The following is a 57,671-nucleotide window of genomic DNA, read 5'->3' on the forward strand; positions in this document are numbered from 1 at the left end:
ACCCCAAGTCAAGAAACCATTGGGTTTCTTCTGGGGTTCCTCCCCAACAATGCATGACGCCGCGTACTGTTTCTCCCTTTAGTGACCGCCATTTTTGCAATACTTCTCTGGTTTCGGATGCAGCATCGCGACAGTGGATAATCACTGGTAAGTCGAGTTCAGATGCGATCGCTAACTGCGATTCAAACACCATGTACTGTTGCTGATAGTTATCGGCTTTGTAAAAATCCAGCCCCATTTCCCCAATTGCCACCACATTCGAGTCCGAACTCGCCAAAGATTTGATTTTGTCGGCTGTGTCGCTATTCCATCGATCGGCATCTAAAGGATGCAATCCTACAGCAAAGCTGATTTCTGGAAACTCACGCGCTAGGGACTGAATGCTAGAAAATTCCTCCGGGTGAACGCAGGAATGAACTAAACGTACTACACCTGCTTGCTGCCACCGCGATCGCACTGCTGCTAAATCTGGCTGGAAATTCTCAAAGTTGAGATGGACGTGGGTGTCTATCAGTTGCATCATTTGTCCTTCGTCATTTGTCCGTTGTCATTTGTCAGTTGTCCCCTCTTACAAAGTTCTGATCGCCGGAAGCCGGCGCTCAGACTTTGCGCTTTGTCCTTTGCTAATGACAAATGACCAATGACTACTCAGCTGTTTGCGTGAGAGGTTTTAGTCTGCCCGCCAATTTGGACTTTTTCCTTGCCCCGTTATTTGGATGAAGCACGCCTCGTTTTACTGCTTTATCGATTTTGCTGTAAGCCTCAGATAACTTAGACTGTACTTCTTGTTTTAATTCTGGGGTAGGATTAGCTGCATAGACAGTTACAGCATTAAAGTATTTCTTCATCAGCGTCTTGACAGCTGATTTGTAAGCTTTATTACGCAGTCGGTTGCGTTCTGCGATTTCGGCACGCTTAAGAGCAGACTTTGTATTCGCCACAGTCAATTCCAGAAACTAATATTAATATGTACGCACACTACTAGATTTACTAATATAGCATCCAAATTGCCAATGTTAGAATTTCCTAAAAAAATTATGCCATTGGCTACTAGAGAAAGGGAAGCCCAGGGGCTTCAGGGGTAGAGAAGTAAATAAGAACGAGTCACTCAACACTCCCAAAAATCTGATGACTAATTAAGTGTGCCGCCAATTAAGTAAATACGTTAAAATAAAGTCTATGAGTAAAATAGTCACCCTAACTCACCACCCGATGGAGCAGTGTGATTGCCAATGCCATCTGTCCTTAAAGCAGACAGACGATCAAAGGTAAAGAACTGTAATAGAGCTAAATTTCAGGGACATTCCAGTATAGAACCGATGCTTCGTGTCTGTACACATGTTAACTACTAAAAGTTAGGAAAATAAGTAAAAGTTAGTTATAGTCAGACCCTACCCTCTGTAAATACAGGGTGTTGGATGTGGAAGCACACAACCTTTACGTTTTTTAAGAGTTAGGGTAAAGGTATAAGGATAGTGGGAAATGGCACGCCCCCTTCCTACCGATCGCCAACTCAGGCAGATTGGGATTAAGCAATCAAGTTGCCTTTTCAAGTAAACCATGTGCTGGCAACCTTAGGAGTATCAAAAAAATCCAGGTTAAGCTAGAGGAGAGAATTAGAGTGAGCTTCCACACCCCAATAGGTGAAAAGCTTTTACTAAATCTCAGGTGGCAATATTATAATTTTGGCATTGTCCTTACTCCATGCTGCGAATCATTACTCAGCAGGCAGACGTTAGAGCAGAACTACAACGGATCTGCGATCGCACCCATGACGAACAGGTGCCCAACAAAGAAGCAACGGTGCGGGAAGTTTTGCAAGCAGTCAAGCGCCAAGGCGACAAAGCTGTACTGCATTACACCACCGAATTTGACAAACAAACCCTCAAGCCAGAAGAACTCCGTGTTACAGGCTCCGAAATGGATGCAGCCTATCAACAGGTGTCAAAGGAATTGATGGGGGCGATTCGCCTAGCTTGTCGGCAAATTGAAGCATTTCATCGTCAGCGAGTCCCGAAAAGCTGGGTACACTTTGGCGATGATGAAGTGGTACTAGGCAAACGCTACACCCCAGTAGATCGAGCGGGGTTGTATGTACCTGGTGGTCGCGCTGCCTATCCCAGTACAGTGCTGATGAATGCAATTCCGGCTCATGTTGCTGCTGTACCTCGCATAGTGATGGTAACGCCACCAGGCCCAGGAGGTGCAATTAACCCAGCAGTTTTGGTAGCCGCTCAAGAAGCAGGGGTGCAAGAAATTTATCGCGTTGGTGGGGCACAAGCGATCGCTGCTTTAGCCTATGGCACAGAAACAATTCCGAAAGTGAATGTGATTACTGGGCCTGGTAACATTTATGTCACCCTAGCGAAAAAACTTGTCTACGGCACGGTTGGTATTGATTCTTTGGCAGGCCCTAGCGAAGTGCTGGTGATTGCCGATGAAACCGCCAATCCAGTGCATGTAGCTGCTGACTTATTGGCCCAAGCCGAACACGATCCGATGGCGGCAGCTATTTTGCTGACCACAGATGCTGCTTTGGCAAAAAACGTGCAGGTAGCTTTGGAAAGACAGCTAGTGGATCATCCACGGCGAATAGACACAGAAAAAGCGATCGCTCACTACGGCTTGATTATCGTTGTGGAATCTTTGACAGCAGCAGCAGAACTCTCTAACGAATTTGCCCCCGAACACCTAGAATTAGAAGTCAAAGACCCTTGGGCACTCTTACCACAGATTCGCCATGCTGGAGCAATCTTTTTAGGTTACTCCACACCAGAAGCAGTAGGGGACTATTTGGCAGGGCCTAACCATACCTTGCCCACTTCTGGTGCTGCTCGGTATGCTTCAGCGTTAGGGGTTGAAACTTTCCTCAAACACTCTAGTATTATTCAATACTCCCAAACCGCACTGGAAAATGTGGCTAGTGCCATTGATGTGCTAGCAACAGCAGAGGGCTTACCTTCCCATGCTGATTCAGTGCGGCGGCGAATTAAGTTAGAAGAGTGATTCGGAATGCTTAATTTTTTCTGAACTTCCAACTAAAACTTTGGACAGCGATACCTACGGTGAGCTACGCTAACGCACAACATTAGCTACCCTGCCTTTGATTGGTGATGGCAGTTGCAGCAAAAGTTGGGCATTAGCGATCGCCAGTTCCTAAAGAAAGGTTGTCACTGAAACTAAATTGTTAGATAAAACTAGACAATGATGAATGTTTTGTCTGGGACAAAACTTGTTAAACTTGTGATAACGCAAAAACAAAGCGAAAAAATTAAGGCTTGAGAAGCTATACAAAACTTTTCAGAGTAGTCCTGCCTGTTGCATGGTAGTCGAGAAAACCAGAGATTTTAATAGGACTGAAAATAACGGATTAAAGTAGCAAAGTTTCTCAATTGTCCAGACATACAACCTAAAACGGGATAAGTTCTATCTGATTTTAAGCCTGGGGACTGGTGAGTGACGATACTGCTAACATCAAGCACAGAAGCAATCAGGAGAAAGTTAAACAGAGTTAAAACACTGTTTAACTCCGCCCAAGTGTTGTAAAACGGTTTACTCTTTAGGAGACGATGGGGTGCTAAATACTGTTTTGGTAGCTCTGGACGGTTCGGAAATTGCAGAACGAGTAATCCAGACTTTAGATGATTTGGCTTTTTCCGAAGACGGGAGGGTTATTCTTTGCCATGTATTTCCCACACCAGAGTCAGAGATCGAACTACCTGCCGATCGCCCTCAGTCAGAGTCCCCAACATTTTCTTATTTTCATATTGAAAAACAACTGCAATCTTATCAGGAAAAGTTATCAGTTAAAAGTGATTTAGAACTGGTAACAGGCGATCCTGCTGAAGAGATTATTCGTCTTGCCAACATATATAAAACTGAATTGATCGTAATTGGTAGTCGTGGATTGATGGGGATGAAGCGAATAGTACAGGGTTCTGTTAGCAGTCAAGTTGTGGAAGAAGCTAATTGTTCAGTATTGGTGGTAAAGCCTAATTAGAAGTAGGTAAAGCAAAGAATCGAGACAAGCTACCAACTATTCTGAGTCGAGCTGAATTAAAAAGTATTTTGGTTGATGGACAGGAGCAGCTTCGCCTGTTAATCTTGCTTTCTAACCTAGAAGTTAGTGAAGCTTGTCCTGGTTTTTTAAAAGAAGAATTGGGGATGCACGTTGAGAATGAACTTAAACATTAAACAGTTCATGCAGCAACGTTAGCGAATACTTGGGAATTTTCAAAGAATGTTTATCTCTCAGACTTCATGATTCTTAATCATGCCAGCTTACTTTTGTGGCTGACAGAATTACCATAATCCAATAGGCTGATCTTAAAGTGGTGATTTTTCACAAAGCTCAACTACTGAAAAAGGTAGAGTTTATTGCTCAGTATTTTGGGACAACTATGTGCAAAATGTTGCCCACTCTCTATCATCACTGAGTTGTTAATTAGTACCTATACAGAATATGCCCCTAAAAATCGTTCAGAACTTTGATGCGAGTTTTACTCTCCAACCACAAGCACAAGAAAGTCTATTCAAGTTATTAACGAGTGAAGCTTTTTTAAACCAAATATGCCAGCAATTGCAGTGTGAAAAAGTTGAATTTACAGAGTTACTTTTCCAGCCAGTTCCTTATAGTTTAACTACTACTAAGGGAATGCCAGTAGAATTTGAAAAGTATCATGAATCTGATGAATATGCAATCATCAATGTTCCACCAAATTTCATGTTTACTGCTAAAATTTTTAAACCCAGTCGCCTTTGCGCCGTTTACCAAAAATTTGGTAATGGTTAATTTAGAAGGTGTTTTCCCATAATTACAAAAATCTTAGATAGGGTGTGAAGGAAAAATCATGAAAACGAACCGCAAAGTACGCAAAGTTAGCAAAGATAGAAAGATAAAATATTTATAAAAAGTTTAGGATTTATGTAGCAGTTTTTAAGCACAAAAGCAAATAACAAGTTTTAGATTTGATTTATGACTACTGAAACAAATACTCCTGCTTTGGCAAGCTTGGAATTCATTCCTTACATTGGCGATCGCGGTGAAATCCCGGAACAATTTCAAGGTAAAATCGGCGTATATGCTATCTTTGACCGAGAAAAAATACTGCAATTTGTAGGATATTCTCGTGATGTTTATCTCAGCCTCAAGCAGCATTTAATACGACAACCAGAGCAATGTCATTGGGTGAAAGTTCAAACTATTGAACGTCCCAGCCGCACAGTTTTAGAAAATATTGAGAATGCTTGGATTGGTGAAAATGGCAGTGTGCCAGCAGGAAATGGAGATAACAAAGAAAAATGGACTAATCCCATTGATGTCAAAGTGCTAATGACGCCTGAAGAACAGGCAAATTATCAAAATCCAGCTAATGATGAATTGGCGCAAATAAAAGTTATTAAAAATGTGGCGCGGCGAGTAGAAGCTGAAATTTTAAAAGAATTAGAAGGGCGTGGTTTGCAACTAGAAATTCGCTTTAATCCTAAATTGAAAGAACAAGGGTTACTAGATTTGAAATGAAGGTAGTTTTGGGAAAACTATCTTATGAATATCGCTGGTAATCTCTCATGACAATACAGCTGCTGAACGATCGCTATCAAGTTATCCAGACATTGGGTGCTGGTGGGTTTGGTCAAACCTATCTCGCAGAAGACACCTATATGCCTTCAAAGCGCCGTTGTGTGGTGAAACAGCTAAGACCAATTCACAACAACCCTCAAATTTACCAAATAGTCCAAGAGAGGTTTCAACGGGAAGCAGCTATTTTAGAAGAACTCGGTGGCGCCAATGACCAGATTCCGGCGTTGTATGCTTACTTCTCTTCTGGTGGGGAATTTTATTTAGTTCAGGAGTGGGTTGAAGGTGATACCCTAACTGCAAAATTCCAAAAGCAAGGGCTATTTAGTGAAGCCGCTGCTTTTGAATTATTCCTGAATATCTTACCGGTTTTGGATTACGTCCACTCAAAAAATATCGTTCACCGCGATATCAAACCGGATAATATCATCGTGCGTTATCGTGACGGTAAACCTGTACTAATTGATTTTGGTGCTGTGCGGGAATCGATGGGAACCGTGGTGAATTCCCAAGGAAATCCTACCAGTTCCATTGTTATTGGTACACCTGGATATATGCCTAGCGAACAAGCCGCAGGTAGACCAGTTTATTCGAGCGATTTATACAGTTTGGGAATGACGGTAATATATTTATTGACTGGCAGAGTAGCGCAACAATTAGAGACAGATTCCCAGACCGGTGAAATTGTTTGGCGACAGTATGCCAGTCATATTAGTCCAATGATGGCAGGAATAATTGACAGAGCGATCGCTTATCATCCACGCGATCGCTTCCTCACAGCAAGAGCAATGCTAGATGCTTTGCACAATCCAATTCCCGCGACGCAACCCGTCTTGACGCAAGCAACTGTGGTATCTGCACCAGCACCTCAGACAGCCCAGGTTCAGCCACAGCCAAATCCGCAAAATAATAGTCAGAATCATATTCTCATCGGCAGTTTAATCGCAGGTGGATTAATTGGTGCATCTATAATTATTGGTCAAATGCTGACGAAATCTCCGCAATTGACAACAGATAAAACAGTATTGCCTTCACCAACACCCTCAATAATCGAAAAACTCCGGGCTATCAAATCAGCTCCTCAACAAACAACAGATAAAACAGTATTGTCTTCACCAACACCCTCACTAATCGAAAAACTCCGGGCTATCAGATCAGCTCGTAATGCTTCCTCAACAACACTGCCAGATAATAACACTACTTTTAATACTTATTTTTGGCTTACTCAAAAACACGTCACTGATGCAGATTTGGATGGTAAAAGCGGTTTTGAATTAGATATAATGCGAAATTCAATATTTGCTAGCCACGGCCGCCGTTTTGACACACCTGAAATACAAGATTACTTTAATAACCAAGCTTGGTATCGTCCGATATATTCACCAAAAGAATTTCCCACGAAATTGCTGTCAAAAATAGAGCAACAGAATGTAGAGTATATCAGCAAATATCAAGACCGTTATGGCTTGAGATATTTTAAGAAATAAATTTTTGCTGCGCTTAGCTGTTCTGAACTCGAACAATGGAGTTCTGAACTTGAATTATGAAGTGCGATCGCCAAGTTTTATGCAACTTTAAACTTACACTCAAATCTACTTCAAAGATTCCATGAATTCAATACACTTTTGCATCTGTTGGCGCATGGTTTCTCTATCAGCATGAAACCTCCGTCCATGACCTGGTAGCACCCATTCAAAAGAGAAATGAGCTAAGTTACGCATTGATTTAGTTTGTTCTGGCCAAGAATACCAGCAGACATCGTGAAATGCAACCAGTTGTTGCAACCTTTCTGACCAAGCGAGATGGTCGCCAGTGAAGAGAAACTTGTTTTTATAAAGTAAAACCGTATGTCCTTTGGTGTGGCCTGGAACTGAAATAATTAATAAATCCTCAGTCAAGGTAAATGGTTCAACTCCCGTTAACTGTATTTCCACATTGCGAGTACCCGCAGAAATTTCATCAGCGTGGAGGATGCGCTGACACTGAAAATGCTCCGCAAACTTTTGGTGATCTGCGACATCATCCCTGTGAGTTAGATACATATAACGAATTCCACCCATGTCTTCTAAACGCTTGACCAAAGGTGGCGTAAATCTAGGAGAATCGACCAAAATATTACCTTCAGGAAGTTGAATTAAATAGCTAGCAGCACCGTAGGATTTTTCGGAATGATAGCCACAATGGTAAATATTTTCATCTACTAAAATTGGAAACTTTTCCTGAGCAAATTTGATATCTTTTGGTTTTTCAACTGTGCCAATAGAACTAGTAGGACAAGCTAAAAGTGCTTCCAAGGCTGCTAATCTTTCCGCTTCATTTGTTGGTTGATGATAAACTGCTGACTGCTCATCAACACGAGAAAAAACTTCTGGAGTCATCCAGCGACAAGTATCGCAATCAATACAAGTAGTATCTACATAAAAATCGCCGTTAACATTTTGGGTGCGACGCTGATTTAAATGAGCCATATTAAAACCTCGTGCTGGGAAGTGATAAACCCTATATCACTACGCTAGCAAAATTGACTTGAGGCTGTAGGCTCCTGAAGGTTAGATATAGGCTATCTTAAAAAAGACAGCCTATCTTAACTTAAAGTTAAAAATTGATCACACCTCTAGCTAACGGGTGAGATAACATAGGGGCAATCGCTTTATTTCAGGAAATAAATGAACTTCGTCTATATTACTGACAAAATTCAATTTGGTTTACCATAAAAGGAAGTTCTTTGGTATCATCCACAGCCATTTGCCTGACCCAACTCTTAAGTTCAGGAATCCATTTAAAACCTGCCTTTTTTGCAAGTTCCCTATTGTCATAGGTTACAAGAGCTTTAAACCAAGCTTTGGGTCTTAACGCCATTTGAAACATGCCGTTCAGGTTTTCCATCCGATCAAAAAGATATGCGATCAATTGACAGTCTGTTAATGCCCTATGATTTCCAAAAATACCAATATCATGCGCTGCTGCTAATTCAATAAGAGATTGACCAGATCGGATTTGACGAGGCCATTTGAAGTCAGTACAGGTACAAACCCAAGGGAGTGGTTCATTGTTAGAGTTCGAGAAAACAGGTAATAGATTTTTTCCATTATTTGAAGAACCAAACCACTTTCGATCAAACTCAGCATTGTGTGCCACAATTACTTGCGCCTTCTTAGCCATCTCAGTTATCATCCACACACTTTCAGCCACTTGTTCTTCTGTTATTTCCATTAACGGTGCTGGCTTAATCCGGTTTATATGCTCTGCCGGATTATCCTGTGCTGGGAGAAGAGCTGAATATTGTGTGATAGTGGTTTGGTGCTTCACCGAATACAGAATAGCTGCTAACTCTACAATTTGGTCTGTCTTAATGTCTAAGCCTGTGGTTTCTGTATCAAGAATTAGAACCTGATCGGGTGTAGGAAACTGAGCATTGGATGAAACGAAGGAATTTTGGGTCATAATAGAAGTAGAAATAAATAATTGAAAACATGCCTACCAAGTTGGAAGCTTGGGGGCATTTTTTTTGGCATTTTGCAGCCGATTATATACAGATTAATTTACTGATATAATTTTGTCAATCATAACGTGATTATTTTCTATAGTGTTACTAGTTCGGAAGCGCAATTAATAGTCACTATCGGCATTATTGTCATAGACCTCTTGATTAAGTTTTAAGTAGTGAGCAGAGTATTTATGAGAAAAATTTGCTGTAGGTTAAAAGATTTTATGAAAAAACGGCATTTATCGCAGTATCAACTAGCCAAAGAAACTGGTATTAGCGTTAACGCCATTGGCAGGCTTTACAAGGAGGAGTTTGACCGGATTGATTGTCACACGGCTGCGGTTTTGTGCGAGTACTTCCACTGTGACTTATGTGAGCTGTTTCCACTTGTGGCTGACTCCTCAGCAAGAATGAAAGAGGATGAAATTCTACAAAAATATCAAGCTGGAGAGAGAAATTTTTCTGGAGTAGACCTGAGAGAGGCAAATCTCAGTGGGCAAAACTTGACCGGGGTAAACTTGACTGGAGCTATTCTTGCTAGAGCCATCCTGCAAAATGCTGATTTGAGCAAGGCAAATTTGGATCAAGCAGACTTGGGACAAGCAGATATGGAAGGAGTAAACCTAAATGCTGCGAGCCTAAGAACAGCAAAGCTTAGTTCAGCTAGACTAGTTTCTGCAAAATTGATGTATGCCGAACTAACTGAGGCTGATCTCAGTGAGACTTACCTAGAAAAAGCAGATATGAAATGGGCAAACCTCAGTAGTGCAATCTTAAAAGGAGCAAAATTAGATAATACAAATATAGTCAGAGCTAATTTAAGACAAGCAGACTTGACGAATGCCAAACTCAGGAAGGCTGATCTGAGTTGGGTAGACTTACGTGAAGTCAAGCTTATCGATGCTGATCTTAGTGATGCGACGCTAGAAGCCAGCAGCTTAACTGATACTGATCTTAGTAGAGTCAATCTTAGTAGAGCCGATCTTAATCACGCTGATCTTAGTAGAGCCAACCTCAATAATGCTGACCTTACTAATGCTAATCTAACTAAAGTAAATCTCAGTGGAGCTAATCTCAGTGGAGCTAATCTCAGTGGAGCTAACCTAACTCAAGCCAACTTAAAAGACACTTATGTAAGTAATATCATTTTGACTGGTGCTAATTTGAGCCACACAAACTTGAGTAGCTTTAACCTCAATAGTATTAATTTAAGTGGTGCTAATTTAAGTGGTGCTAATCTCAGTAATGCCTCTCTAAAGGGTACAGACCTCAGTTACGTCAAATTCGATGATACAGATATGAAGTATGCTGACTTAACTGACGCTGACCTTACTGGGACTGAACTTTATGGTAATGACAAGTATGGTATTATACAGCCGAAGGCGGACATAAGGGGAACAATATCACCTTCAGGAGATGTTTACAATGATGACATGAGTAATGGTATGGACTATGAGCGCAGTCCTGAAGACGAGTTATCTGAACATTTCTAGTTGTTAGGCTTGAATTGATTTTTGCTGAGAGAGTGATTGCAATAGTATTTGATCAAGTTCCGTGAATTAAGTAACTTACCCATCAAGTATCGGTAGAGTATGACCCAAACGCAATCCTAGTACAATCCATCCTTCAAGACTATCTTGTAAATCTTCCCGACAAGCTTCTAGTGTTGTAGCGTTTGCCCAGACTCCTTGACATTCTGGAATTTCCCCATAGAAAGTTCCATCTTCAAGCAACTCATAAATTGCTTTGTGCATTGCTGTACGAATGTAATCTGTCAACATTTATATTTTTTACAACTTCATTTAGCTTTTTAATCAATTTTGTGATAATTAAAATTTTACTTTTAATCGCAAATCTGCCAAACTCTAATTATTATGTGTAATTTATAATTTCTAAAAATACGATCGCGCCCCTTTTACCAAACGCGATCGCATTAATTTTTCTCCCCTTAACTAATAAAATGCAGTCTATTAATTACTGCACTAATTAGATGATGAGTAATAGGAAGACTATCAATTACCATCCCTAAACATAACAGCATCATGTAGGAAATGGAATAGAGAAATAACTCTCTAGCGACAGTACGATCTTCTGGATTTTGCAACAATCGCCAAGATTTGTGGATAAATAATCCTCCCAAACTAAGGGCGATCGCAGCATAAAGAACTCCACTCGCACCTAAGGGATAAACTAATAACACTGTTGCAACTACAGTAATCAAGGTATAATACCAAATTTGCCGTACTGTTGCTGTATCCCCTTTAACTACCGGTAGCATCGGTATCCCGACTTTGGCGTAGTCGTCCCGAATCATCAAAGCTAATGCCCAGAAATGGGGCGGTGTCCACAAAAAGACGATGGCAAAAATTAACCATGCTGCCCAGCTTAAAGTGCCGGTCACAGCAGCCCAACCCACCAAAGCCGGAATTGCCCCAGCAGCACCACCAATGACGATATTTTGGGTGCTGTGGCGTTTTAGCCAGTGGGTGTAGACCAAAATATAAAAGACAATCCCAGAGAAAGCTAGCACTGCGGCTAACAGATTGGCGAAAACTGCCAGTAGTGTAAACGAGATTGTTGCTAGAGCGATCGCAAAAATTAGAGCATCACGCGGCTGCACCTTACCGGAAGGCATGGGGCGATGGCGCGTCCGCTCCATGTCATAATCAATATCCCGGTCATAGATACAGTTAATTGTCTGGGCACTTGCAGCAGCCAGAGTGCCACCAGTCAGAGTTACTAGTAACAGCAATGGGTCTACCTGTCCCTTAGCAGCAATCCACATACTGCCAGCTGTAGTAATCAAAAGCAAGGGAATAATCCGAGGCTTAGTTAGCTGGTAGTAACTTTGAATTACTTGGAAAAAAGTTTGGTGGTGGCGAGAGACATTAGTCTCAATCATGTTGACTCTGGTTCCTTATTTTTCAATAACTTATATGCAGCCCCCGCTCAAGCTGGCTCTTTGGGTCTAACGAAAATACTTATTCGCACTTGCGTGGGTCGCATCGTCAGTGCTGAGTAGTTCCCCATTTCTCCATCTCTCTACTCAGCATTAAGCACTCGTTGTTCAGCAGTAACTGAATCACGCGATGATAGAACTGTAAAAGCCACTAAAGTACCAAGCAAAGCAGCTCCTACAGCTTGGTGGGACACAGTGAGAGGTTCGACTTGGAGGTGTAATTTGAAAGTGGCGAATCCCAACAAAATTTGTAAGCTCAACAATGCGCCAGCCATATTTGCCAGTCGCCGCAAGGCTGGATGTAGCGCCGGTGTACGCCAACTGAAAAATACCATTGCCAAGGTTGCCACAGTTGGCGGCACCAAACCAGCAATATGGCTGTACATTACAGTACAAAGTTGAGAATCGCCGAAGCATTGGTGTAGCGCCCAACGAGATCCTACTAAAGCACCTAAGAGACTTTGCAGGTAAACCAAAACAGCAGCAGTTAAACCGACCCAAGGCAACTTACCAACCGTTCCAGTTCCTTGATAGGGTGTGAGTGCGGTGCCGATAATCAACAGGGTGGTAAAAAACAATAACGCCGTTCCCAAATGGGCGGTAACGATATCAAACCGCAACAATTCGGTGACGGTGAGTCCTCCCAAAACACCTTGGAAGACGATGAGAAACAGGGCAAATGTAGATGCCCAAGGCAGCCAACTGGGTAGCGAGCGACGGTGCCACCAGGATAAACCAAAAAGTGCGATCGCGCTGACACCAATTAAGGCAGCATCTAATCTGTGAAACCACTCTAAGAATACCTGGAAATTCATTTGCTTAGCTGGCACCAATTCGCCATAGCACAATGGCCAATCTGGACAAGCAAGCCCAGCATTCATCACGCGGGTGGCAGAACCTATCGCCATCAAAATCAAAGTGGCTATGCACATTCTCCACACCAAGCGACGAATCATTTCCTTGGGCTTTTGTTGCTCAACTGCCGCTTGATTTTGTTGTTGTAGGACAATTTCATTCATGAACAGTACCTTCTGCCCGCTCTTGGTGGATCTCTAATAGATTCTTAATTTTCAATATTGAACGGACACTTTGCAAAACAGGGGGAACCCCCCGAAGTTCTGATGGTCGGAAACCTCCGCTCAGACTTCTCTTTGCAAGCAAGTGTCCTCCCCATCTCCACCCTAGCGTATACTCTAGGGGTTTATAGATTGGCACTCACTTATACTTTGAATCACTCTCGCTATGTTTTGCCTGAAGCTTTAGGTATTTTTCAAGATGTGAAAAATCGATTGGTGGCAGTTAATTTAACCATCCTAAATTTTTCATTAAATTTTTCTAGTGATTTGCATCTATTTTTGGGAATATCTGTTAGTCACCTTTTACTCAAAATTAGTAAGATACCCAAAAAAATTAATAAAAATTTCAGATATTTAGACCCTATGTCTTACAGCCTAGACTACCTTAGTAAGTGAGCAGCTTTGAGATAACGTAGTAAATTCAATTAAGTAAGCCGTGAAGATTCCAAGTTCAATATGGACATTACTCATTGGCATCGTGCTAACTCTAACCAGTATTTGGTACGGTCAAAATCATGGTCTGTTGCCAGCAGCAGCCACAGATGAAGCCGTCTTAGTCGATGGTCTGTTCAATGCGATGATGGTCGTTTCTACAGGTATATTTCTAATAGTCGAAGGTGTTTTGATTTACTCTGCATTTAGATACCGTCGGCGTGCAGGTGACAATGAAGACGGGCCACCAGTCGAGGGCAATGTACCTTTAGAAATACTCTGGACGGCGATCCCAGCAATTATCGTTATCGGTATTTCTGTTTACAGTTTTGATGTGTACAACGAAATCGGTGGCTTCGATCCTCATGCCATCCATGAAGCCCCGATTACTCAAGAACAGTCGATGAAAATGCCTGGGCATGGAAGTGCCATAGCTGCGACTTTGAGCGATACACCTCCTAGCACCGAACCCAACCTCAATCAAGAAAAATCTGATGAGGCCATGCAAGACCCAGCGACAGCCCAAGTCCGCAATGCTGACCAAATTCCCCAAAAGCCGGATGCTCCAGGTGTCGGTAGTGTTGCTCCCACAATTGGAGGCAGTCCCGATAAAGCAGGTAAACCAGCAGCATTGCAAGTCAACGTCACAGGTCTACAATATGCCTGGATTTTCACCTACCCGGAAACTGGGATCACCACAGGGGAAATGCACGTTCCCATCGGCAAAGAAGTGCAAATTAATATGACAGCCAACGATGTGATCCATGCCTTCTGGGTGCCAGAGTTCCGTCTCAAACAAGATGCAATCCCCGGTAGGCAAAGTGAGATTCGCTTCACACCCAACAAAGTAGGCGATTATGCTCTAATTTGTGCTGAACTTTGTGGCCCATACCACGGCGCCATGAGAACAACAGTGGTAGTTGAGCCAGAAGAAGCTTTTGAGAAATGGCAACAAGAGCAGTTAGTTGCCAGTAAAGAAACTCTAAATAAAGCCGTTGCTGTTAACCCTGCGGATTTATCCCCACATGAATTTCTTGCCCCCTACACCAAGGACATGGGAATTCAACCTGAGATGCTCCATCAAGTTCACCACTAGTCAATATGTCATTTAGTCAAAATCTAATGACTAATGTACAGACGTAGCAATGCTACGTCTCTAGCACCTAATGACTCATTCCTATGACACAAGCTCAGTTACAAGAAACTGCCAATATCTCCGCTCATGGTGAAGAACCACCTGTGAGAAAATGGCAAGATTACTTTACCTTCAACACCGACCATAAGGTGATTGGGATTCAATACCTAGTCACGACATTCATTTTCTACTGTATTGGTGGCGTGCTTGCTGACTTAGTTCGTACAGAACTGCGAACGCCAGAAGTAGATTTTGTCACCCCAGAAGTCTACAACAGCTTATTTACGCTGCACGCTACAATCATGATTTTTTTGTGGATTGTGCCAGCTGGTGCGGGTTTTGCTAACTTCCTGATCCCCTTGATGATTGGGGCAAAGGATATGGCATTTCCCCGCTTAAATGCTGTTGCCTTTTGGATGATCCCGCCTGCTGGTTTGTTGCTAATCGCTAGTTTACTAGTCGGTGATGCGCCCGATGCAGGTTGGACTTCCTACCCTCCTCTGAGCTTGGTAACAGGTCAGGTAGGTGAGGGAATTTGGATTATGAGTGTCCTCCTACTCGGTACATCATCGATTTTGGGGGCAATTAATTTCCTCGTCACATTGCTGAGGATGCGTATCCCAGGTTTGGGGTTCAATCAATTGCCTTTGTTCTGCTGGGCGATGTTTGCTACTTCGGCATTAACTCTGGTATCTACCCCAGTGTTAGCAGCAGGTTTGATTCTGTTAGCTTTTGACTTAATTGCTGGGACGACATTTTTTAATCCTACTGGTGGCGGCGATCCCGTTGTGTACCAGCATATGTTCTGGTTTTACTCGCACCCAGCGGTGTATATTATGATTTTGCCCTTTTTTGGGGCAATCTCAGAAATTATCCCCGTGCATTCGCGCAAGCCAATTTTTGGCTATAAAGCGATCGCCTATTCTTCCTTGGCTATCAGTTTTCTAGGGCTAATCGTCTGGGCACACCACATGTTTACCAGCGGTATCCCCGGTTGGCTGCGGATGTTCTTCATGATCACCACCATGATCATCGCCGTACCCACTGGAATTAAAATATTCAGCTGGTTGGCAACAATGTGGGGTGGAAAAATTCAACTCAACTCCGCCATGTTGTTCGCAATGGGCTTTGTTGGCACCTTTGTGATTGGCGGCATCAGTGGCGTGATGTTAGCAGCAGTACCCTTTGATATTCACGTCCACGACACCTATTTTGTAGTGGCACATTTACACTACGTTTTATTTGGTGGTAGCGTTCTCGGTATTTATGCCGCAATTTACCACTGGTTCCCGAAAATGACGGGACGGATGCTCAACGAATTTTGGGGTAAGGTTCACTTTGCCTTGACACTTGTCGGTTTAAATATGGCCTTCTTACCCATGCACAAGCTAGGGATGATGGGCATGAACCGCCGTGTTGCTCAGTACGATCCCAAATTTACTTTACTGAATGAAATTTGCACTTACGGTGCTTATATCCTCGCGGTTTCCACATTTCCCTTCATTATCAATGCGATTTGGAGTTGGTTGTACGGAGAAAAAGCTGGTAATAATCCCTGGAGGGCACTAACCTTAGAGTGGATGACTACCTCACCGCCAGCGATCGAAAATTTTGAAGGAACCCCAGTACTAGTTACAGGCCCCTACGACTACGGCTTGGAAAAGGCGAAAGAAGGCGTACCCTTATCCGATCCCAATCCAGTGTTGTCTGCTGGGCCAAACTCGGTATTAAGAGCAGAACCCGATCCAGCGGTTGCTGCTAATCCCGAAGATCGGAAATAAATTGATTGGGGCATTGGGTATTGGGCATTGGGAGTCTGGGAAGATTTTTTATATAATCTTCCCATTCTTCCCTCTCCCCCCACATTCCCTATTCCCCATGCCCCATCCCCCATGCCCTATTCCCAACTCTACATTTATCAAAATTCATGCAAAGTCAGACAATTGACCCAGCTAAAACTGAACTGAATCATCACCATGCAGCAGAAGCATCTGTCGGGCATCATGAAGAACATCCAGACCATCGTTTGTTTGGGCTAATTGTCTTCCTGATTGCTGAAGGGATGATTTTTATGGGACTGTTCGGAGCCTATCTGGCTTTCCGTGCTACCCTACCTGCTTGGCCTCCAGAAGGTACTCCAGAGTTAGAACTATTACTACCCGGTGTTAACACTGTCAATCTGATTGCTAGTAGTTTTGTCATGCACAATGCCGACACTGCTATCAAAAAGAATGATGCGCGGGGTGCGCGGATTTGGTTAGCAATTACCGCCGCGATGGGTGCTGTTTTCTTAGTAGGGCAAGTATATGAATATACTCATTTAGAATTTGGTTTAACTACCAATTTATTTGCCAGTGCATTTTATGTTTTGACTGGTTTCCACGGACTGCACGTTACTATCGGCGTTTTAGCGATTCTTGCCGTATTGTGGCGATCGCGCGTTAAAGGTCATTACAGTAGTGAAAAACACTTCGGCATTGAAGCTGCGGAAATTTACTGGCACTTTGTTGATGTGATTTGGATTATTTTGTTCGGATTACTGTATTTGCTGTGAGTATTAATTATTAGTTGTTCACTCCACGCGAACAACTTAATCAGCCTCCTTTGGGGGCTTTTTTATTTTCAGTATCAAGTCAGACGCTCATACCAATAAGACAGAGAATGGCTACAGAAGCGATTAATCGTCTCTGTAGTGCAATAGGAGTAGTATAGTTCTCTATTTCTGCACTATCGCAGTTGAAGCATTTAGAACATAAACCGATGGTAAAAAGCTGACAAAAATAGATTTTCAACCCTATTGCCTATTGCCTATGACCTCGTATACCAGTCCAAAGACATAGAGTTTTAATTACTTACAGTATTGCATTTACTTTATTGATCAAAGCTTGTATTATTTATACTTATTTATAGGTTAAAACTTCAATTTCAGACCAAACCATAAAACTGCCCTCAAGCATATGAAGTCTGGGAAGATGATTGCCTCAAGATTGAAAAATCAAGGGGCAAGTATTCATTCTCTCACCTAAGCTATGACAAACACTGACGGTCAGTAATTAGCAGGTAGTATACGCCACATGAGCCAGAAACCTCCGATCAAAAAAACATTCAGGAGTAGCTTTGAGACTGTTAAAGTGTTGGAAAGCCCAGAGTCTGGAAGAAGCTACTCTTTAAAAAGTGCAATAGGTAATAGATATCACCAGGGTTTTGTTAGAAAAACACTTAGGAATCGCTTTCAAATTATTAAACAGTTGGGAAGCGGAGGATCTGGCGATACATACTTAGCTGTAGACCTAGATTTACCAGGAAGACCACATTGTGTTGTCAAGCATTTCCACCCAAAAGATCCTAATCCTACTGTTGGGGCGATCGCTAAAAAATTATTTGCCAGAGAAGCAGAAGTATTATATCAGCTAGGTAACGACCACGAGCAAATTCCCAGATTGTTTGCCCATTTTGATGAAGATGGGGATTTCTATCTAGTCCAAGAATATATTGACGGTCATTCCTTGACTCAAGAAATTATCCCAGGTCAACGCCTGAGAGAAAATACAGTCTTGAATTTATTAAAAGACATCTTGGAAGTGTTAGCCTTCGTGCATGAACACAACATTATTCATCGAGATATTAAGCCGCAAAATTTAATGCGGCGACACTCCGATGGCAAGATTGTGTTAATTGACTTTGGAAGTATTAAAAAAATTGGTGCTTTAGGAGCTGGTTTAACCGTTGTGGTTGGCACTCCTGGTTATATGCCGAGCGAACAAGCTAAAGGAAAGCCAAAACTTTCGAGCGATATCTATGCAGTAGGTATGATTGGCATTCAAGCTCTCACAGGCTTAATACCTAGCCAGCTACAAGAAGATCCCAATACTGGGGAAGTTATCTGGCGGCATCACGCACAGGTAAGCGATGCTTTTGCAGATATTTTAGACAAAATGGTTTGCGATCGCCATAGCCAACGTTATCAATCTGCCGCAGAAGCTTTGGAAGCCCTTAATTCCGATTTGGTGGGATTACAGTCATCACAATCTGGTGGGCTAAAGCAAAATATTGTCGATAGTTATTTTCTAGCTTACAGGAATTTTATTTTGTTGCTGGGCATCGGACTCGGCGCTAGCACTAGTTTGATAGTAATTATTTTAATCTATACATTTCTGAATGCAAGTACATCGCTTCCACAGCAACCTACTCAATTAAAAAATATCATAGAAAAATTTATTCATCAGTCACACTTAACTAATATAAATACCTTAACTACCCAAACAGAATCTAATCAAAGCAATTGCACCGTTGCAAAGACCACCCAGCAAATTAAATTTAACTGCATTACAAACAATTAATTATCTATTTGGAAGATTTTTTAAAAAGTAATAAATGATGTATTAAAGCTTGAAATCCTCCTAAATCCTCCTGTAAAAAAAAGGCTTTAATTAGCTCACTGCCCCCTTGGAAAGACTTGGTTAGGGATATATAGCGATGAAGAAACTAGGTAGTGAATTGCTGACGAAAGCTTTACTTAAAACTTAAATATCGACAGATTTTTAAAGGGTAAATACTGAGAAATTACTGTACTATAAATACTATCAATAAAAAAAATTTAAAAATATGGACAATACCAACCAAAGAAAAGCTTTAATTAACGGCGAAATTGCCCTTTTTCTTAGAGGTTTGATTATTGGTAAAGTATTGACACTGATGGTCATTGGCGGATTACTTTGGTGGTTACTCAAGCCAAACTTATTATCCCGTAGCAGTGTTAACTCCTACTCCTCTAATCAAAATGTAAACAGCTCCTCTAATTTTCAGGCAATTACGGATGTTCCAAGCGGCTCATTTAACTACGGTGGTAGTACAGCTTGGGCATCTATCCGGCAATTAGTAGATTCTCAGATTCAAAGCGATCGCCCTGAACTACAATTACGCTATGTAGACCCTACAAAGAATAGCCCTGGCTCTAGTTCAGGTATTCGCATGTTGCTTGATGGACAATTGGACTTTGCTCAGTCCTCCCGTCCCCTGACAGATGAAGAAAAAGCAATTGCAACCCAACGAGGCTTCACCCTTGAACAACGTCGGGTAGGCATTGATGGAATAGCAGTGGTAGTCAACCCATCATTGAAAGTACCAGGTTTAACTGTTGACCAATTGCAGCAGATTTATTCTGGACAAATTACTAACTGGGAACAAATAGGTGGGCCAAATTTGCCCATCGTACCTTTTTCTCAACGGCCAGAAAATGCAGATACAGTAATATTTTCTAGCAATAACAACTCGAAGGGGCAAGCATTTGGCTCCAATGTACAGTATGTCTACTCGACTACAGAGGCAGTGCGTCAACTCAGTAAAACCCCTGGCGGACTGTATTACGCTTCTGCTCGTTCAGTAGTTCCTCAGTGTAGTGTGAAGGCTTTACCATTGGGTCGCACTTCTAGTGAGTTAATTCCCCCCTACCGCGAACCTCTGGTGTCACCTGAAAACTGCCTACGTCAGCGTAATCAAGTAAATACTGAGGCTATTAGAAATGGTAGCTATCCAATGACTGCTGAGATGTTTGTAATTATTAAGCAAAATAAAGGGCGAGAACAGCAAATAGGGGATGCCTACACCAAACTTTTATTAACTGAACAGGGGCAAAAAGCAATTGAGCAAGCTGGTTTCGTTGCAGTTCGCTAGTAAAATTTGGAGGATAATTAAGCCCCCTTTTGGGGGTTTCATTGACATTTGTGCAATCAACTGCTGAAGGCAAAATATTCTCTAGCGATCGCAAATCATATCATGTCCAGCTAATGAATTACGATTGACAACCAGTTTGAAGCCACTAATGAAAACCCGTTAAAACAATAAAATTATTCCGTGAAGCAATTTGCTGGATCGACTGGGGAATAGAACCAGGAAAATTTGGTGTAAAAACCCGATCTAAGAAATAAACAGTACGGTAAAAAATATAAATAGTAAGTATAGACAAAAATGATGCATTTTACCATACATCAGGACAAATGCACGAATTCGGGCTTGCCCAAATCGAAAGTTATGGTAGGATAATTTTGGAGAAGTTAAGTTCGGCGATACGAATCTTGTTGTTAGTAATAATTGCAAGCGGCTCTCCGGATGAACATCTCTGCATCAATGGATTCTGGAGAGTTTCATGTCAATCTACGTAGGGAACCTATCCTACAGCGTCACACAAGACGACCTTAGTAAGGTATTTTCCGAGTATGGCGCCGTCACACGCGTTCAATTACCCACAGACAGGGAAACAGGTCGCGCACGGGGCTTTGGTTTTGTGGAAATGGAATCATCAGCCGCAGAAGATGCTGCTATACAGGCTTTGGATGGTGCCGAATGGATGGGTCGTGTAATGAAGGTTAATAAAGCCAGACCACGAGAGGAGAAAGGCGCTCGCTCTGGCGGTGGTGGTTGGCAAAAAAATAATAATAGTGGATACTCACGAGGCTATTAAGTTTTGAGACGATTCACGACGGCAAAAGCATCATAGCGATGTCTACGACGGGCTACGCCTACGCCAAGCAAAAACTATCACCAAATTAGCAGTTTAGTATAAAACTGAATCTGCGAAGTTTTAATAAGCAGTTCAGGATATGGCTGAGCTGCTTATTTATTTAGATTTGAATTTCGATCGCAAAGCAGCCAAGCCTGCACTTGAGCATAATTTAATCTGATGGTGGCCATAGTTGTTATAGCAGGCAATAGGCAACAGGCAACAGGCTTACGAAAGTTTTTTGGGAGGCTGGGTTTTACGGTAAGCTGATGTCCTATATGATTCAACAGTTATACTCCACTTTTTTGTTCTGATTCCTGTTAGCGCAGTGGGGCGTAGCCATTCTGAATTCTGACTTGTGAATTCTGAATTCTTCTTTTTAATGCAACTTTGGTAAAGAACAATAGATAGAATGAACAGAGTTAGCCTTAATGTCTAATCGCCAAAACCTATACATCTCATGGATTTTGCTAATCTTGCATCCCAGTTAAATGCTGGAACGATCTTACCAGAGGGAATTGTGATTCTCACCCTCTTGGGGGTTTTGATTGTTGATTTGATTTTGGGGCGTACATCCTCGCGCTGGGTTGGATACCTAGCGATCGCAGGTTTATTGGCTTCGATTGTCGCCCTGTATTTTCAATGGGATGCTCTCAATCCCATCTCTTTTAGCGGCGGTTTTAACAGTGACAACCTTAGTATCGTCTTTCGCGGTATCGTCGCGTTGTCTGCCGCTTTTACTATATTGATGTCAATTCGCTACATTGAGCAGAGTGGCACCGCTTTAGCAGAATTCATCGCTATTTTGCTGACCGCTACCCTTGGAGGGATGTTTTTATCCGGGGCTAGTGAGTTAGTCATGATTTTCATCTCACTAGAAACCCTGAGTATCTCCTCTTACTTGTTAACAGGTTATACTAAGCGTGACCCCCGCTCTAACGAAGCGGCGCTGAAATACCTGTTAATAGGAGCTTCCAGTACAGCAGTATTTTTGTACGGAGTATCATTGCTGTATGGGTTATCAGGTGGACAAACTGAACTAAGTGCGATCGCCACTGGCATTGCCACAGCTAAGGCTGGTCAATCTTTAGGTTTAGTGATTGCTCTGGTTTTTGCGATCGCAGGTATTGGCTTTAAAATCTCCGCCGCACCGTTCCACCAGTGGACACCAGACGTTTACGAAGGCGCTCCCACCCCAGTAATTGCCTTTTTATCTGTAGGTTCCAAAGCAGCCGGGTTTGCTCTAGCTATCCGCTTGCTAACAACAGCCTTCCCCCTTGTAGCTGAGGAATGGAAGTTTGTCTTCACTGCTCTGGCCGTTCTGAGTATGATTTTGGGTAACGTAGTTGCCCTAGCCCAAACCAGCATGAAACGGATGCTAGCTTATTCATCCATTGCCCAAGCGGGGTTTGTGATGATTGGCTTAATTGCTAGCACACAGGCAGGTTACGCCAGCATGATATTTTACCTCCTGGTCTACCTATTCATGAACCTGTGCGGCTTCACCTGCATCATTCTGTTCTCCTTGCGTACAGGAACCGACCAGATTGCCGAATACTCCGGACTATATCAAAAAGACCCACTCCTAACACTGGGCTTAAGTATCTCCCTACTTTCCTTGGGCGGTATTCCACCATTAGCTGGGTTTTTTGGTAAGATTTACTTGTTTTGGGCTGGTTGGCAAGCAGGTCTTTATGGATTAGTCTTGCTGGGCCTAGTTACTAGCGTCGTCTCCATTTACTACTACATTCGCGTAGTCAAGATGATGGTAGTCAAAGAACCCCATGAAATGTCCGACGCAGTGAAGAATTATCCTCCAATACGTTGGAATTTGCCTGGATTTAGACCTTTGCAAGTTGGCTTAGTGGTTACTCTAATCGCCACTTCCATTGCAGGCATTTTGTCAAATCCACTATTTACATTGGCTAACCATTCCATCTCCCATACTGCAATTTTGCAAGCAACAGTCAATAGCACTGTACAAGCACAAAATCTACGAGTTGTGCGAAAGTTAGATTCGGTAAGTCAGTCTCAATCCTCAGTTGATGCGACTGCTAAAATTTAACTATTTGAAGCTCAATACAAGTTTGTGCTATTGAAGAAGCGCCTGTTTGCTAATTAGCAAGCAGGCGTTTTTCAAGTTGGATTCACTAAACCAAAATTCAGAATAGTGTACACAACTAGAGAATTAAATATAAAAATTCTTCTTATCCCTCCTGCCCCCTGCCTCAAAACCAATCAATTTGTACCTCATGCAAATGAAAGCTGCTGTAAGTTAACAGGTATCTTAATTAAAAATTCTGCACCTTTTCCCGGAGTAGAAAAACAGTTAAGTTGTCCGCCATGTTTTTCCACTATAATTTGATAGCTTATAGATAGACCTAGCCCAGTACCTTTACCCACGGGTTTAGTCGTGAAAAATGGATCGAATAGCTTTGAGCGAACTTGTTCGTCAATTCCAAAACCATTATCAGCAATAGTAATCGCTATCCACTTTTTATCTATTAGTTCAGTGGTAATTTGAATTTGCGGTTTGTCAGTTGTTTTTGAATTGGCTGCTGACCACTGGCCAGCGACTGCGGACTTTTCTAAAGCATCGATCGCATTAGCCAGGATATTCATAAATACTTGATTTAGTTGACCGGGGTAGCAAGTTACATTGGGTAGTTGACCATATTTTTTAATGACTTTTATTTCTGGACAGTCATGCTTAGCTTGCAGTCGATGATCCAAAATCATTAAAGTACTTTCAATTCCTTCATGGATATTAACTTGCTTAAGTTCGGCTTCATCAAGTCTCGAAAAATTTCGCAATGATTTAACAATTTCTTGGATGCGCTGTGTTCCCGCTGTCATTGACTCGAAGAGTTTAGTTATATCTTCAATCAAAAAACTCAAATCTATCTCTTCTATTTGCTTTTGAATCTCTAGAGGAGGATCTTGACAAATTTGCTGATAAATTTCTATTAATTTCAGTAAATCTTGAGTATATTTATGGGCATGATGAAGGTTACCATAAATAAAACTTACGGGGTTATTAACTTCATGGGCAATCCCAGCTACCATCTGGCCTAAACTAGACATTTTCTCAGCTTGGATCAGCTGAGTTTGAGTAAGCTGGAGTTCATTTAATGTTTTTTGTAAAGCAGTTGTACGTTCTTCAACCCTAATTTCTAATTCTTCATTCGCTTTCTGGAGTTCTAACTCAGCCTGTTTACGTTTTTGAACTTCTTTTCCTAACTCATCAATTTTTTGGTTGAGAAGCACGAAATTATTGCTGGCTAAAGTTCTATTTTCCAAACGCAAAAGAATTAAAGCTGAAGATTCAGGAGACCAAGGTTGAATAACTGCTCCTTGAGTGCGACATATTAATGTTTGCCCGTCATTTTTACGTAAAGTTAATGAACCTAAAATCATTGCTCTGCTAGTCGAACAAGCTTGTAGGTATTTGATAATATCGCTCGCAGGCTGAGTTGCCAAATCAAAGAGCGTTTTCCCTTGCAGTTCCTGACGGCGTAATGTCAGCATATCTGCTACTGCTTGATTGGTAGCTAAGACTTGACCCTCATTGGTCACTAAAAGTAAAGGTTCTGGTAAAACTATGGCAAGTTCAAGAAATTGTTCAGGAGTCATGAGGCTTGCAATTTAAACTTGGACTACACTTTACCTATCTACACTAGACCTAGCCCAATTTAGACAGATTCTAGCCCTCTAAAGTATTCTCTACCTTCTACATCTTCTGCCTCTGGAGTCAGTTTTAAATAAACAATAACTCTGCATCCAGAAGCGCCCTGTGCTATGGTATCTTGCAATTGTACTTTCGCATATCCTAGATTATTCGCTGCGATGGTTCCAAAGACATTTGAAGTCATCATACACATAGCAGGACGATTAACAACTTTGTCCCCAAATGGGCAAACGCGGTTGCCAAAAACAATTTTTTCATCATCTTGTTCAATAACGTAAAAATCGCCTTGAATTCGTTTTTTTAAATCAACTAAGACATCGGCTACTTGATTTCGGGAAAGATGTGAGACTTCTAAAGCAGATTTGTAATCTTGGTTAATCTGGCTACCCATCCTTTCACCAACAACGCTAATAAATCCAGAAGCCTCTTCTAAGCCAACTACATCCTGCAATGTACCAGATAGTTCTCTGATTAATGTACGTAAAAATATATCCCGTTCTAAGGGGAGATTCAGGCTACTTATTGAATGATTAAGGGAATTTGGCATAAACTTTCAGGACACAACTTTAGAACTACAGTTTTAGAGTTCCCAAAAATGGCTCTCAAGTAACTGCTTATCGCAGTTTTAAGTTGTGTAAATTTTAGTAATTTCATAGAAGCTGACTGTGGTGTGCCTCTACTATGCAAACGAAAATTTCTGTAAACTCTAATCTTTTTTAAGAAAATTTAAACACTATACTCTAAGACTATCCTATTTTTTTACATCATTATCACGGGCGATCGCTCTAATTTATTGTCTGATAAACTAAAAAACTTTTAAATTGTATAATCAGATTAAATCAAACTGTTGTAGGGGGCGAAAAGCCTGCACTAGCTATTTAACTGAAATCTGTAACGGCCGATCAGCTTGTAGTATTTATCTCCAAATAAGTAGAACAGCGTAAAAAAACCAAAATATGTAACTAAAAGTAAAGTTGCCCAAAAAACTCTTCCCTTCTGCCTTCTGCCTTCTGCCTCCTGCCTTGTCATAACGACAATTTTCAACACCGACCTACTTACATTACTAGAGACAATTTAGCAATCTTAATAAATTGGAAGGGTGATTATAAATTCTGAACCCTCTCCTAAAACAGAATTTACTTGCAAAGTTCCCTTATGTTTTTGGACAATTATTTGATGGGCTATTGATAATCCTAATCCTGTTCCTTTACCCACTGCTTTAGTTGTAAATAAATGGTTAAAAATTTTTTCTTTTACTTCAACTGGTATCCCTACTCCATTATCTTTAATCCGAATCAATACGTGATTTTTGTCTTCAGTTAGGGCAGTATGAATTGTAATTTGATTAGGATTTGCCTTAATTTCATCAAAACTCAACCCATAATTAGACTCTTCTAAAGCATCAATAGCATTTGCTAATAAATTCATAAATACCTGATTGAGTTGCCCTGGAAAGCATTCTATTAAACAAAATTCACCGTAATCTTGAATTACTTGAATAGCCGGACGGATTTTATTCCCTTGCAAACGATGTTTGAGAATAACGAGAGTACTGTTAATACCTTCATGAAGGTTAAAGAGAACTTTTTGTTCTGTATCTGCTCTAGAAAAAGTTCGCAAGCTCTTGCTGAGATTGGAAATTCGATCTGTACCTTCTTTGATTGAAGAAATGAGTTTAGGCAAATCCTCCCGCAGATATTCCAGATCAATAAATTCGCTTTTTTCTCGAATTTCCTGAGACGCTTGAGGATAAGTTTGCTGATACATATCTAACAGACATAATAAATTATGAATATACTCTTGAGCCGGAGTTAAATTACCTGCTATAAAACCAATTGGGTTATTAATTTCGTGAGCTACATCTGCAACAAGACTTCCTAATGTAGACATCTTGTTCTCCATCATCTGAAGATTAAAAAGCATCATTTCTAGTTCTTGGCTTCTTTCTTCTAATTTATTTTGATATTCTGTTAATTCATAAATTACTTGTTTGAGTAAAGATTCTTTCTTTTTATTTATATCTTCTAGCCTCATGCGGTCTGCCTCAGACCGCTCTAACTGTTTTTTGATGATTCTATTGGTTTTTTGGAGTTGCTGAATCTCTTTTTCACAATCAAAACTTTCCATCAATTTTTACTGAACTCCCAAAATTAAAGTTACAAAAGTTTCGTTGTGAAATTGCGTTTGACTAATTAAATCTATAGGAGCAATCTCTCCATTAGAATAAAAACCACAGGTAGGTAAATAATTGTCGAGACAAACTTTCGTATTTTCGTACTCTTCTTGTGCCCTCGTACCAAGTATTTGCCGACGAGCTACACATGAGAAAAACAAAACCGCACTTGGTTCTTTACCTGGATAATTATTTAAAGCATTCATAAATGATGCTTTAGAAGCTGCAAGGATATCTTCATAACCTGCTTCGGAAATTTGAATAAGTGCTTGGTCAGGAATATCCGCAAAAAATGTGATACTACCAGATTCTGGCTCGTAAGCAATAGGCGCTCTGATATAAAAGTTCTCTGTATCTTCCTCAAACACTGCTAGGGGATATTCCATTGAAGGAGGAAGTAAACCTAGATAATGATGATAAAAATCTAATGCTGGCTTACCATCTATTTCATAGAGGATATTCTTATCTACTTTGGTTACTTTGCTGATTTGGCCAATGGGACGCCAACCACTTGCAACACCATGAGAAAACAATATTTTGCCGCAAAAAAGCAGAATTGGTACAGAATCACTTAAAACTTCTGTTTGAAAAAATTGATATGTATTTTGATATTTTGAGTGGTCGGCTGCTAAACCGCCAAATATCGGTACATCTTGACCAAGAGCTAGCTTTAAGCCATTTAATATAGAGACACCACTAGTTGTAAGACTCTCTGGATGAGTTAAACATAGGCTTGGTGCTGCTGTAGTTTTTGCTTTGGCTTGTTCTACAGCTTGTTTGGTTGCAGTAATTGTATCGGCTGAAATTTGGCGTCCAACTCCTGCATAAATTTCTACTTCGTCTGAGCAAAACAACATCAAAGTGATTGAGTCTTGCTGAAACTCCAGAACTGAAGAAATTTCGCCATCTGTTGTTCCACCAATTAATTCAATCCCGCTAAAAGCTTGATGAATTTGCTGCAAAATCAGGGAATGCTCGAAGTCAATTGCAGCAAAAAGAATTCCAGCTTGTGGAATATCATCTGCAAGAGAAGTGATACATTGTTGAATAACTTCCTCAACTGCCGATAGAGAATCTGGATCGTTACTGTGACCCACTACTGCTTTGAACATATATTAATTGATATATAAAGAATTATTTACGAACATGGTTAGAGTTCCATAAGTTTCAGGAACATTTGATGATTTTATTTAATTTTTTGAAATTGGAAGTTTAATAATAAACTCCGAACCTTGATCTGGTGCTGAATTTACTTCCAGACTCCCTCCATGTTTTTCAACAACAATTTGACGAGCAATAGATAGCCCTAATCCTGTGCCTTGGCCTACAGGTTTGGTGGTGAACAAATGGTCAAATATTTTTTGTCGGACTTCAGGTGACATGCCTACACCATTATCTTTAATCCGAATTAGGACATGATTTTGATCTTCTGCTAAGCTAGTTTGAATCCAAATTTGATTAGGATTGGTCTCAATTTCAATATAGCTGCGCCCTAAGTTAGACTCTTCTAAAGCATCAACAGCATTAGCTAATATATTCATAAATACTTGATTTAATTGACCGCTGAAGCATTCTAATTCTGGTAAATTACCGTAATTTTTGATTATTTCAATATTGGGACGGTATTCTGATGCTTTTAAGCGATGTTTGAGGATCATAATTGTACTATCAATGCCATCATGAATATTGCAATAAACTTTGCGATCGCTATCTGCTCTAGAAAAGTTTCGCAGGCTGGTACTGATGTTACGAATCCTTTGAACACCTTCTTTCATTGAAGAAATTAAGTTAGGTAAATCCCAAAGCATATGCTGTAAATCCATCGCTGCAATTTCTTCTTGAATTTCTGCAACTGGATGGGGATAATGCTGTTGATATAGCTCAATTAGCTTAGCCATTGCTTGGAAATATACCGAAGCGTGACCGAGATTACCATGAATAAAACCAACTGGATTATTAATTTCATGAGCAACCCCCGCAACTAATTGACCAAGTGCAGACATTTTTTCTGTCTGTACAAGCTGGATTTGGGATTCTTGTAAATCTTTTAATGCTTTAGATAACGCTGCTGTTCTTTCTGCAACTCGATTTTCTAAAGTTTTTGTGAGATTTCGCAATTGAAGATGTGTTTTAATTCTAGCTAATAGTTCTTCTTCATGAAAAGGTTTTGTGATGTAGTCAACTGCACCAATATTTAGACCTTTGATTTTACTATCTGTATCTGAGTTTCCTGTCATAAAAATTACAGGAATATCACAAGTTTCAGCATTTTCTTTCAATTTTTTACATGTTTCAAACCCATCTATTTTCGGCATCATTACATCTAACAAAATTAAATCAGGTAGTCTAGATTCAACCTGTTTTAGTGCTTTTTCTCCATTAACTTCTGTCACTACTTCAAAGCCTGCATTAGTTAATATTTCCAAGACTATCTCTAAATTAGTAGTAGTGTCATCTACAACTAAAATCAAAGTCTCTTCCGAGACATGAGGCATTTTTATATCTGGCTTATAATTCATGTATTTAAATTAATTTAACTCATTGTTACTTGTTTATCATTAGCTCTGGGATTGTAACTAAACTGGCTCATTTGCTGAACGGACTGACTGATAAATTTACAATGTGACAATTCTATAGTTCCCAAAAAGTCTGATAACAGCAACATTCTGACATCAAATTGTTTAGATTTTGCTAGGGCGATCGCTACAGATGGATATACCGCTAAATCTTAGTTTGACCAAATTTCAATATTCTCTTTTCTTAAATTAGTCATTATTACTCTTGTTTTTTTATAGAAGTAGCGTTAAATCCAAAATAATATTTTTAATGTATTAGTTTAAGTTTTTGAGTTCGTCAACAGCATTTGTGATGAATAGAACAAAAATGTAACTTTTTTTATTAAAAAAATATAATTACAGATAATTACGGTTATGTTTTTTCAAAAAAGATTGAACAATAGCCAAGTAAGTTTGGAAATATTCATCTATCTTTATGCATCGCTATAATATGTGCTGTTAAAGAAAATTTTTCCAAAAAATCTGTTATAGCCTCTTAAAAAGTTCATTGTATTTTTGCTTTTGTAATTTATTTGTGTTCCTCAGTTTTAACTCAGAGATTTTTTATGCAGCAATTACTTTGCTCTGGTTTATACTGTCCATTTACGCCCCAAATCAATAAGCATATTGATGTTTTGCAAGAATATACTCTTGGATGGTTGCTTAAATTCAATCTCTTGGCTAATGAATCGACCTATAAGCGATTTTGTAAGTCTAAATTCTTTTTATTAGCTGCATCTGCCTATCCTGATAGCGATCTTGAGGAATTGAAGATTGCAAATGACTGGCTGAGTTGGGTGTTTATTTGGGACGATCAATGCGATCTTTCAGAATTAAAAAAGCAACCTCAAGTATTAAAGAAATTTCACCAAAGATATTTAGAAATACTGAACGGTGCAGAAATTACAAACCAAGATACACTATTCAGTCATGCATTAATTGACTTACGACAACGAACTCTCCAAAGAGCTAGCATCAAATGGTTTAAGTATTTCATCAGCTACTTAGAAGACTACTTCTGTGGGTGTGTTCAAGAGGCAACCAACCGTGCCAAGGGAATTGTACCCGATGTGGATACTTATATTACGATACGTAGGTCAAGTGTAGGAGTTTATGCTGTTCTTGCATTAGCTGAATTTTGTAATCAGTTCATGATTCCCGATGTTTTAAGGAATCACTATATTGTCAAAAAATTGGAACTGATTACAACTGACATTATTGCTTGGTCTAACGATATTTTATCAGCATCTAGAGAAATAGCCAGTGGTGATGTTCATAATTTAGTATATGTTCTGCATTATCACAAAAAAATTTCTATAGAAGAAGCAATAGAGGAGGTGACTAAAATTCACAATCAAGAAGTAATTTCCTTAACAAATATAGAATCATTTATTCCATCTTTTGGAGAAGAATTAGATATCTATATGACAAAATATATCTCAGGAATGCATAGTTGGATTAGTGGCAACATTGAGTGGTGTTCCCACTCTTCTCGCTATCATAATTCAGAAAGACTGGAACTAAAAGAATTCTGATAATCAAATCTTACTCTACATTTATTAGCTAAAGTTGCTTTAGCAGTAGTGTGGAATATAAAACTAACGTGTATTCAAGTTTTACTTTATAAACTTTGAATCTATTACGTTAAGTCATTTAGCTATGAGGAATGAACGGCTATTAGCTAACTACAATTTAAAAGTAAAAAAAGATGCAACTACCTAATATTATCAAAACTCCCCCTTTTCTACAAAAGCTTCAGTGGGTTAGTAATCCTATCCACTATATGGAAAATGCAGCCCAGCAATATCCTGATATTTTCACTGCTAGGATAATTGGTTTTGGGGATACTGTAGTTTTTGTGAACCATCCCCAAGCAATCCAGGAAATTTTAACTAATGATAGAAAAAAGTTTACAGCAGCAGGAGAACTTAACAGAATAGTGGAGCCTCTTTTGGGGAGTTATTCAGTTCTATTCCTGGACGGCGATCGCCACAAACACCAACGAAAACTCGTAGCACCCTCTTTTCATGGAGAGCGGATACAAGCCTATGGTCAGCTAATCTGTAATATATCTAAAAAAATCTTTAGTCAACCACCGCTAAATAAGCCGTTTTTAGCTCGTAATCTCACACAAGAAATATCCATGCAAATCATCTTACAGGCTGTCCTTGGCTTGTATGAGGGAGAAAAAATTCAAAAACTTAAGCAGCTACTACCCTTGCTGTTAACGCTTTTTGATTCACCTTTAACTTCTAGTTTATTTTTTTTCCCATTCTTGCAAAAAGATTTAGGAGCTTGGAGTCCTTGGGGAAAGTTCCTGCGCGATCGGCAGGAAATCGAGCAATTCCTTGACGCTGAGATCGCCGAGTGTCAGCAACGACCCGATCCACAACGCATCGATATTCTCTCGCTGCTAGTATCTTCTAGAGATGAAGCGGGCCAACCAATGACAGGTCAAGAGTTGCGCGATCAGTTAATTACCTTAATACTTGCCGGTTATGAAACTACGGCATCGGCAATGGCTTGGGGATTGTACTGGATTCACCACAAGCCCCAAATCCGTGAAAAACTGCTGCAAGAACTCGATACTCTCGGTGATTCCCTAGACCCGATGAGCATTTCTCGCCTGCCGTATCTTACAGCTGTTTGTAATGAAACCTTGCGAATTTACCCCATTACAATGTTCTCTTTCCCTAGAGTGGTGCAAGAACCCGTAGAACTGCTAGGACACGCTATAGATCCTGGGACTATACTGATTCCCAGTATTTATCTGACTCATCATCGTGAAGATTTATACCCTCAGTCTAAAGAATTTCAGCCGGAACGCTTTGTCAAACGTCAATTTTCTCCCTATGAATTCCTGCCCTTTGGTGGTGGCGTTCGTCGTTGTATTGGCGAGGCTTTGGCTGTATTTCAAATCAAGCTAGTATTAGCAACTGTCTTGTCACACTATGACCTAACGCTAGTCGATCGCCGACCAGAGCAACCTCAGCGTCGAGGTTTTAACATTACCCCAGGGAGTGGAGTGAAGATGGTAGTTACAGGGCGGCGTATGCCTCAAGAGTCTTTACCGAAGATGACAACTACATCTGTATCATAGAACACTAATTCAGTCACTTCTAAATAAGAAAAAGGACACACAAAACAAGCAGGGGAGATGGGAGCCGAGGAGAGAATAATAATTCCTCAGTCAACAGTTAACACTCCCAATCCCCAATTATCGCTGTTGCATTGGTATTTCAATCAGGAACTCAGTCCCTTCTCCTAGTGTCGAATTACAAATTAAACTACCTTTGTGTTTGTCCACAATAATTTGATAGCTAATCGACAACCCTAAGCCGGTACCACTTCCTACTGACTTAGTGGTAAAAAATGGATCAAAAATTTTCTGCCGCACGGCTTCTGTCATACCAGAACCGTTATCAGCAATCCGAATCATCACTCTATTAGAATCTGTTAGTTGAGTAGATATGCAAATTTTCGGAGAATGATTTTTCACTTGTTCTGGAACTTCTGATGATCCAAAGCCTCCAGTGAGATTTATCTGTTGATCATTTACGGATAATTCTTCTAAAGCATCGATCGCATTACTTAAGATATTCATAAATACCTGATTTAGCTGACCTGCATAACAAGTCACTTCTGGAAGATTTCCGTATTCTTTAATGACTTCAATTTCTGGATAATCGTTCTTCTCCTTAAGTCGATGCTGTAAAATCATCAAGGTGTTATCTATACCTTCATGAATATCTACAGGCTTCATTTCATATTCATCAAGCCGTGAAAAGTTGCGTAAGCCCAAAACAATAGTGCGGATACGCGAGCTGCCAACCTTCATGGAATCTAGAATTTTTGGCAAGTCTTCTGCTAGAAAATCTATGTCGATTTCCTCAGATTTATCCTCAACTATAGGCGAAGAATCAGGATATTCTTGTTGATAAACAGCTATCAACTCCAGTAAATCTTGGACATAATCACGAGCATGAGCAATATTTCCATGAATGAAGTTAATGGGATTATTAATTTCATGGGCAATCCCCGCTACCATTTGCCCTAATGAAGACATTTTTTCGCTTTGAATTAATTGAATTTGAGTGCGTTTTACTTCCTGTATCGCTTGTTGTAATTTTTCATTTTTATTGTTTAATTCTTGCGTTCTTTCTTTGACTTTTTGCTCTAGAGTATAGTTGTATTTTTCTAAGCTTTCTTTAGCTTGTGCCAAATTTTTGTAGAGGATAGCATTCTTGAGGGATATTGCTGCTTGGGTGGTAAGTAGTTTCAGAACTTCTACGCGATCGCGTGTAAATGCCCCTGTCGTTAAACTATTTTCTAGATAAATAATACCAATCAATTTTCCTTGATTAATAATCGGGATAGACAATATACTCTTAGGTTCCTCACAGATAATATAGCTATCAGCTGCTAAAAAGGAAACAGTCGTTGCATCATCGATAACCAAGATTTCTCCAGAACGCTTAACGTAGTTAATCAAAGTAATCGGAACATCGTAGCTTGATTCTAAAGAAATTGATGGAAACTCTGTATAGGTATGTTCAAAATCGGAACTCGAACAAACTGCCGTAACAGTTAATTCTAAGCTATCATCTTCGCTTAAAATCAAAGCACATTTAGAAGCTCCAGCATTCTCGATGGCAACTTCCATTAAAGTAGAAAGCAGTCGCTCAAGCTCTATTTCACCAGACAGTGCTTGAGATGCTTTAATAAATGTAGCTAAATCCAGAGAATCAGAAATACTTGTCTTTGAACCAACTACAGTTTGTTGATTGCTCACACTAGATAAAGATATGTTATTTAAGGAAGTACTTTCTTGGCTGGAATGGATATTCAGTTTTAGTTTTTCTTGCTGAAATACAGGAGCAAGTAATAGGGGATAGCGTTTTACCAAATCGTTAACTTTTGCTACTGCTCCCCAGCGAACATAACTATAGTAAGCATCTGTGAGGTAAGTTTGGGCAATTTTATGTTTGCCCCATCCAAGATAGAATTTGGCGGTGAGTTCTTGAGCGAGTGCTTCTTCATTAATATACTCATGTTCTTTGGCCAGGAAAATAGCGCGATCGTACAACTCTATTGCTTCGAGATATTGACCGCCAATTCGATGTCGCTCAGCCTCTACAAGATAATATTTGTGTAAATAATTCATCGGAGCGCAATCTGCCCAATGCTCCATTTTTTGCTGGTTCTGTTGAACTTTATTGAGAATAAACTTTTGCTCAGAATCTGATACATCAGGATATACAGCCAGTCGTGTTAGTGAATCATATAAGTAGAAAAGAGGAGTCACTGGCTGTCCTGTTCCACCTTGTAAATACTTCTCTGCTAAATTAGCATTTTCCAAAGCTAAAGAGTATTGCTGAAATAAGTAACAGAGATGAATTTTACTTGCATATAAGTAGAAAAGACCCATGACATCATTGGTGTCATGGTAAAGCGGCAGCATTTTTTCCTCGTTGTAAGCTTCACCAATTAAATGATAAGGGTTGGCGACATTTCCTAGCAAATTCAAGACACTCTGTCGGTGGATAGTAATCCAGTTAAATACTGCTTGTTGGTTTAGTTGTTTGATGACACTGCTGTAAGTTGCCATCTCACGTTCTAGCTCTGTGAGTTCTTTACTCATGAAATATGAAGAGTATGAATAAGAGTGAAGATAATACGCTGCGTATTCTAAATCTCCTATTTCTATTGCAGTATAGTAGCTTTCCAGCAAAGGTTTTAATACTTCCCTAATATGTTCCTTCCAATGTCGGATAGTTGTGTTAAATCCGAGCATTATTTTAGCTTTAACATCTTTAGCATTCTGCCGCTCCACTAGACTAACAGCCAGTTTGCCAAATTGATAGCCAGACTTAATATCTCCTAGTATACTGTTGAGTATTAATCCGTAATTACTATAGCCAAAAGCAGATAATGGAGCATTCCCATATTTGAGCGATAACTCGGTTTGTTTCAGAACAATTAACAGAAAAATTTTAGGAGCAACTGTATAGGTAATAGAGGTTGCAGTTGCTAGTATACGCATTATTGCTAGAGGTTGAGCTTCTGTCATCTCTGGCAGATTAATTAAGTCTTCAATATACCTGCCGTTGAGAGTTGATGTTAATTCTGCCATTGCTAATTCAATATCAGAATCGTTTGGGTGTTCGGGAAATTCCACCCCCAAAAGTTTCACAAATGCCAGTGCAGTATTTACAGCCTCCAGGGCTTGGTTCTGCGCTCCATAAGCTTGAATTTTAACTTCATAAACTTTCACTTTTTCTAGCAGTGGTTTACGTCTCAACACAACTTCTGCTAATTGCTCCATCTGTTCAAAGTTGCCAGCTAAATATGCTGCCTCTGTCGCAGTTTCATATAAACTCAGGGTGAGATCGTGTTTTGTTTCCCAACTATCAGCTGCTAGTAGTTGGATACCGTTAGTTAAATATTTAACCGCAGTTGGATAAGCTGTTGATGCTAAAGCTTTATGTCCAGCAATTAAGTTCATTTGGGCGAGTTCATCTCGCTTAGCCTGATGGGAGATAAATTCTACTGCAATATTCAGCTGATTAACAAGCTCAAAAATTCTTTCTTCTTGTTCTGCAACTGGAATATTGCTTAACAACAGTAGCCCGATTTTTAAATGAATTGGCTTTTTTTGTTCTTCTGGTATTAAAGAATAAGCAGCTTGTTGTACGCGATCGTGTACAAATTTATATTTAGGGATTTGCAAATTCAGGCTTGCAAATTCTGTAGATTCTATACCTTGAGTAATTAACTCTTGATTAGTATTATCTGCTGAAAAAATATTGTAAATTTCCGTTTGTGGTATTATTAGTCCATCTAGTAATGCCTGCCACAAATCTGATGCTGTATCTCTTACAGATTTTTCATGAACGATCGCCAAAGTTTTTAAATCAAATTGGTTCCCAATACAAGCGGCAAGTTTTAATACTTTTTGGGTATTTATTGGCAGTTTTTCTATCTGAATACCGATAAATTCTACTACATCATCTGTAAGAGCTAATTCTTTAATTTTAGAAATATCATACTGCCAATAACCAAGCTCAAAGTCTAATACAATTAGTCCTTCTTCGTATAAAGACTTGAGAAATTGAATAGAAAAAAATGGGTTACCTTTAGTTTTGGCAAACACCATCTGAGTCAAAGGAACAGCAACTAATTCCGGACAATGAAGGGTATCAGCAATTAAATGATTTAAATCTCCCTGATTTAAGGGTGCTAGGCTAATAGTACTAACATTCGCTCCTGCCTGTTCAATCTCTTGCAGTGTTAAATAAAGCGGATGTGCTTTTGAAACTTCATTATCTCGATAGGAACCAATTAATAATAAACCTCTCTTGTTTTCAGCTATTTTCTCTGTATCTTCTGAAATATCAGACAAGGTACTTTCGCACATCAATAACTGAATTAATTTCAAAGAAGCTGTATCTGCCCATTGTAAGTCATCGAGAAAGATAACGAGGGGATGTTCTTTTGTTGTGAAAATTTGAATGAATTTTTGAAACAATAAATTAAAACGATTTTGAGCGGCGCTGCCAGAAAGTTCAGTAACTAGAGGTTGCTTACCAATAATCTCTTCTAGTTCAGGAATTACATCAATAATTACCTGACTTTGTGTGCCTAATTCCCGGAGAATCTTGGCTTTCCATTGTTGAATTTGGGCATCAGTTTCTGAGAGCAATTGTCCGATTAAATCTCGAAAAGCTTGTACCAGCCCCGATAAAGGAATATCACGTTGAAACTGATCGAATTTTCCTTTGATGAAGTAACTCCGGTGGCGCAGGATGGGTTTGTGGACTTCGTTGACTACAGCAGTTTTGCCAATGCCTGAGAAACCAGCGACTAATATCATTTCTACTCCCCTGATTCCTGCTTGACGGGGAGCCGGGGGGTTGGGGAGCCACTGCATTGATGGGTTTTCCTGGCTCAAAGCAAATGATTCTGCTGACTTGTACTCCTTTTCTATGGGAGACTGCGCCAACCCAGAACCCGTAGGATAGCATCTGGTGGGGGGTTCAAAGGGGTTAGCAACTCGCTCAAAAGCCGCAAGTAGGGTTTCGACTTCATTTTGCCGACCATAGAGTTTTTCAGGAATTACAAAACGGTCTGAGATGTCACGGTTACCTAGTTTAAAAGTTGCAATATTTCCTGTCTCTTGCCACTGCTTTTGACACACTTCCAAATCATGCTTTAACCCCAATATACTTTGATAGCGTTCCTCGGCATTTTTAGCCATCAACTTGCTGATAATATCAGACAAAATTGCTGGAATATTGGAGTTAATCCGGCTAGCTTTTAGCGGTTGTTTGGCAATATGAGAGTAAACTAACTCCATCGGATCTTTGCTTGTGAAAGGTAACTGCCCGGTGAGGAGTTCAAAGAAGGTGACACCAAGGGAATAAAAATCAGTGCGGTAGTCAATACCTCGGTTCATCCTACCAGTTTGTTCTGGGGAAATATAAGCGAGGGTACCTTCTAAAACGTTGGGATTGATCAGACATTGACTTTCTCTGGGTAAGAGTGTGGCAATACTAAAGTCGATGATTTTTATCTCACCCGTGGTTGGGTTAATTAGAATATTGGCAGGTTTAATATCTTTATGAATAATGCGATCGCGGTGCAGTCCTTCAAGAATAAAAGCAATTTTAATAGCAATATCAAAAAACTCATCTAAGGAAATTTTATTTTCTTTTTTATCCTCGCCCTCCAGCCGCCATTTTTGCAGGGAAATACCGCCAAAGTCTTCCATCACTAAGATGTAGCTATTACGGTAATTCTCTAAGCTATAGGGTTTGATGATACCAGGAATATCAAGGTTTTTAGAGATGAGATACTGATTGCGAAATTGGGCAATTTCCGCGAATGTAGGATATTCATTCCGCATTAATTTGAGAACAACTGATTTTTGGTCTTGTTCTCTAATACCCCGATAAACTAGGGTTTTACTGCCTGAGTAGATTTGCTCAGTTATCCGATAGCCAGGAAACGCATATAATGTATCTAGTACTATTGACATTGCAACCTATATTTATAATTTTTGTTTCTATGGCTTAGTATTCCCCCCCCCAGACTATCGTTATCAGTAAATAGTAAAAATTCTTGTTTAATTAGCATTAAAAAATTGAATTTTTAATAAAGTTTTTTATTTTTATGATTATCTAAATATTTATTAATAAAATCATTAAATTATTAACTGTTTTTAATATTATTATCCAATAATAATGTTGTTTTATGGTTTAATTTTGCAAATTATCTGTCAGGTTAAAACGTCTATTTTGTCTCGCCATCAATCAGCACAAATAACAAAAAACCTGCCGTACTCTTGAACTCAAAAGTTCACGACGGCAGGCTTAATGGGTCTAGGGATGCTTTGCTAAACTAGCAACTGAGGTTAGTAATATCCTCCCACCCTGACCAAGTAATTAGTAATTATTAATTCGTAATTGAAGGTGCAGAGGATAATAGCGATCGCAAATTTTAAGCTAATTTGTTTCCAAGTTGCGTATTCTCTGGTTAAGACCGTCATTTGTGTTTCGCCTCAAGCAAATAGCCAATGACTAGTGACAAAGAACAGCCAGATGAAGTAATTATGCAATTTAAATGTGTTTTAGCTTATTTGATTTTTTGTTTAATAAAAGTCACAACTTGAGTTAGCTGTTTCTTCAAGCCCTCTATTTCTGCTTGCATTTTGGCAATTTTATCGTTCAACGCCTCGATTTCCGCCTGGGAGACTCCTGGAGAACTAGAGGTTGGTGTTGTAGCATTTGCGGCAGGTGGGATTGTTACTAAGGTATTTGGCTCACTAGAAGTTGCTACCGTAGCAGTTGTGACACTAGAGGTTGTGCTAGTGCCATTCTTAGCAGCGGTGGCTCCCACTGCAACTAGTTCTGGGCGTGGCTGCTTCGCTTTTGTCATAGCTAACTTAATTGCGCCAATTAGTTGCTTCTGATCGAAAGGCTTGCCCAGAAATTCAAAATACTCAAAGGGTTCTGGGATTTTTTCAGTCACCTCTTCTTTGCGACCAGACATGATCACCAAAGGAATTTTCCTTAACTCCGGATGAGCTTGAACTTGCTGGAAAACTTCCCAGCCACTCATTTTAGGGAGCAGAAAATCCAGCATAATCAAGCTGAGTTTTTCCTGAAGGATGAAATTTAGTCCTTCCACACCGTCTTTTGCTTCCAGTACCTCAAAATTGCCCGGTGGCAACATTTCTCGTACTTTTACCCTGACAACTGTAGTGTCATCGATAACTAAAATTTTATTGCTTGCCACGACTGTTTGCTCTAACAGAAACTTTAAGTGTAAATAGCGGATTTGCCGATTGTCCTTGAGAATTCTCCCACTATATACAAAATATCTATGAATTGGGGGATAGTATATTTCGGTATAAATGACATTGCGACACGTGTTTTGCAAAACTTTTGCTTGTGTTCTTTTCAATTTATGTCATTGTGATATTTAAAGCTTTGGCCTTAATCTAGGGCATAAGGGACGCGAGACACGGGGACGCAAGGACACAAAGAAATTACTTTCCGCATCGGAAAAACCCATTCCTTCTGGTAATGGGATGAAAGAAGCCTTTGAAAGCCCGTTAAACCTCAACAGTCAACCGTCAACAGTCAACCGTCAACAGTCAACAGTCAATGGTTTCGTCACAACAAGCCGAACTCAAGTCTGAAATTATGGCAATGCCTAGCTGGCTACGTCGCCCTATTGGCAAAGCCAGCGAAATCTCTACCGTACAACGCATTATTAAACAGCGGCAAATTCACACGATTTGCGAAGAAGGGCGTTGTCCGAATCGGGGAGAGTGCTACGCCCAAAAAACTGCAACTTTTTTACTGATGGGGCCTACCTGCACGCGCTCTTGTGCTTTCTGCCAAGTAGATAAAGGTCATGCACCGATGCCTATTGATTTAGAGGAACCGCAAAAGGTAGCCGAGGCGGTGCAGCTGTTAGGATTACATTATGTGGTGTTGACTTCTGTAGCCCGTGATGATTTGCCAGACCAAGGTGCAGGGCATTTTGTGAAGACGATCGCGACTATTCGCCAATTTAGTCCAGAAACTCAAATTGAAGTCCTGACGCCAGATTTTTGGGGTGGTGCGGCCAGTGGGGAATCAGGTCAACGCCAGCGGATAGCTACCATTGTCGAAGCCAAAGTGGCTTGTTTTAACCACAATATTGAAACAGTGCGACGCTTAACCGGGCCAGTGCGCCGGGGAGCCAAGTACGATCGCTCCCTACGAGTGTTGGCTATGGTCAAAGAACTGGATTCGACAATTCCCACCAAATCAGGTTTGATGCTGGGACATGGAGAAACCACCGATGAAGTCGTCCAAGCAATGGCTGATTTAAGGGCTGTGGGGTGCGATCGCTTGACTATCGGCCAGTATATGCGCCCCTCTTTAGAGCATCTACCAGTCCAAAAATATTGGACTCCAGAGGAGTTCGAGCAACTCGGCTCCACAGCAAGGGAAATGGGATTTAGCCACGTCCGTTCCGGCCCCCTGGTTCGTAGTTCCTACCATGCGGGAGAGCAGGGAGTGGGAAGTGGGGAGTAGGGAGTGTAGGGAGCGTGGGGAGTGTGGGGAGTGTAGGGAGCGTGGGGGGAAAGAGAATTGATGCTTCTCCTTCCTCCCACACCTCCCACACCCTCAATGCCCCATCCCCCATACTTCGGCTGCGCCCTTCGACTACGCTCAGGACAAGCTCAGTACAAGTGCCCAATGCCCAAACTTCAAATATTTCTAAAGAATTTGGGGGATTGGTACACATAATTTGGTATTTCTTAAAAAGTCCTGACATTAGGAGAATCGCATTATGACTGCTAAAAACAGAGATTTACCAGTTGCCGACAGTGGAGCTAAACCTCCCTACCCCTATCGCACAGGCTGGGCACTGTTCTTGTTAGCTATCAATTTCCTGGTAGCAGCCTGGTATTTCCACATTATTGAGTAGTTAGAAGTGGATAGGTGCTGCTCAAATCGTTCCTTTGAATAAACCTTTGGGACGAATGAGCAGCACTAAAATCATGATTAACAGTGCTACACCTTGTTTATATTGAGAACCCAGCCAAGGAGTGCTAATTTCTTGGACAATGCCAATGATAAAAGCTGCGGCGATCGCACCGTAGGGGTTGCCAATCCCTCCCAAAATCACTGAGGCAAATAACGGTAAAATTAAAAACCATCCCATATTCGGGCGCACGGCTGTAATTAACCCATACATACTGCCACCCAATGATGTAAGAGTGCCAGCAATCAGCCAAGTCCAAAAGATTACTCGGTCAACATTGATACCTGAGACCCTGGCTAAATCTAGATCGTCAGCAACTGCTCGCATAGCTTTACCAATTTTGGTGTTTTGCAAGAGATAGTGCAATCCTAAAATTGCTAGCACTGCCAACCCCAATACCAATAATTGATTTTGCGGCACTTTCAAGCCAAAGATATCTAAAGCTGGAGTCACAGGTAAATCATAATTTTGGTTCTTGCCACCCCAGATAAAAATGATTCCATTGCGAAGAAATAAGGCAAGTCCGATAGAGATAATAATCAGCGTGGTGGAGGTAGCACGAATGGAGCGCATTCTTGACCAGAGTAACTTTTCTGATAACAGCATTACCGCTACTGTTCCTCCTGCTGCGAGAATCGTGGACAGCCAAATATTGACTCCAATGCTGTTGATTAGCCAAGTGAGATAAGCTCCTAAAGTGAGAAAGTCACCATGAGCAAAGTTAGATAAACGTAAAATTCCATAGGTGAGTGTGAGTCCAACTGCGGCTAGAGCAATAATACTCCCCACTGCAATTCCATTGACGATTAATTGGGCAAATTGTATATCCATAAGTCTGAAGTTGCCAGAAAAAATTTTGAAATCATTCCTTCGTACAATATTTTTTTTAGGTTTAGGTGCTAAACCCGACACCATAAGTTATGGTTTATAAATAAAAAAGGATTGCCCGCCCACATAACATAAAATCCTAGTCGGATTTTTATGCGAAGCTAAACTTGTTCAGCGGTCTAGTTGACCATGCAGCAGTATTCAAGCTTACCAGAACAGAACTCACAGATAGATGCAACGCCAAAACTTTTGACAACAATTCAACAAGTCCGCGCCGATTTGTGGCTGGAGAAAAGTTTAAACCAGTTGCAAAGTCGCCTGAATGATTGCCTGCTTTCTGCTTGTAATACTGTCTCACAGTCGCTAGCCGCAGAAGCAGAAATTTTCCAAACTGCGATCGACCAGATTAACACTGCTGTGGACAACAGTCATGTGGCGTTTGTCCAGTTTGCTGTAGGTGTGGCTCTGCTTGAGCCACGCCAGACATTTGCTACAGTTTGCTATGTTTCTCGTTCCCCATTTTCCGGCTCACAAGCTCCACTGTTGGAAGTAAGAGTGACAGCACAAAAAAAGCTGCCATTGAGATTGCAACAGACCATAGAAATCAAAGATTTGCAGCAGCTTGAAAATCAACAAATACCGAGTGCTTGGCGGTTAACTGATGATTCTGGTGGCGTCATCGGCTGGCTAGTTATCGCCACAGCACCGCTAGGCTCTGATTCTGAGCCACTCATAGCATCGCAAGCTCAGCTGAGATCGCAATTCATGGCCAGGTCTACGAAGCAGTGTAATACAGCTTTGCTGCAACTGAGGCACATTCTATCTTGGCAGCAACGGTATGAACAGCTAAGTAGCTCTAATGAAGAATTAGAGCGCACTAATCAACTCAAAAATCAGTTTTTGGCAAACACCAGTCACGAAATTCGTACTCCACTGAGTTCGATTATCGGGTTTACCCACCTGCTGTTAGCTCAAGGCTACGAGCCTAGTAAAGAACGTCAGCAAGAGTATTTAAATATCATTCAGTCTAGCGGCAAGCACTTGCTAGCTCTGATTAATGATATTTTAGATCTCTCTAAAATTGAAGCTAATCAGCTAGAAGTACAGTGGGAAACAGTAGATGTCCCACTGCTGTGTAGCAATGTTTTGGCACTGGTGAAAGAAAAAGCCGCTAATAAAGGTTTGAAACTAGTCCTAGAACTCGACCCTGATATCACAACTTTAGTAGCCGATCCTTTACGACTCAAGCAAATGCTGTTGAATTTACTCTTCAACGCTTTAAAGTTCACTAGCAAAGGCAGTGTTGGCTTACGGGTTGCTAGCGAAGGAGTATTTGTGCATTTTACAGTTTGGGATACTGGTACTGGTATATCTCCAGAAGACCAAGCTCTACTTTTTCATCCCTATTTTCAAATTGCTAACGCTGTAGCAGGTGTTGAAGGTACTGGTTTGGGTTTAACAGTGACTCGCAAACTCGCCGAAATTCACGGTGGTTCGGTGAAAGTGGAATCTGAAGTAGATCGGGGTTCACGTTTTATGCTTGTGCTTCCCCTGAAGAAAGTAGAGGAAGCAGAGGAAGCAGGGGGAGCAGAGGAAGCAGAGGAAGCAAAATGTTTTTTATCTAATTTGGTTGTGACTCCTAGTTCCTCTCCTCACATATTGCTGGTAGAAAATGACTTACCCAACGGTGATTTGATGCAAATATACCTATCTAAATTGGGATATAAAGTGACTTGGGCTAAGAGTGCTGCAAAAATGTGGGAAGCTTTAACACAGCAAGAGCCAGCAGTAATTTTAATGGACGTTTACCTGCCAGATGGAAATGGTCTGAAGTTGGTGCAGGAACTACGAGAAAATCCCCAGTATCAGAATATTCCAGTGATTGCCCAAACAGCAATGGCGATGAAAGGCGATCGCGAAACTTGTATTGCCGCTGGAGTCAATGATTATATTTCTAAACCAATTGATTTACCACTCTTAGCCAGTTTGGTAGCTAAGTATAGTAAAGTACCACAGTTGAATGATGGGGAGTAGGGGGACAAGGGGACAAGGGGAGTGGGGAGATGGGGAAGTGTGGGGAGTGTGGGGAGAGAGGGGAGAGAGGGGAGTGTGGGGAGTGTGGGGAGTGTGGGGAGTGTGGGAAGAGAGGGGAGTGTGGGGGGAAAGAGAATTAATGCTTCCCCATCCTCCCACACCTCCCACACCTCCCACACCTCCCACACCTTCCACCCCTCCCACACCTCCCACCCCTCCCACACTTCCTGCTTGCCCCATGCCCGTAAACTAATGACTACAATAGGATTTGTTGGGTGGTATCAGGTTATGGCGGGGTTGATGAATGATGCTGACAGAAAAATTTGACCAATTAAAAGCTTTATTTCAAGAAATGGAGCAGGCGTTAATTGCCTACTCTGGCGGCGTTGATAGCACTTTGGTTGCGAAAATTGCTTATGATGTGTTGGGCGATCGCGCTTTGGCTGTGACTGCTGTTTCCCCTTCGCTGTTGCCAGAAGAGTTAGAAGACGCCAAAATTCAAGCAGCAACTATTGGGATTCGTCATCAAATCGTCCAAACTCACGAAATGGAGAATCCCAATTACACCTCTAACCCAGTAAACCGCTGTTATTTTTGCAAAAGTGAATTGCACGATACTCTTAAACCCTTGGCTTTAGAGTTGGGTTATCCCTATGTTGTGGATGGGGTGAATGGCGATGATTTGCATGATTATCGCCCAGGAATTCAGGCGGCGAAAGAAAGAGGTGCGCGATCGCCTTTAGCAGAAGTGGGTCTGAGCAAAGTTGAAGTCCGGCAACTTTCGCAAGAACTAGGTTTACCTTGGTGGGATAAACCTGCTCAACCTTGTTTGAGTTCTCGCTTTCCTTACGGTGAAGAAATTACTGTAGCTAAGTTGCAACGAGTTGGTAGAGCGGAAATTTTCTTGAGAAAGCTGGGTTGGCAGAATTTACGGGTACGATCCGAAGGCGATACAGCACGTATTGAATTACCACCAGAACAAATTAAAGAGTTTGTGTTAAAAACTGATTTACAAATATTAGTTGACGCATTTCAAGATTTTGGATTTATTTACGTAACCTTGGATTTAGAAGGATATCGTAGCGGTAAGTTGAATCAAGTTTTAAATCGGGAAGCTGTGGGCGTTAAAGTGTAAGATTTTTTTAGCTTTTAGACACAGTTGTTTGTTAGTCGTTGACTCAACAAGGCTTTGGTTAGTATGTCCAATTTCTGCTAGGGGATGAATCTGCAATAACTTCGCTCCTTGCTTTAAAACAAAGTTGGCAACCACTGTAACTCAACGATCGCTACCAATGGATTGCATCAAAAAGAGAAGCGATCGCTTAATTCTTATGCTGAGTCAGTTTGTATTCTATCTGCTGTAGTGCCGATCGCCACACATCATACCCCTCTTGGGAAAGATGCAAGCCGTCTGTGGTTAACTCTTGACGTAAATTACCTTCCATATCTGAAAACCAACTATAGATATTGAGATAATTCGCGCCTTCTTCTTTGGCAATTTTAGCTAGTTGGGTGTTGATGTTACGAATGCGGCTATTGGAGAGTTTTGGTAAGCGAGTCGGCAAAATGGATTGGACAATAATTTGAGTTTGGGGGTGATTCTGTCGTAAGCGGCGGACAATTCGGCGATAATTACTCAAAATTGCGCGATCGCTATCGCCTTTTCGTAAGTCGTTAATCCCAGCCATTATGTAAATTACATCTGGCCTGGTTGCTGAAAATGCCCCTAATCTTTTTAAAACCCCAGCGGAAGTATCTCCAGATATGCCTTGATTGAGCCATAATTTACCACTAGGTAATTTTTCTCTGGGAAACCACATACTTAGCGAATCACCAACTAAAATACTCAGGTGATTTGTACCTTGACCTTGGGCGATGGCTCTGGCTTCTAAAGCTAGTAAACTTTTCCAGTCTTCATAAGTTAGTTGACGCTTCTTGATTGACTCCCACAATGATTGCAAATTATCGCTATCCCCGCGTGTATAAATCTGACCTGTTTTCAGAGCTGCCAATCTTTGGTAGTAAAGCTGATTGCCAGATGTCAGTGAGAAAGTAGCTGCTTGAGCGCTGGGGTTGAGTGATGAATCTTCTGTGGATGACTCTTTTGTGGGAGCTGGTAATCCTTGGCTACTAAGTTCTGGTGATAAGGAGTCAATACTGTTGATGTTTTGCTCACTTGCTGCCGGCTGCAAACTTTCTAAGGGTTGCAGCACTTGACCACTAAGTTCCGGTAAGGAAAAATCGACGCTGTTGATAATTTTTGTACTGACTATTGTCGGGGAACCTTGTTTTAAATCCCAAAGAAATCTAGAATTTTGCGGCAAGACAATCGACAGGTGTGGAAGAGCCGATGCTGGTATTGCCAATCCTGTTAACAAGCCTGCTGCCAACAGATAAGGATCCCTCATCGCTTTGTCTCTCCTCTACTCACTGCTTTTTCCTATGACAGCATTAGTTGGCTGTATTCAGGATAATTTTACTTAGGTCAAATTATTATTCTTATTTACACTGTATAGTTCTGTAAAGCGTGTTCACGAGATTATATTGGACAATTTACGATCTCTTTAAACTAGGGTTTTCCCGGTGGTAGATGAGTCGGGTTTATGAGAATACTTTTGACTTAAAGAAATATTTTTACTAAAGGATGACTTACCACAAGTTCTTTGTGACAAATATTGCAAGTGGTTCCAAACTTGGTGATTGGTAGATGATTTTTGACAATCTCAGGATAGAGGTTTTTGCTTTTGGTGTTGCTAATATACGGAATAAGCATTTAATTTCAGGTTTCTAAATTTCAGTAAGCTGTAGCGATACTCATAAGAGTTTGATTAATCAAGAGGCGATGTCTGACTACAAGAGGCAAAAGCTTAAAGCTTTTTGATTTCTCATATGAAATTAAGCGGTGCAAATGCATCAGTTATCAAATATGGGATTAGTGAGATTGAAGATTCGAGAACTAGCACAAGAGAAAGGATGGACACTCAAGGAAGTTTCCGATCGTTCTGGGGTAATTTACAGCACAGTTAGAAGTTATGCTCGTCGTTCAGCAATGACAACAGTTGATTTTACAGCTATCTACAAATTGGCTCGCACCTTTGAGGTGACCATTGAGGAGCTAGTGGAAATTTTGGAAGAATAGCTGAAAAGTTACTTATTAATGGTATTGATATAATATCTCAATCATCCACTCTCAATAAAAATACTTAAGCTTTAAGAACTCACTCTCCAAAATTTATACCTCAGTTAATTTGAGATTATTCTGGACTGAGGAATGAGATTGTCAAACGCTATACTTGTCACTCCCGGATGACAATACTTAAATTTATTCAAAAGTTGGTTTTTATGTTTGATGCTGCGATCGGAGATCTAACGAAAATTTTCTGAAGGTAGGATAATACTGTGTACTTCCGTTGTAGTTCTCTATGTAGATAATTTGAAATTTATGTTTGCTCGTGGAAGTATGAGTTGAAACACATTTGAATTAAGTTTTAACTATAGAGAATAACTTCATTGAAAGTGCTAAGATTTAGGCTGAATCATTAGTGTTTTTTCTTCCGTGGCTAGAGCTAGTACAGCGATTGGTGTTAGTCCCATTATTAAGGAGATTGTGCAAAAACAGGCACATTCGACACGTTTAACCCTGAAAGAAGTTATTCTTATGGGTATGTTAGCGATTGATAAACTAGATGACCAAGGTCGTCAAGAGTTGGCAGATCAAGTTCATCAAATGCAAGTGAATGGAGAAATTTAAGTGAATAGCTATTATTTATGGGTTATAAACTTTAACTCTTCATTTTTCATTCGTGACTCTTCAGATAGTCTGAATCTTCAGTAAAACGATAACGACTTCCCATTACATAATCCTCATTAATTTCAAAAGAAATCCATCGGCGTTGGAGATTCTGAGCAACAAAGCCAGTTGTATTAGAACCTGCAAATGGATCTAAAACCATATCACCTTCATCAGTTAAAAATTTGATGAAAAACTCCGCGAATCCTTGAGGAAAGCGTGCTGGATGGGGTCTAATTTCTGCTGTTTTGCAGCGTCGTAAATAAGAACTATTTGATTCAGTATTAGCAATTTCAAGCAGATTTGGTGGAATTGCGCCTTGATTATCTTTTTGAAATTTATCAGAAATATCATGTCCACTAGGACGTATTTTAGCCTGATAGCCATTTTTAAGTAATTGCTTCATACTTTGGCTATAGGGTTTTAAAACTTTTTTATTATCTGCTTTAGGATTTGGTGTTTTGGACAACCACCAAACTATATTTACTGAATCTTTGACACGAATGCGCCTGATTGTCACCCACTCAGCAGGAGTTGGCAGTCGAGCCGGATTATAATGGTAGAATTCTTGAGCCAGAAACAATCCTACTTCCTTACATAATCTAACTAAAAGTTCGTATTGATAAATACTCCGGACGGGATTACCAGGTAAATAAGCACCGCCTAAATCCAGTATAAATGAGCCATTATCTGCCAATACTCTTTTAAATTGATAGGCAAAAGGCAGAAACCACTCGATATATTTTTCAGCAGTTTCGTTACCATATTCTTTTTTGCGTGTGAGAGCGAATGGCGGTGAGGTGAGAATTAAATTAATACTATTATCATCAATGAATTTAATCAGTTTCAGGCTATCACCTAAATATGCTGCTCCGTTTTGCTGCGTATAATAGGGATTAAAAATTATTTCTTTTGCTGGCGTGATTGGTTCTTGTTGCAAGATTTATCAAGTTATCTCAGTTTTATAGTTATAACTTGTTTTGATATTGTCTCGATATTTTATTTAAAAAATTCTCATTGGGAGGCAGAGTAACACAGAAAATTATATTAACTTTTTATTCCTGTGTATGAGAACGTCTGCTATTACCACTTTTTGTATGGTAGAAATTTACCAGACATAGTGATTTTAACGGGATCGCCTTTGGGATCTTCTTCTTTTTCCACATCTAAAGTAAAATCAATGGCGCTCATAATCCCATCGCCGAATTTGTCGTGAATCACGGCTTTAATTGGGAATCCGTACACCTGCATAATTTCGTAGAAACGATAAATCAGTGGGTCAGTTGGTACAACTGGGCCTAATCCTTTTACAGGATATTCTGTCAACTCGTTAATATAGTTCGCATCTAGTCCCAATGCTTCAACTAATAACTTGGCTTCTTCTGGTGAAGCACTAGCTTGACGGTAGATTAAAGCAGCAATCCATACCTCATCGCGTCCGAGAATTTTTTCTAAATCGGCAAAGCTGAGTCCTTTGTCTTGTTTTGCTGCTAGTAGCTTTTCGGTAATTTCGGGAATAGACACCTTGTAACTCCTGCGATCACAATCTAATTTTCCATACATAGTATCACTGCGATCGCCTGATTCGCGTTTGTATTTCATCTGCTACTACAAGACAAACTTTGAAGGGTTCGTCAGCTCTAGGAATACTTAATGGCCATTCTTCTGGTGATTAGTCTACGCTCTATGGTAGTTATTCGAGTCACCCTAACTTTAGAAGCAACCCGTAATCCAGTACTAGTAAAATCTGGATCTGAAGGTTGTAAGATAAACTCTTCTGGACTCAAACTATTTATATTTTGAGCTGAAATAAAACATAAAGTGACATCATCGCCTATAGTGTCTATCCATAAAACTAAACCAGGGCGTAGTTTTGTTCCACTCAAGTCTGTAAATGGAAATGGAACTAAGACGATATCACCTTTTTGGAGAGACATTAGATAGGTTCTCCGTCGTCAAGTGAGTATATGTCTGGTTCATTTTCAAGAAAGTTAAAGGCTCTGATGAATCGAAAAATAGTTTTTCTTCCAATAGCGATCGCTCTTCATCAGAGAGAGATAGAATAACTTGCAAGAGTGATTCAACAAGTTTAGTGTTCATTTCGTATTTCAGTTTGTTTTACATACATTTTTTCTATTAACTCCCTTTCGTTTTTTCCTTTTGGGATATCTACGAGAGATAACGAGATACCGATTTCTTGTTCATCTTCTCGATCAAGTGATTCAAATTGCGTGAATTCATCCTCCATTAAGAAATAACGTGCTTCTTCTTCATTAGAAAATGTGTATTTAGAACCATCACAATCTAATATTTCAGCGGATAAATCATCGTAAGTTCTTAACCTTGCCCAATTTAAGTTAGGAAAACTAGATGACATCAGCCACCAAGTTTCTTTGAGAATAGATTTTTGTTGAAATTGCACTTTATTTCCAGTTATTTTTATAGTACTTTTAACTTCTATTACTGTAATTTTAAACTTAATCAATTTTAGAAAAAATCCCCCACCTTGCGGCAGGGGATTTTTATTACTTATCTACAAAACTAGGAGCCGAATTAACCGAACTTACCAGCAGTAGAAGCAATCAAGAATGCAGCGTAAGTTACAACATAACCAACTGCAAAGTGAGCTAGACCAACTACGCGAGCTTGAACGATGGACAGAGCAACGGGCTTGTCTTTCCAGCGAACCAAGTTAGCTAGAGGAGTACGTTCGTGTGCCCAAACAAGGGTTTCGATCAACTCTTGCCAGTAACCTCTCCAAGAGATCAAGAACATGAAGCCGGTAGCCCAAACTAGGTGTCCAAATAGGAACATCCAAGCCCAGACAGACAGGTTATTCACGCCGTAGGGGTTGTAGCCGTTAATCAACTGAGCGGAGTTTGCCCACAGGTAATCGCGGAACCAGCCCATGAGGTATGTAGAGTTCTCATTGAACTGAGCAACGTTACCTTGCCAAATACCGAGATGTTTCCAGTGCCAGTAGAAGGTTAACCAACCAATGGTGTTGAGCATCCAGAACGCAGCTAGGTAGAAGGAATCCCAAGCAGAGATGTCGCATGTACCGCCACGACCGGGGCCGTCGCAAGGGAAGGCATAGCCGAAGTCCTTTTTATCGGGCATCAGCTTAGAACCACGGGCATCCAAAGCACCTTTGACTAAAATCAAGGTGGTGGTGTGCAGACCTAAGGCGATCGCATGGTGTACCAAGAAGTCGCCAGGGCCAATTGTTAAGAACAGCGAGTTTGTACCAGCGTTGATGGCATCTAGCCAGCCTGGTAACCAGACGTTAGCGTAGTTGGGCCATGCTGTGTAAGCAATACTATCTGGGTTAGACAACAAGGTGTCTAAACCGTACAGTACCTTACCGTTAGCAGCTTGGACGAACTGAGCAAACACTGGCTCGATGAGGATTTGCTTTTCAGGAGTGCCGAAAGCAACTACTACATCGTTGTGTACGTACAAGCCCAGGGTGTGGAAGCCTAAGAAAAGGGATACCCAGCTTAAGTGGGAGATAATCGCTTCTTTATGCTTCAATACGCGGTCAAGAACGTTGCCTTTATTTTGTTCTGGATCGTAATCACGTACCCAGAAGATTGCTCCGTGAGCAAAAGCACCAAGCATCAGGAAGCCAGCAATATACTGGTGATGCGTGTACAACGCTGCCTGGGTTGTATAGTCCTTAGCAATAAATGCGTAGGAAGGCATGGAGTACATGTGCTGTGCTACCAAGGAGGTCACGACACCTAAAGCTGCTAGGTGCCAACCTAATTGGAAGTGCAGGGAGTTGTTGTAGGTATCGTAAATACCTTGGTGAGGTAGGTTGAAGGGGCCTTCAACAGGAATACCGAAGAAATTCTTGGCATTTAAGGCTTCTTTGAGACTGTGACCAATCCCAAAGTTTGTGCGGTACATGTGACCGGCAACGATGAATAATACAGCGATCGCCAAGTGGTGATGAGCGATGTCAGTCAGCCACAAAGCTTCTGTCTGGGGATGGAAGCCACCCAAGAAAGTCAGAATTGCTGTTCCTGCACCTTGAGATGTGCCAAACACATGTCCAGGTGTGTCAGGGTTTTGAGCGTAAACAGCCCAGTTACCTGTAAAGAAGGGTGTTAAACCTGCTGGGTGGGGTGGGGTATTGAGGAAGTTATCCCAACCTACGTGCTGTCCGCGAGCTTCGGGAACAGCAACGTGAATTAGGTGACCAGCCCACGCCAAAGAACTAACACCAAACAGACCTGCTAGGTGATGGTTTAGGCGATGTTCAGCGCTCTTAAACCATGCCAAGCTAGGACGGAACTTGGGTTGCAAGTGCAGCCAACCAGCGAACAACAATACAGCTGCGAATATCAACAGGAATACAGAACCGTTATACAGTTCAGTATTTGTCCGCATACCGATTGTGTACCACCAGTGGTACAAACCAGAGTAGGTAATGTTTACTGGATTGCTAGCACCAGCTTGGGTGAAAGCTTCGACTGCTGGTTTGCCGAAGTGGGGGTCCCAAATCGCGTGGGCGATGGGACGGATGTGAAGGGGATCTTTAATCCACTGTTCAAAGTTACCTTGCCAGGCTACATGGAACAGGAGGCTGGATGCCCACAAGAAGATGATTGCCAAGTGGCCGAAGTGAGTAGCGAAAATCTTTTGGTAAAGATTTTCCTCTGTCATGCCATCGTGGGTTTCAAAATCGTTGCCTGTGGCGATCGCATACCATATCCGACGAGTAGTCGGGTCCTGTGCGAGATCCTGGCTAAATTTTGGAAATTTTGTTGCCATAGGTTTAATAATTCCTCTGACCTTTAGCCATCAAGTACCAGCGAAATTTTAGATTCTAGATTTTGGATTTTGGATTGAATCTAAAATCTGTCTTAGAAAGTTCTGATCGCCGGAAGCCGGCGCTCAGACTTTCCGCAAAATCCAAAATCCAAAATTCTGCTGATTGCTACCCTACTGAAAGGATATGTGCATGGAAGAATGCCCAAGTAGTAGCAATTCCTCCTAGAAGGTAGTGAGCTACACCTACAGCGCGACCCTGAATAATGCTCAGAGCACGGGGCTGAATTGCTGGTGCTACCTTCAGTTTATTATGCGCCCAAACTATGGACTCAATTAATTCTTGCCAGTAGCCGCGACCACTGAACAGGAACATCAAGCTGAATGCCCAAACAAAGTGAGCGCCTAAGAACATGAGTCCATAAGCAGATAGCGCACTGCCGTAGGAGTTGATGACTTGTGTAGCTTGTGCCCACAAGAAATCACGCAACCAACCATTGATCGTGATGGCGCTTTGAGCAAAGTTGCCACCAGTGATGTGAGTCACAGTTCCATCTGGATCTACCGTTCCCCAGACATCTGATTGCATCTTCCAGCTGAAGTGGAAAATTACAATGGACAGGGAGTTATACATCCAGAACAGTCCCAGGAATACGTGATCCCAACCAGATACTTGACAGGTACCGCCACGACCAGGTCCGTCGCAGGGGAAGCGGAAGCCCAGGTTTGCTTTGTCTGGAATCAGACGAGAGCTACGGGCAAACAGCACACCTTTGAGCAGGATTAGGACGGTGACGTGAATGGTGAAGGCGTGAATGTGGTGAATTAGGAAGTCTGCTGTACCCAAAGCGATGGGCGCAGCTGCCACCTTGCCGCCAACAGCCAATATACCGCCGCCAAAGACATAGCTAACTGGTTCTAGGGCGTTGGGTGCAGTTGTTCCAGGAGCCAAGGCGTGAATATTTTGTACCCACTGGGCAAATACTGGCTGCAATTGAATTGCCGTATCAGAGAACATGTCTTGGGGACGACCCAATGCACGCATTGTGTCGTTGTGGATGTAAAGTCCAAAGCTGTGGAAGCCGAGGAAAATAGACACCCAGTTCAGGTGAGAAATAATCGCATCTCTGTGACGAATTACGCGATCGAGCAAGTTGTTTTGATTCACAACTGGATCGTAATCCCGCACCATGAAGATGGCAGCGTGAGCTGCTCCACCAACGATTAAGAAGCCACCGATCCAAATATGGTGAGTGAATATGCACAACTGTGTAGCGTAATCAGTTGCCAAATATGGATAGGGCGGCATCGCGTACATGTGGTGCGCGATGATGATGGTCAGCGAACCCAGGAAGGCGAGGTTAGTTGCCAGCTGAGCGTGCCAAGATGTGGTCAGGTTTTCGTAGAGACCTTTGTGACCTTCACCGGTGAAAGGACCTTTATGGTTTTCCAGGATCTCTCTAATGCTGTGACCAATACCCCAGTTGGTACGGTACTGGTGACCAGCAATGATGAACAGGACTGCGATCGCTAAGTGGTGATGGGAAATATCTGTCAGCCACAAGCCGCCTGTTACTGGGTTTAGACCGCCCTTGAAGGTGAGGAAGTCAGCATACTGACCCCAATTCAAGGTGAAGAAAGGTGCTAAACCAGCAGCAAAGCCTGGGTACAGTTCCGTCAACAAGTCTTTGTTCAAGATGAACTCGTGGGGCAAGGGTATATCTTTGACAGCAACCCCAGCATCCAAAAGCTTGTTAGTCGGTGCAGACACGTGAATTAAGTGACCTGCCCATCCCAAGGAACCACAACCTAACAACACTTGTAAGTGGTGATTCAGCATCGACTCCACATTCTGGAACCATTCCAGTTTGGGAGCGCGTTTGTGGTAGTGGAACCAGCCAGCAAATAAGAATAAGCCTGCTAATACCAAGCCACCGATCGCAGTTACGTAAAGCTGGAAGGAGTTTGTGATACCCCAGCCACGCCATACTTGGAATAAACCAGAGGTGATTTGAATGCCGTGGAAACCACCGCCTACATCACCGTTTAAAATGTCTTGTCCCACAATGGGCCAAACGACTTGGGCACTTGGCTTCACGTTTAACGGGTCGCTCAGCCAAGCTTCGTAGTTAGAGAACTTCGCGCCGTGGAAAATCATCCCGCTCAGCCAGATGGTCACTACGGCTAAATGGCCAAAGTGTGCTGAGAATATCTTGCGGGAGATGTCTTCTAAATCGCTTGTATGTGTATCAAAATCGTGGGCGAGTGCGTGAAGGTTCCAAATCCATGTAGTGGTTTTTGGACCTCTGGCTAAAGATCTGTCAAAGTGTCCAGGCTTTGCCCATCTCTCAAATGAGGTAGGAACCGGGTCATTATCGACGATTACTCTTGCCTTTTTTTCCTCTCGCTCCGGAGGACTTATTGCCATTCGACCTCCTCTCTGATAAGGAATGAGGAATCATGATTACCACATAGTAATGTTTTACCGCACACTCCAGTGATTTGCTGAAGCCACAGTGAAGACCCATGTGGAGAGTTGTTTCTCGTTGAATTATAAAGTCTTCACTTGTACATTGATGGAGATATTTTAACAATAATTCAAAATCGCTGAAATAACTGCGTTTTATGCCTTTTAAGTTCAAACTAATTGTCCAAAAGTCAATAGATTATTCATTTAATTTACAAAGGATAACAATTCGTAAAAAAGATGGTTAGGGCAGGGGCATGGGGCATGGGGCATTGGGCAGGGGGGAGAGAAAGTCGTTTTGAAGGAGCGAAATTGAATAATTTATTTTTTAGAGTTTCGTAAGTCATAAGATTTGTTGCAATCTGTCTGTTTGTCTTGTTGTCTTTGTTTGTGATTCCCCTCATCTCCCAATGCCCAATGCCCCATGCCCTATGCCCGTCCCCACTTTTGGGCTATAGTTCCCTATGGACATGTCGAAGAGGTGCAAGGCATGAAATTCTGGCAGAAAATAGCGTTACAGAAGCTCCTCCTTTGGAGTTTTCCGATTTTCAGATGGGTAATGGTATTGGTATTGGTATGTAGCTTAACCAGTTGTGGCAATAAGGCTGGCAGTCAGGAGATATCTATTGTTAACCAAGAAAAGGCTGGTGGAATTTCTCAAGTTTCTAAGGAATTTTCGGAAGTTGCCCCGCCTGCTGTTATCCAAGAATTACGTCCAATTTTGGAAGTTTATCAGCCACAAGTGACAATTGTTACTCCAAAATTTGATGAAGTTTTTTCAGATAACAAAGTCACAGCCCGCTTTCAAGTGAAGGATTTACCAATATTTAAAGACTCACAATTACAACTAGGGCCACATCTACACGTAGTTGTTGATAATCAACCTTATATACCTGTTTACGACCTGAATCAGCCGTTAGTTTTGCCAGACTTGTCCCCAGGTACTCATACCTTACGCGTCTTTGCTTCGCGTCCTTGGCATGAAAGCTTTAAAAATGAAGGCGCTTATGCCCAGACAACATTTCACGTCTTTACTAAAACTGACGACAACAACCCAGCCCCTAATCTGCCGTTGCTCACCTACAGCCGCCCTCAAAGTAGTTACGGGGCAGAGCCAATCTTACTTGACTTTTACCTAACTAATGCTCCTTTGCATCTGGCTGCGTCAGAAAATGCCAAGAACGAATTTAGCGATTGGCGTATCCGCTGCACAATCAATGGTGAAAGCTTTATTTTCGATCGCTGGCAAGCAATTTACCTCAAAGGTTGGAAGCCTGGTAAAAATTGGGTAAAACTCGAATTTCTCGATAATCAGGGAAATCCTCTGAAAAATGCTTTTAATACTACAGTTAGGCTGATTGACTACCAACCAAAAGGTAAGGACACTCTGTCGAGAATTACCAGAGGAGAACTCACAGCAAATGAGGTACGTGGCATTGTAGACCCAAATTATAAATTAGTACCTACCCCTGCTGTTGAAAAAACCCCTGAAATACAGCCAATTCCTAAAACTGAAGTTCCAGAGGAATCGAAAACACAGCCAATAAAGCCAGAACAACCAAAATTACAACCTCCAACGGCTGTACCATCTCCTAGCTTGTCGCCAACACCAAATATTATCGAGTCTCCTGCACCAGAACCACAGCCAACAGTAACGCCAACTCCAGAATCAACTCCTTTACCAGAAAAAGTTACGCCTGAGCCAGCAAAACCAAGATTTGGCGGATTTTTCAACCGTCGGGCACCTAAGACACCCACCCCAGAAACAACAGTTACCCCATCTCCAAGTTCACCACCCACGCTACCAGAAATTATTGAGTCTCCAGCGCCAGAAACAGTTACACCATCGCCAGAACCACAACCAGAAGTAACGCCAATTCCACAAGCTACACCACCAGCAGTAACTCAACCAGAACCACAGCCAATATTAACCCCAATACCACAAGCTACACCACCAGCAGGAACCCAACCAGAACCAAAGCCAGAATTAACGCCAACTCCAGAATCAACGCCGTTACCCGAAAAAGTTGCGCCTGAGCCAGCAAAACGCAGGTTTGGCGGATTTTTCAACCGTCGAACTGCTAATACACCTACGCCAAAAGTAATAGTAGCGCCATCTCCGAGTTCGCCACCGATACTGCCAGAAACAGTT

Annotated in this window: 48 protein-coding genes (2 of these 48 running past the window's edge); 23 read left to right on the plus strand and 25 right to left on the minus strand. The window is 41.2% G+C overall.

Features of this window, described 5'->3' with window-relative positions:
• On the minus strand, positions 1 to 520 hold the 5' portion of the coding sequence (locus H6H03_RS04780) for a TatD family hydrolase (protein WP_190954084.1). 266 nt of this gene lie to the left of the window's left edge; only the first 520 of its 786 coding nucleotides appear in the window; its start codon is at positions 518 to 520; its stop codon lies off the left edge, out of view.
• A 124-nt stretch (positions 521 to 644) separates the two neighbouring features.
• Complete coding sequence (gene rpsT, locus H6H03_RS04785) at positions 645 to 941, minus strand: 30S ribosomal protein S20 (RefSeq protein ID WP_190953998.1); 297 nt, start codon at positions 939 to 941, stop codon at positions 645 to 647.
• A gap of 763 nt (positions 942 to 1,704) precedes the next feature.
• On the opposite strand from rpsT, the gene hisD reads away from it, so the two are divergent.
• The 5 genes from hisD (at position 1,705) to H6H03_RS04810 (ending at position 7,065) form a co-directional block, all read left to right on the plus strand.
• A complete protein-coding gene (gene hisD, locus H6H03_RS04790) occupies positions 1,705 to 3,006 on the plus strand; it encodes a histidinol dehydrogenase (protein ID WP_190953999.1) in 1,302 nt (433 codons plus the stop codon).
• 568 nt (positions 3,007 to 3,574) lie between these two features.
• On the plus strand, positions 3,575 to 4,000 hold the full coding sequence (locus H6H03_RS04795) for a universal stress protein (RefSeq protein WP_190954000.1): 426 nt from the start codon (positions 3,575 to 3,577) through the stop codon (positions 3,998 to 4,000).
• 462 nt (positions 4,001 to 4,462) lie between these two features.
• Positions 4,463 to 4,792 carry a hypothetical protein gene (locus H6H03_RS04800; RefSeq protein WP_190954001.1) on the plus strand — a complete coding sequence of 110 codons (330 nt, stop codon included), beginning with the start codon at positions 4,463 to 4,465 and terminating at the stop codon, positions 4,790 to 4,792.
• A 183-nt stretch (positions 4,793 to 4,975) separates the two neighbouring features.
• Positions 4,976 to 5,521: a GIY-YIG nuclease family protein gene (locus H6H03_RS04805; RefSeq protein WP_190954002.1), complete on the plus strand. Its 546-nt coding sequence runs from the start codon at positions 4,976 to 4,978 to the stop codon at positions 5,519 to 5,521.
• Positions 5,522 to 5,568: 47 nt separating this feature from the next.
• On the plus strand, positions 5,569 to 7,065 hold the full coding sequence (locus H6H03_RS04810) for a protein kinase domain-containing protein (protein ID WP_190954003.1): 1,497 nt from the start codon (positions 5,569 to 5,571) through the stop codon (positions 7,063 to 7,065).
• 105 nt (positions 7,066 to 7,170) lie between these two features.
• On the opposite strand, the gene H6H03_RS04815 is transcribed toward H6H03_RS04810, so the two are convergent.
• Together H6H03_RS04815 and H6H03_RS04820 are read right to left on the minus strand one after the other, a co-directional pair.
• Positions 7,171 to 8,046, minus strand: a complete 876-nt coding sequence (locus tag H6H03_RS04815) for an MBL fold metallo-hydrolase (protein WP_190954004.1) — start codon at positions 8,044 to 8,046, stop codon at positions 7,171 to 7,173.
• Between the two features lie 214 nt (positions 8,047 to 8,260).
• On the minus strand, positions 8,261 to 9,022 hold the full coding sequence (locus H6H03_RS04820) for a 3'-5' exonuclease (protein ID WP_190954005.1): 762 nt from the start codon (positions 9,020 to 9,022) through the stop codon (positions 8,261 to 8,263).
• 234 nt (positions 9,023 to 9,256) lie between these two features.
• On the opposite strand from H6H03_RS04820, the gene H6H03_RS04825 reads away from it, so the two are divergent.
• Positions 9,257 to 10,558 (plus strand): pentapeptide repeat-containing protein, encoded by a 1,302-nt coding sequence (locus tag H6H03_RS04825; protein ID WP_277926128.1) that lies wholly within the window; start codon positions 9,257 to 9,259, stop codon positions 10,556 to 10,558.
• 75 nt (positions 10,559 to 10,633) lie between these two features.
• Here H6H03_RS04825 and H6H03_RS04830 read toward each other — a convergent pair whose 3' ends face one another.
• From H6H03_RS04830 to H6H03_RS04840, 3 genes are all read right to left on the minus strand, one after another.
• Positions 10,634 to 10,846 (minus strand): type II toxin-antitoxin system HicB family antitoxin, encoded by a 213-nt coding sequence (locus tag H6H03_RS04830; RefSeq protein ID WP_190954007.1) that lies wholly within the window; start codon positions 10,844 to 10,846, stop codon positions 10,634 to 10,636.
• 167 nt (positions 10,847 to 11,013) lie between these two features.
• Positions 11,014 to 11,967 (minus strand): heme o synthase, encoded by a 954-nt coding sequence (locus H6H03_RS04835; RefSeq protein ID WP_190954008.1) that lies wholly within the window; start codon positions 11,965 to 11,967, stop codon positions 11,014 to 11,016.
• 140 nt (positions 11,968 to 12,107) lie between these two features.
• The gene (locus H6H03_RS04840; RefSeq protein ID WP_190954009.1) at positions 12,108 to 13,043 is read right to left on the minus strand and encodes a COX15/CtaA family protein; all 936 of its coding nucleotides are present in this window, start codon (positions 13,041 to 13,043) and stop codon (positions 12,108 to 12,110) included.
• A 493-nt stretch (positions 13,044 to 13,536) separates the two neighbouring features.
• On the opposite strand from H6H03_RS04840, the gene H6H03_RS04845 reads away from it, so the two are divergent.
• The 7 genes from H6H03_RS04845 (at position 13,537) to H6H03_RS04875 (ending at position 23,231) form a co-directional block, all read left to right on the plus strand.
• Positions 13,537 to 14,628 (plus strand): cytochrome c oxidase subunit II, encoded by a 1,092-nt coding sequence (locus H6H03_RS04845; protein ID WP_190954010.1) that lies wholly within the window; start codon positions 13,537 to 13,539, stop codon positions 14,626 to 14,628.
• 83 nt (positions 14,629 to 14,711) lie between these two features.
• Positions 14,712 to 16,448: a cytochrome c oxidase subunit I gene (gene ctaD / locus H6H03_RS04850; RefSeq protein ID WP_190954011.1), complete on the plus strand. Its 1,737-nt coding sequence runs from the start codon at positions 14,712 to 14,714 to the stop codon at positions 16,446 to 16,448.
• Positions 16,449 to 16,594: 146 nt separating this feature from the next.
• Positions 16,595 to 17,221, plus strand: a complete 627-nt coding sequence (locus H6H03_RS04855; RefSeq protein WP_190954012.1) for a cytochrome c oxidase subunit 3 — start codon at positions 16,595 to 16,597, stop codon at positions 17,219 to 17,221.
• Between the two features lie 577 nt (positions 17,222 to 17,798).
• The gene (locus H6H03_RS04860) at positions 17,799 to 19,007 is read left to right on the plus strand and encodes a serine/threonine-protein kinase (RefSeq protein ID WP_313931790.1); all 1,209 of its coding nucleotides are present in this window, start codon (positions 17,799 to 17,801) and stop codon (positions 19,005 to 19,007) included.
• 265 nt (positions 19,008 to 19,272) lie between these two features.
• A complete protein-coding gene (locus tag H6H03_RS04865) occupies positions 19,273 to 20,340 on the plus strand; it encodes a PstS family phosphate ABC transporter substrate-binding protein (RefSeq protein ID WP_190954014.1) in 1,068 nt (355 codons plus the stop codon).
• A 472-nt stretch (positions 20,341 to 20,812) separates the two neighbouring features.
• On the plus strand, positions 20,813 to 21,127 hold the full coding sequence (locus H6H03_RS04870; protein ID WP_190954015.1) for an RNA recognition motif domain-containing protein: 315 nt from the start codon (positions 20,813 to 20,815) through the stop codon (positions 21,125 to 21,127).
• A 499-nt stretch (positions 21,128 to 21,626) separates the two neighbouring features.
• A complete protein-coding gene (locus H6H03_RS04875; protein ID WP_190954016.1) occupies positions 21,627 to 23,231 on the plus strand; it encodes an NAD(P)H-quinone oxidoreductase subunit N in 1,605 nt (534 codons plus the stop codon).
• A gap of 185 nt (positions 23,232 to 23,416) precedes the next feature.
• Here the strand turns inward: H6H03_RS04875 and H6H03_RS04880 are convergent, their stop codons facing one another.
• From H6H03_RS04880 to H6H03_RS04900, 5 genes are all read right to left on the minus strand, one after another.
• Complete coding sequence (locus H6H03_RS04880; RefSeq protein ID WP_190954017.1) at positions 23,417 to 24,799, minus strand: ATP-binding protein; 1,383 nt, start codon at positions 24,797 to 24,799, stop codon at positions 23,417 to 23,419.
• Between the two features lie 59 nt (positions 24,800 to 24,858).
• Positions 24,859 to 25,401: a methanogen output domain 1-containing protein gene (locus tag H6H03_RS04885; protein WP_190954018.1), complete on the minus strand. Its 543-nt coding sequence runs from the start codon at positions 25,399 to 25,401 to the stop codon at positions 24,859 to 24,861.
• A 536-nt stretch (positions 25,402 to 25,937) separates the two neighbouring features.
• Positions 25,938 to 26,888, minus strand: coding sequence for a sensor histidine kinase (locus H6H03_RS04890; protein WP_313931791.1), 951 nt, complete (start codon positions 26,886 to 26,888; stop codon positions 25,938 to 25,940).
• 99 nt (positions 26,889 to 26,987) lie between these two features.
• A complete protein-coding gene (locus tag H6H03_RS04895; RefSeq protein WP_190954020.1) occupies positions 26,988 to 28,139 on the minus strand; it encodes an FIST signal transduction protein in 1,152 nt (383 codons plus the stop codon).
• 78 nt (positions 28,140 to 28,217) lie between these two features.
• Positions 28,218 to 29,522, minus strand: coding sequence for a hybrid sensor histidine kinase/response regulator (locus H6H03_RS04900; protein ID WP_190954021.1), 1,305 nt, complete (start codon positions 29,520 to 29,522; stop codon positions 28,218 to 28,220).
• 626 nt (positions 29,523 to 30,148) lie between these two features.
• Here H6H03_RS04900 and H6H03_RS04905 point away from each other — a divergent pair.
• Positions 30,149 to 31,117 (plus strand): terpene synthase family protein, encoded by a 969-nt coding sequence (locus tag H6H03_RS04905; RefSeq protein WP_190954022.1) that lies wholly within the window; start codon positions 30,149 to 30,151, stop codon positions 31,115 to 31,117.
• A 173-nt stretch (positions 31,118 to 31,290) separates the two neighbouring features.
• On the plus strand, positions 31,291 to 32,682 hold the full coding sequence (locus H6H03_RS04910) for a cytochrome P450 (RefSeq protein WP_190954023.1): 1,392 nt from the start codon (positions 31,291 to 31,293) through the stop codon (positions 32,680 to 32,682).
• Positions 32,683 to 32,799: 117 nt separating this feature from the next.
• On the opposite strand, the gene H6H03_RS04915 is transcribed toward H6H03_RS04910, so the two are convergent.
• The 3 genes from H6H03_RS04915 to H6H03_RS04925 form a co-directional block, all read right to left on the minus strand.
• Positions 32,800 to 38,619 carry a trifunctional serine/threonine-protein kinase/ATP-binding protein/sensor histidine kinase gene (locus tag H6H03_RS04915; RefSeq protein WP_242057728.1) on the minus strand — a complete coding sequence of 1,940 codons (5,820 nt, stop codon included), beginning with the start codon at positions 38,617 to 38,619 and terminating at the stop codon, positions 32,800 to 32,802.
• A gap of 375 nt (positions 38,620 to 38,994) precedes the next feature.
• Positions 38,995 to 39,129: a hypothetical protein gene (locus tag H6H03_RS41140; protein WP_277926129.1), complete on the minus strand. Its 135-nt coding sequence runs from the start codon at positions 39,127 to 39,129 to the stop codon at positions 38,995 to 38,997.
• 86 nt (positions 39,130 to 39,215) lie between these two features.
• Entirely contained in the window at positions 39,216 to 39,878 is a 663-nt protein-coding gene (locus H6H03_RS04925; protein WP_190954024.1) for a response regulator, read from the minus strand.
• A gap of 371 nt (positions 39,879 to 40,249) precedes the next feature.
• On the opposite strand from H6H03_RS04925, the gene lipA reads away from it, so the two are divergent.
• Together lipA and psaX are read left to right on the plus strand one after the other, a co-directional pair.
• Positions 40,250 to 41,170, plus strand: coding sequence for a lipoyl synthase (gene lipA / locus H6H03_RS04930; protein ID WP_190954025.1), 921 nt, complete (start codon positions 40,250 to 40,252; stop codon positions 41,168 to 41,170).
• A 259-nt stretch (positions 41,171 to 41,429) separates the two neighbouring features.
• Entirely contained in the window at positions 41,430 to 41,567 is a 138-nt protein-coding gene (gene psaX, locus H6H03_RS04935; protein ID WP_096535906.1) for a photosystem I protein PsaX, read from the plus strand.
• Between the two features lie 21 nt (positions 41,568 to 41,588).
• Here the strand turns inward: psaX and H6H03_RS04940 are convergent, their stop codons facing one another.
• Positions 41,589 to 42,455: a branched-chain amino acid ABC transporter permease gene (locus tag H6H03_RS04940; protein WP_190954026.1), complete on the minus strand. Its 867-nt coding sequence runs from the start codon at positions 42,453 to 42,455 to the stop codon at positions 41,589 to 41,591.
• A gap of 186 nt (positions 42,456 to 42,641) precedes the next feature.
• On the opposite strand from H6H03_RS04940, the gene hrmK reads away from it, so the two are divergent.
• Positions 42,642 to 44,486, plus strand: coding sequence for a hybrid histidine kinase/response regulator HrmK (gene hrmK / locus H6H03_RS04945; protein WP_190954027.1), 1,845 nt, complete (start codon positions 42,642 to 42,644; stop codon positions 44,484 to 44,486).
• On the opposite strand, the gene H6H03_RS04950 is transcribed toward hrmK, so the two are convergent.
• Positions 44,430 to 44,726, minus strand: coding sequence for a hypothetical protein (locus H6H03_RS04950; RefSeq protein WP_190954028.1), 297 nt, complete (start codon positions 44,724 to 44,726; stop codon positions 44,430 to 44,432). The two genes, hrmK and H6H03_RS04950, sit on opposite strands and share 57 nt — an antisense overlap.
• Before the next feature lie 64 nt (positions 44,727 to 44,790).
• Between H6H03_RS04950 and larE the strand changes: the two genes are divergently transcribed.
• A complete protein-coding gene (larE, locus tag H6H03_RS04955; RefSeq protein ID WP_190954029.1) occupies positions 44,791 to 45,621 on the plus strand; it encodes an ATP-dependent sacrificial sulfur transferase LarE in 831 nt (276 codons plus the stop codon).
• 187 nt (positions 45,622 to 45,808) lie between these two features.
• Here larE and H6H03_RS04960 read toward each other — a convergent pair whose 3' ends face one another.
• Entirely contained in the window at positions 45,809 to 46,894 is a 1,086-nt protein-coding gene (locus H6H03_RS04960; RefSeq protein WP_190954030.1) for an SGNH/GDSL hydrolase family protein, read from the minus strand.
• A gap of 518 nt (positions 46,895 to 47,412) precedes the next feature.
• Here H6H03_RS04960 and H6H03_RS04965 point away from each other — a divergent pair.
• Positions 47,413 to 47,625 (plus strand): helix-turn-helix domain-containing protein, encoded by a 213-nt coding sequence (locus H6H03_RS04965; RefSeq protein WP_190954085.1) that lies wholly within the window; start codon positions 47,413 to 47,415, stop codon positions 47,623 to 47,625.
• A gap of 417 nt (positions 47,626 to 48,042) precedes the next feature.
• The gene (locus H6H03_RS04970; RefSeq protein ID WP_073640193.1) at positions 48,043 to 48,237 is read left to right on the plus strand and encodes a hypothetical protein; all 195 of its coding nucleotides are present in this window, start codon (positions 48,043 to 48,045) and stop codon (positions 48,235 to 48,237) included.
• Between the two features lie 46 nt (positions 48,238 to 48,283).
• Here the strand turns inward: H6H03_RS04970 and H6H03_RS04975 are convergent, their stop codons facing one another.
• The 7 genes from H6H03_RS04975 to psaA form a co-directional block, all read right to left on the minus strand.
• Positions 48,284 to 49,216, minus strand: coding sequence for a DNA-methyltransferase (locus H6H03_RS04975; RefSeq protein ID WP_190954031.1), 933 nt, complete (start codon positions 49,214 to 49,216; stop codon positions 48,284 to 48,286).
• Positions 49,217 to 49,359: 143 nt separating this feature from the next.
• Positions 49,360 to 49,800, minus strand: a complete 441-nt coding sequence (gene cynS / locus H6H03_RS04980; RefSeq protein WP_313931794.1) for a cyanase — start codon at positions 49,798 to 49,800, stop codon at positions 49,360 to 49,362.
• Positions 49,801 to 49,916: 116 nt separating this feature from the next.
• Entirely contained in the window at positions 49,917 to 50,213 is a 297-nt protein-coding gene (locus H6H03_RS04985) for a type II toxin-antitoxin system PemK/MazF family toxin (protein ID WP_190954032.1), read from the minus strand.
• Positions 50,194 to 50,376: a hypothetical protein gene (locus tag H6H03_RS04990; RefSeq protein WP_190954095.1), complete on the minus strand. Its 183-nt coding sequence runs from the start codon at positions 50,374 to 50,376 to the stop codon at positions 50,194 to 50,196. The genes H6H03_RS04985 and H6H03_RS04990 overlap by 20 nt, the downstream gene beginning before the upstream one ends.
• On the minus strand, positions 50,366 to 50,761 hold the full coding sequence (locus tag H6H03_RS04995) for a hypothetical protein (protein WP_190954033.1): 396 nt from the start codon (positions 50,759 to 50,761) through the stop codon (positions 50,366 to 50,368). Before H6H03_RS04995 ends, H6H03_RS04990 begins: the two co-directional genes overlap by 11 nt.
• A gap of 68 nt (positions 50,762 to 50,829) precedes the next feature.
• Positions 50,830 to 53,055: a photosystem I core protein PsaB gene (gene psaB, locus H6H03_RS05000; RefSeq protein WP_190954034.1), complete on the minus strand. Its 2,226-nt coding sequence runs from the start codon at positions 53,053 to 53,055 to the stop codon at positions 50,830 to 50,832.
• Positions 53,056 to 53,221: 166 nt separating this feature from the next.
• Entirely contained in the window at positions 53,222 to 55,480 is a 2,259-nt protein-coding gene (psaA, locus tag H6H03_RS05005; protein WP_190954035.1) for a photosystem I core protein PsaA, read from the minus strand.
• A gap of 429 nt (positions 55,481 to 55,909) precedes the next feature.
• Between psaA and H6H03_RS05010 the strand changes: the two genes are divergently transcribed.
• Complete coding sequence (locus tag H6H03_RS05010) at positions 55,910 to 56,101, plus strand: hypothetical protein (RefSeq protein ID WP_190954096.1); 192 nt, start codon at positions 55,910 to 55,912, stop codon at positions 56,099 to 56,101.
• On the plus strand, positions 56,010 to 57,671 hold the 5' portion of the coding sequence (locus H6H03_RS05015) for a hypothetical protein (RefSeq protein WP_190954087.1). It continues 75 nt past the right edge of the window; 1,662 of the gene's 1,737 nt are visible here — the first part of the coding sequence; it begins with the start codon at positions 56,010 to 56,012; its stop codon lies off the right edge, out of view. The genes H6H03_RS05010 and H6H03_RS05015 overlap by 92 nt, the downstream gene beginning before the upstream one ends.

Origin of the sequence: Nostoc paludosum FACHB-159 (assembly GCF_014698835.1) — a bacterium.
Classification (GTDB): Bacteria; Cyanobacteriota; Cyanobacteriia; order Cyanobacteriales; family Nostocaceae; genus Nostoc; species Nostoc paludosum.

Coding starts and splice junctions, on each gene's coding strand:
- H6H03_RS04840 (WP_190954009.1), bottom strand. CDS start 13,043: ATGAATGAAATTGTCCTACAACAACAAAATCAAGCGGCAGTTGAGCAA.
- H6H03_RS04950 (WP_190954028.1), bottom strand. CDS start 44,726: ATGGGGCAAGCAGGAAGTGTGGGAGGGGTGGGAGGTGTGGGAGGGGTG.
- hisD (WP_190953999.1), top strand. CDS start 1,705: ATGCTGCGAATCATTACTCAGCAGGCAGACGTTAGAGCAGAACTACAA.
- H6H03_RS04825 (WP_277926128.1), top strand. CDS start 9,257: ATGAGAAAAATTTGCTGTAGGTTAAAAGATTTTATGAAAAAACGGCAT.
- psaX (WP_096535906.1), top strand. CDS start 41,430: ATGACTGCTAAAAACAGAGATTTACCAGTTGCCGACAGTGGAGCTAAA.
- larE (WP_190954029.1), top strand. CDS start 44,791: ATGATGCTGACAGAAAAATTTGACCAATTAAAAGCTTTATTTCAAGAA.
- ctaD (WP_190954011.1), top strand. CDS start 14,712: ATGACACAAGCTCAGTTACAAGAAACTGCCAATATCTCCGCTCATGGT.
- H6H03_RS04910 (WP_190954023.1), top strand. CDS start 31,291: ATGCAACTACCTAATATTATCAAAACTCCCCCTTTTCTACAAAAGCTT.
- H6H03_RS04815 (WP_190954004.1), bottom strand. CDS start 8,046: ATGGCTCATTTAAATCAGCGTCGCACCCAAAATGTTAACGGCGATTTT.
- H6H03_RS04800 (WP_190954001.1), top strand. CDS start 4,463: ATGCCCCTAAAAATCGTTCAGAACTTTGATGCGAGTTTTACTCTCCAA.
- H6H03_RS04820 (WP_190954005.1), bottom strand. CDS start 9,022: ATGACCCAAAATTCCTTCGTTTCATCCAATGCTCAGTTTCCTACACCC.
- H6H03_RS04855 (WP_190954012.1), top strand. CDS start 16,595: ATGCAAAGTCAGACAATTGACCCAGCTAAAACTGAACTGAATCATCAC.
- H6H03_RS04895 (WP_190954020.1), bottom strand. CDS start 28,139: ATGTTCAAAGCAGTAGTGGGTCACAGTAACGATCCAGATTCTCTATCG.
- H6H03_RS04870 (WP_190954015.1), top strand. CDS start 20,813: ATGTCAATCTACGTAGGGAACCTATCCTACAGCGTCACACAAGACGAC.
- H6H03_RS04965 (WP_190954085.1), top strand. CDS start 47,413: ATGGGATTAGTGAGATTGAAGATTCGAGAACTAGCACAAGAGAAAGGA.
- H6H03_RS04865 (WP_190954014.1), top strand. CDS start 19,273: ATGGACAATACCAACCAAAGAAAAGCTTTAATTAACGGCGAAATTGCC.
- H6H03_RS04900 (WP_190954021.1), bottom strand. CDS start 29,522: ATGCCTCATGTCTCGGAAGAGACTTTGATTTTAGTTGTAGATGACACT.
- H6H03_RS04805 (WP_190954002.1), top strand. CDS start 4,976: ATGACTACTGAAACAAATACTCCTGCTTTGGCAAGCTTGGAATTCATT.
- H6H03_RS04885 (WP_190954018.1), bottom strand. CDS start 25,401: ATGCCAAATTCCCTTAATCATTCAATAAGTAGCCTGAATCTCCCCTTA.
- H6H03_RS04875 (WP_190954016.1), top strand. CDS start 21,627: ATGGATTTTGCTAATCTTGCATCCCAGTTAAATGCTGGAACGATCTTA.
- psaB (WP_190954034.1), bottom strand. CDS start 53,055: ATGGCAACAAAATTTCCAAAATTTAGCCAGGATCTCGCACAGGACCCG.
- H6H03_RS04985 (WP_190954032.1), bottom strand. CDS start 50,213: ATGTCTCTCCAAAAAGGTGATATCGTCTTAGTTCCATTTCCATTTACA.
- H6H03_RS04905 (WP_190954022.1), top strand. CDS start 30,149: ATGCAGCAATTACTTTGCTCTGGTTTATACTGTCCATTTACGCCCCAA.
- psaA (WP_190954035.1), bottom strand. CDS start 55,480: ATGGCAATAAGTCCTCCGGAGCGAGAGGAAAAAAAGGCAAGAGTAATC.
- hrmK (WP_190954027.1), top strand. CDS start 42,642: ATGCAGCAGTATTCAAGCTTACCAGAACAGAACTCACAGATAGATGCA.
- H6H03_RS04890 (WP_313931791.1), bottom strand. CDS start 26,888: ATGAGGCTAGAAGATATAAATAAAAAGAAAGAATCTTTACTCAAACAA.
- H6H03_RS04880 (WP_190954017.1), bottom strand. CDS start 24,799: ATGACTCCTGAACAATTTCTTGAACTTGCCATAGTTTTACCAGAACCT.
- H6H03_RS41140 (WP_277926129.1), bottom strand. CDS start 39,129: ATGACGGTCTTAACCAGAGAATACGCAACTTGGAAACAAATTAGCTTA.
- H6H03_RS04915 (WP_242057728.1), bottom strand. CDS start 38,619: ATGTCAATAGTACTAGATACATTATATGCGTTTCCTGGCTATCGGATA.
- H6H03_RS04990 (WP_190954095.1), bottom strand. CDS start 50,376: ATGAACACTAAACTTGTTGAATCACTCTTGCAAGTTATTCTATCTCTC.
- H6H03_RS04940 (WP_190954026.1), bottom strand. CDS start 42,455: ATGGATATACAATTTGCCCAATTAATCGTCAATGGAATTGCAGTGGGG.
- H6H03_RS04810 (WP_190954003.1), top strand. CDS start 5,569: ATGACAATACAGCTGCTGAACGATCGCTATCAAGTTATCCAGACATTG.
- H6H03_RS04830 (WP_190954007.1), bottom strand. CDS start 10,846: ATGTTGACAGATTACATTCGTACAGCAATGCACAAAGCAATTTATGAG.
- H6H03_RS04960 (WP_190954030.1), bottom strand. CDS start 46,894: ATGAGGGATCCTTATCTGTTGGCAGCAGGCTTGTTAACAGGATTGGCA.
- lipA (WP_190954025.1), top strand. CDS start 40,250: ATGGTTTCGTCACAACAAGCCGAACTCAAGTCTGAAATTATGGCAATG.
- H6H03_RS04835 (WP_190954008.1), bottom strand. CDS start 11,967: ATGATTGAGACTAATGTCTCTCGCCACCACCAAACTTTTTTCCAAGTA.